This is a genomic window from Caloramator fervidus (assembly GCF_900108045.1).
Classification (GTDB): Bacteria; Bacillota; Clostridia; order Clostridiales; family Caloramatoraceae; genus Caloramator; species Caloramator fervidus.
In genome coordinates, this window is sequence record NZ_FNUK01000008.1 from 1 (window position 1) to 57,671 (window position 57,671).

Annotated in this window: 60 protein-coding genes, 5 tRNA genes, 1 pseudogene and 4 other annotated features (1 of these 70 running past the window's edge); of the genes and pseudogenes, 20 read left to right on the forward strand and 46 right to left on the reverse strand. The window is 31.2% G+C overall.

The features are described from left to right. The coding region (locus C4R78_RS09560) for a transposase (RefSeq protein ID WP_146057661.1) at window positions 1-378 on the forward strand (378 nt) is incomplete at its 5' end. 10 nt (window positions 379-388) lie between these two features. Further along, window positions 389-982: a DUF2284 domain-containing protein gene (locus C4R78_RS03840; protein WP_103895785.1), complete on the forward strand. Its 594-nt coding sequence runs from the start codon at window positions 389-391 to the stop codon at window positions 980-982. 22 nt (window positions 983-1,004) lie between these two features. Here the strand turns inward: C4R78_RS03840 and C4R78_RS03845 are convergent, their stop codons facing one another. From C4R78_RS03845 to C4R78_RS03980, 27 genes are all read right to left on the reverse strand, one after another. Beyond that, on the reverse strand, window positions 1,005-2,909 hold the full coding sequence (locus C4R78_RS03845) for an N-acetylmuramoyl-L-alanine amidase (protein ID WP_146057662.1): 1,905 nt from the start codon (window positions 2,907-2,909) through the stop codon (window positions 1,005-1,007). Between the two features lie 105 nt (window positions 2,910-3,014). Beyond that, complete coding sequence (locus C4R78_RS03850; RefSeq protein ID WP_103895787.1) at window positions 3,015-4,034, reverse strand: alpha-hydroxy-acid oxidizing protein; 1,020 nt, start codon at window positions 4,032-4,034, stop codon at window positions 3,015-3,017. An 11-nt stretch (window positions 4,035-4,045) separates the two neighbouring features. Beyond that, window positions 4,046-4,591: a phosphodiesterase gene (gene yfcE, locus C4R78_RS03855; RefSeq protein ID WP_103895788.1), complete on the reverse strand. Its 546-nt coding sequence runs from the start codon at window positions 4,589-4,591 to the stop codon at window positions 4,046-4,048. A gap of 4 nt (window positions 4,592-4,595) precedes the next feature. After that, the gene (locus tag C4R78_RS03860) at window positions 4,596-5,105 is read right to left on the reverse strand and encodes a GNAT family N-acetyltransferase (protein ID WP_103895789.1); all 510 of its coding nucleotides are present in this window, start codon (window positions 5,103-5,105) and stop codon (window positions 4,596-4,598) included. Window positions 5,106-5,161: 56 nt separating this feature from the next. Continuing rightward, window positions 5,162-6,493: an APC family permease gene (locus tag C4R78_RS03865; RefSeq protein WP_103895790.1), complete on the reverse strand. Its 1,332-nt coding sequence runs from the start codon at window positions 6,491-6,493 to the stop codon at window positions 5,162-5,164. Continuing rightward, the gene (locus C4R78_RS03870; RefSeq protein WP_103895791.1) at window positions 6,493-6,966 is read right to left on the reverse strand and encodes a 2-thiouracil desulfurase family protein; all 474 of its coding nucleotides are present in this window, start codon (window positions 6,964-6,966) and stop codon (window positions 6,493-6,495) included. Before C4R78_RS03870 ends, C4R78_RS03865 begins: the two co-directional genes overlap by 1 nt. Before the next feature lie 70 nt (window positions 6,967-7,036). Further along, a complete protein-coding gene (locus C4R78_RS03875) occupies window positions 7,037-9,403 on the reverse strand; it encodes an endonuclease MutS2 (RefSeq protein ID WP_103895792.1) in 2,367 nt (788 codons plus the stop codon). 13 nt (window positions 9,404-9,416) lie between these two features. Then, window positions 9,417-11,771 carry a U32 family peptidase gene (locus C4R78_RS03880; protein ID WP_103895793.1) on the reverse strand — a complete coding sequence of 785 codons (2,355 nt, stop codon included), beginning with the start codon at window positions 11,769-11,771 and terminating at the stop codon, window positions 9,417-9,419. 28 nt (window positions 11,772-11,799) lie between these two features. Further along, complete coding sequence (locus C4R78_RS03885; protein ID WP_103895794.1) at window positions 11,800-12,372, reverse strand: cell division protein ZapA; 573 nt, start codon at window positions 12,370-12,372, stop codon at window positions 11,800-11,802. Between the two features lie 127 nt (window positions 12,373-12,499). Beyond that, window positions 12,500-14,854: a phenylalanine--tRNA ligase subunit beta gene (pheT, locus tag C4R78_RS03890; RefSeq protein WP_103895795.1), complete on the reverse strand. Its 2,355-nt coding sequence runs from the start codon at window positions 14,852-14,854 to the stop codon at window positions 12,500-12,502. An 11-nt stretch (window positions 14,855-14,865) separates the two neighbouring features. Next, entirely contained in the window at window positions 14,866-15,885 is a 1,020-nt protein-coding gene (pheS, locus tag C4R78_RS03895; RefSeq protein ID WP_103895796.1) for a phenylalanine--tRNA ligase subunit alpha, read from the reverse strand. 41 nt (window positions 15,886-15,926) lie between these two features. Then, window positions 15,927-16,135, reverse strand: a binding site (T-box leader). A gap of 37 nt (window positions 16,136-16,172) precedes the next feature. Continuing rightward, on the reverse strand, window positions 16,173-16,937 hold the full coding sequence (locus C4R78_RS03905; protein WP_103895798.1) for a TrmH family RNA methyltransferase: 765 nt from the start codon (window positions 16,935-16,937) through the stop codon (window positions 16,173-16,175). Window positions 16,938-16,943: 6 nt separating this feature from the next. Then, window positions 16,944-17,606: a potassium channel family protein gene (locus C4R78_RS03910; RefSeq protein ID WP_103895799.1), complete on the reverse strand. Its 663-nt coding sequence runs from the start codon at window positions 17,604-17,606 to the stop codon at window positions 16,944-16,946. A 12-nt stretch (window positions 17,607-17,618) separates the two neighbouring features. Beyond that, window positions 17,619-18,980, reverse strand: coding sequence for a TrkH family potassium uptake protein (locus C4R78_RS03915; RefSeq protein WP_103895800.1), 1,362 nt, complete (start codon window positions 18,978-18,980; stop codon window positions 17,619-17,621). Between the two features lie 115 nt (window positions 18,981-19,095). Further along, window positions 19,096-19,455, reverse strand: coding sequence for a 50S ribosomal protein L20 (rplT, locus tag C4R78_RS03920; protein WP_103895801.1), 360 nt, complete (start codon window positions 19,453-19,455; stop codon window positions 19,096-19,098). 21 nt (window positions 19,456-19,476) lie between these two features. Beyond that, complete coding sequence (rpmI, locus tag C4R78_RS03925) at window positions 19,477-19,674, reverse strand: 50S ribosomal protein L35 (RefSeq protein ID WP_103895802.1); 198 nt, start codon at window positions 19,672-19,674, stop codon at window positions 19,477-19,479. 21 nt (window positions 19,675-19,695) lie between these two features. Next, window positions 19,696-20,214, reverse strand: a complete 519-nt coding sequence (gene infC / locus C4R78_RS03930) for a translation initiation factor IF-3 (protein ID WP_103895803.1) — start codon at window positions 20,212-20,214, stop codon at window positions 19,696-19,698. An 11-nt stretch (window positions 20,215-20,225) separates the two neighbouring features. Next, window positions 20,226-20,339: a sequence feature (ribosomal protein L20 leader region), on the reverse strand. 41 nt (window positions 20,340-20,380) lie between these two features. Continuing rightward, the gene (gene thrS, locus C4R78_RS03935) at window positions 20,381-22,294 is read right to left on the reverse strand and encodes a threonine--tRNA ligase (protein WP_103895804.1); all 1,914 of its coding nucleotides are present in this window, start codon (window positions 22,292-22,294) and stop codon (window positions 20,381-20,383) included. A 45-nt stretch (window positions 22,295-22,339) separates the two neighbouring features. Continuing rightward, window positions 22,340-22,557 (reverse strand) — a binding site (T-box leader). A gap of 27 nt (window positions 22,558-22,584) precedes the next feature. Next, window positions 22,585-23,505: a putative sporulation protein YtxC gene (ytxC, locus tag C4R78_RS03940; RefSeq protein WP_103895805.1), complete on the reverse strand. Its 921-nt coding sequence runs from the start codon at window positions 23,503-23,505 to the stop codon at window positions 22,585-22,587. Window positions 23,506-23,563: 58 nt separating this feature from the next. Further along, window positions 23,564-24,328, reverse strand: a complete 765-nt coding sequence (locus C4R78_RS03945) for a DUF6873 family GME fold protein (protein ID WP_103895806.1) — start codon at window positions 24,326-24,328, stop codon at window positions 23,564-23,566. A gap of 148 nt (window positions 24,329-24,476) precedes the next feature. After that, window positions 24,477-24,551: transfer RNA gene (locus tag C4R78_RS03950), tRNA-Cys, on the reverse strand. A gap of 5 nt (window positions 24,552-24,556) precedes the next feature. Beyond that, window positions 24,557-24,632, reverse strand: a tRNA-Gly gene (locus tag C4R78_RS03955). Window position 24,633: 1 nt separating this feature from the next. Beyond that, window positions 24,634-24,709 (reverse strand) — tRNA-Phe (locus tag C4R78_RS03960). Window position 24,710: 1 nt separating this feature from the next. Then, window positions 24,711-24,787 (reverse strand) — tRNA-Asp (locus tag C4R78_RS03965). Between the two features lie 4 nt (window positions 24,788-24,791). After that, window positions 24,792-24,867, reverse strand: a tRNA-Val gene (locus tag C4R78_RS03970). Between the two features lie 106 nt (window positions 24,868-24,973). Continuing rightward, window positions 24,974-25,849, reverse strand: a complete 876-nt coding sequence (hslO, locus tag C4R78_RS03975) for an Hsp33 family molecular chaperone HslO (protein WP_103895807.1) — start codon at window positions 25,847-25,849, stop codon at window positions 24,974-24,976. Between the two features lie 12 nt (window positions 25,850-25,861). After that, window positions 25,862-26,587, reverse strand: coding sequence for a class I SAM-dependent DNA methyltransferase (locus tag C4R78_RS03980; protein ID WP_103895808.1), 726 nt, complete (start codon window positions 26,585-26,587; stop codon window positions 25,862-25,864). A gap of 66 nt (window positions 26,588-26,653) precedes the next feature. On the opposite strand from C4R78_RS03980, the gene C4R78_RS03985 reads away from it, so the two are divergent. Beyond that, window positions 26,654-27,598, forward strand: a complete 945-nt coding sequence (locus C4R78_RS03985) for a type I phosphomannose isomerase catalytic subunit (protein ID WP_103895809.1) — start codon at window positions 26,654-26,656, stop codon at window positions 27,596-27,598. On the opposite strand, the gene C4R78_RS03990 is transcribed toward C4R78_RS03985, so the two are convergent. Further along, window positions 27,599-27,829, reverse strand: coding sequence for an alpha/beta-type small acid-soluble spore protein (locus tag C4R78_RS03990; protein WP_103895810.1), 231 nt, complete (start codon window positions 27,827-27,829; stop codon window positions 27,599-27,601). It lies immediately after the preceding gene. A 142-nt stretch (window positions 27,830-27,971) separates the two neighbouring features. Between C4R78_RS03990 and C4R78_RS03995 the strand changes: the two genes are divergently transcribed. From C4R78_RS03995 to C4R78_RS04015, 5 genes are all read left to right on the forward strand, one after another. Beyond that, window positions 27,972-28,946, forward strand: a complete 975-nt coding sequence (locus C4R78_RS03995) for an aspartate-semialdehyde dehydrogenase (RefSeq protein WP_103895811.1) — start codon at window positions 27,972-27,974, stop codon at window positions 28,944-28,946. Window positions 28,947-28,999: 53 nt separating this feature from the next. Continuing rightward, on the forward strand, window positions 29,000-29,881 hold the full coding sequence (gene dapA / locus C4R78_RS04000) for a 4-hydroxy-tetrahydrodipicolinate synthase (protein ID WP_103895812.1): 882 nt from the start codon (window positions 29,000-29,002) through the stop codon (window positions 29,879-29,881). A 10-nt stretch (window positions 29,882-29,891) separates the two neighbouring features. Beyond that, the gene (dapB, locus tag C4R78_RS04005; RefSeq protein WP_103895813.1) at window positions 29,892-30,641 is read left to right on the forward strand and encodes a 4-hydroxy-tetrahydrodipicolinate reductase; all 750 of its coding nucleotides are present in this window, start codon (window positions 29,892-29,894) and stop codon (window positions 30,639-30,641) included. Between the two features lie 49 nt (window positions 30,642-30,690). Beyond that, window positions 30,691-31,845, forward strand: a complete 1,155-nt coding sequence (locus tag C4R78_RS04010; protein ID WP_103895814.1) for an aminotransferase A — start codon at window positions 30,691-30,693, stop codon at window positions 31,843-31,845. 75 nt (window positions 31,846-31,920) lie between these two features. Further along, on the forward strand, window positions 31,921-32,280 hold the full coding sequence (locus C4R78_RS04015) for a C-GCAxxG-C-C family (seleno)protein (protein WP_103895815.1): 360 nt from the start codon (window positions 31,921-31,923) through the stop codon (window positions 32,278-32,280). Between the two features lie 19 nt (window positions 32,281-32,299). Here C4R78_RS04015 and C4R78_RS04020 read toward each other — a convergent pair whose 3' ends face one another. Continuing rightward, a complete protein-coding gene (locus C4R78_RS04020) occupies window positions 32,300-33,679 on the reverse strand; it encodes a transporter permease (RefSeq protein ID WP_207654271.1) in 1,380 nt (459 codons plus the stop codon). 87 nt (window positions 33,680-33,766) lie between these two features. After that, window positions 33,767-34,306 carry a cob(I)yrinic acid a,c-diamide adenosyltransferase gene (gene cobO, locus C4R78_RS04025; protein WP_103895817.1) on the reverse strand — a complete coding sequence of 180 codons (540 nt, stop codon included), beginning with the start codon at window positions 34,304-34,306 and terminating at the stop codon, window positions 33,767-33,769. A 123-nt stretch (window positions 34,307-34,429) separates the two neighbouring features. Between cobO and dapD the strand changes: the two genes are divergently transcribed. Then, complete coding sequence (gene dapD, locus C4R78_RS04030; RefSeq protein WP_103895818.1) at window positions 34,430-35,143, forward strand: 2,3,4,5-tetrahydropyridine-2,6-dicarboxylate N-acetyltransferase; 714 nt, start codon at window positions 34,430-34,432, stop codon at window positions 35,141-35,143. A 19-nt stretch (window positions 35,144-35,162) separates the two neighbouring features. Here the strand turns inward: dapD and C4R78_RS04035 are convergent, their stop codons facing one another. Genes C4R78_RS04035 through pdaB form a run of 3 tightly spaced genes read right to left on the reverse strand, consistent with a single transcriptional unit; the run spans window position 35,163 to window position 37,250 of the window. Next, window positions 35,163-35,783: a single-stranded DNA-binding protein gene (locus C4R78_RS04035; RefSeq protein WP_103895852.1), complete on the reverse strand. Its 621-nt coding sequence runs from the start codon at window positions 35,781-35,783 to the stop codon at window positions 35,163-35,165. Window positions 35,784-35,838: 55 nt separating this feature from the next. Then, window positions 35,839-36,426, reverse strand: a complete 588-nt coding sequence (locus C4R78_RS04040) for a Mur ligase family protein (RefSeq protein WP_103895819.1) — start codon at window positions 36,424-36,426, stop codon at window positions 35,839-35,841. A 41-nt stretch (window positions 36,427-36,467) separates the two neighbouring features. After that, window positions 36,468-37,250, reverse strand: coding sequence for a polysaccharide deacetylase family sporulation protein PdaB (pdaB, locus tag C4R78_RS04045; RefSeq protein WP_103895820.1), 783 nt, complete (start codon window positions 37,248-37,250; stop codon window positions 36,468-36,470). 89 nt (window positions 37,251-37,339) lie between these two features. Here pdaB and C4R78_RS04050 point away from each other — a divergent pair, with 89 nt between their 5' ends. The 3 genes from C4R78_RS04050 to C4R78_RS04060 all read left to right on the forward strand — a co-directional run bounded on the left by C4R78_RS04050 (window position 37,340) and on the right by C4R78_RS04060 (window position 38,508). Further along, entirely contained in the window at window positions 37,340-37,528 is a 189-nt protein-coding gene (locus tag C4R78_RS04050; protein WP_103895821.1) for a hypothetical protein, read from the forward strand. Window positions 37,529-37,634: 106 nt separating this feature from the next. After that, on the forward strand, window positions 37,635-37,877 hold the full coding sequence (locus C4R78_RS04055) for an alpha/beta-type small acid-soluble spore protein (RefSeq protein WP_103895822.1): 243 nt from the start codon (window positions 37,635-37,637) through the stop codon (window positions 37,875-37,877). 109 nt (window positions 37,878-37,986) lie between these two features. Then, window positions 37,987-38,508 carry a DUF4364 family protein gene (locus C4R78_RS04060; protein WP_103895823.1) on the forward strand — a complete coding sequence of 174 codons (522 nt, stop codon included), beginning with the start codon at window positions 37,987-37,989 and terminating at the stop codon, window positions 38,506-38,508. Window positions 38,509-38,525: 17 nt separating this feature from the next. Here C4R78_RS04060 and C4R78_RS09390 read toward each other — a convergent pair whose 3' ends face one another. Both C4R78_RS09390 and C4R78_RS04065 read right to left on the reverse strand, forming a co-directional pair. After that, a complete protein-coding gene (locus tag C4R78_RS09390) occupies window positions 38,526-38,699 on the reverse strand; it encodes a hypothetical protein (RefSeq protein ID WP_159945793.1) in 174 nt (57 codons plus the stop codon). 31 nt (window positions 38,700-38,730) lie between these two features. After that, a complete protein-coding gene (locus C4R78_RS04065; RefSeq protein WP_103895824.1) occupies window positions 38,731-40,017 on the reverse strand; it encodes a bifunctional folylpolyglutamate synthase/dihydrofolate synthase in 1,287 nt (428 codons plus the stop codon). A gap of 86 nt (window positions 40,018-40,103) precedes the next feature. Here C4R78_RS04065 and C4R78_RS04070 point away from each other — a divergent pair, with 86 nt between their 5' ends. Next, window positions 40,104-40,370, forward strand: a complete 267-nt coding sequence (locus C4R78_RS04070) for a hypothetical protein (protein ID WP_103895825.1) — start codon at window positions 40,104-40,106, stop codon at window positions 40,368-40,370. Between the two features lie 29 nt (window positions 40,371-40,399). Here the strand turns inward: C4R78_RS04070 and C4R78_RS04075 are convergent, their stop codons facing one another. The 3 genes from C4R78_RS04075 to C4R78_RS04085 all read right to left on the reverse strand — a co-directional run bounded on the left by C4R78_RS04075 (window position 40,400) and on the right by C4R78_RS04085 (window position 45,671). Beyond that, a complete protein-coding gene (locus C4R78_RS04075; RefSeq protein ID WP_103895853.1) occupies window positions 40,400-43,042 on the reverse strand; it encodes a valine--tRNA ligase in 2,643 nt (880 codons plus the stop codon). A gap of 37 nt (window positions 43,043-43,079) precedes the next feature. Beyond that, window positions 43,080-43,288, reverse strand: a binding site (T-box leader). 50 nt (window positions 43,289-43,338) lie between these two features. Then, on the reverse strand, window positions 43,339-44,490 hold the full coding sequence (locus C4R78_RS04080; RefSeq protein ID WP_103895826.1) for an MFS transporter: 1,152 nt from the start codon (window positions 44,488-44,490) through the stop codon (window positions 43,339-43,341). 5 nt (window positions 44,491-44,495) lie between these two features. Next, on the reverse strand, window positions 44,496-45,671 hold the full coding sequence (locus C4R78_RS04085) for an L-lactate MFS transporter (protein ID WP_103895827.1): 1,176 nt from the start codon (window positions 45,669-45,671) through the stop codon (window positions 44,496-44,498). Between the two features lie 104 nt (window positions 45,672-45,775). Between C4R78_RS04085 and C4R78_RS04090 the strand changes: the two genes are divergently transcribed. From C4R78_RS04090 to glpX, 4 genes are all read left to right on the forward strand, one after another. Further along, window positions 45,776-46,783, forward strand: coding sequence for an ABC transporter substrate-binding protein (locus tag C4R78_RS04090; protein WP_103895828.1), 1,008 nt, complete (start codon window positions 45,776-45,778; stop codon window positions 46,781-46,783). Between the two features lie 18 nt (window positions 46,784-46,801). Continuing rightward, window positions 46,802-47,569 carry an ABC transporter ATP-binding protein gene (locus tag C4R78_RS04095; protein ID WP_103895829.1) on the forward strand — a complete coding sequence of 256 codons (768 nt, stop codon included), beginning with the start codon at window positions 46,802-46,804 and terminating at the stop codon, window positions 47,567-47,569. Continuing rightward, window positions 47,559-48,371: an ABC transporter permease gene (locus tag C4R78_RS04100; protein ID WP_103895830.1), complete on the forward strand. Its 813-nt coding sequence runs from the start codon at window positions 47,559-47,561 to the stop codon at window positions 48,369-48,371. The genes C4R78_RS04095 and C4R78_RS04100 overlap by 11 nt, the downstream gene beginning before the upstream one ends. A 95-nt stretch (window positions 48,372-48,466) precedes the next feature. Further along, the gene (glpX, locus tag C4R78_RS04105) at window positions 48,467-49,420 is read left to right on the forward strand and encodes a class II fructose-bisphosphatase (protein WP_103895831.1); all 954 of its coding nucleotides are present in this window, start codon (window positions 48,467-48,469) and stop codon (window positions 49,418-49,420) included. A 35-nt stretch (window positions 49,421-49,455) separates the two neighbouring features. Here the strand turns inward: glpX and C4R78_RS04110 are convergent, their stop codons facing one another. The 6 genes from C4R78_RS04110 to C4R78_RS04130 form a co-directional block, all read right to left on the reverse strand. Then, window positions 49,456-51,198, reverse strand: a complete 1,743-nt coding sequence (locus tag C4R78_RS04110; protein WP_103895832.1) for an aldehyde ferredoxin oxidoreductase N-terminal domain-containing protein — start codon at window positions 51,196-51,198, stop codon at window positions 49,456-49,458. 2 nt (window positions 51,199-51,200) lie between these two features. Further along, window positions 51,201-51,599, reverse strand: a complete 399-nt coding sequence (locus C4R78_RS04115; protein WP_103895833.1) for a 4Fe-4S binding protein — start codon at window positions 51,597-51,599, stop codon at window positions 51,201-51,203. Window positions 51,600-51,757: 158 nt separating this feature from the next. Next, a complete protein-coding gene (locus tag C4R78_RS04120; protein ID WP_341456806.1) occupies window positions 51,758-52,951 on the reverse strand; it encodes a helix-turn-helix domain-containing protein in 1,194 nt (397 codons plus the stop codon). A 164-nt stretch (window positions 52,952-53,115) separates the two neighbouring features. Then, window positions 53,116-53,277, reverse strand: coding sequence for a YtxH domain-containing protein (locus C4R78_RS09350; RefSeq protein WP_146057663.1), 162 nt, complete (start codon window positions 53,275-53,277; stop codon window positions 53,116-53,118). A gap of 48 nt (window positions 53,278-53,325) precedes the next feature. Then, entirely contained in the window at window positions 53,326-53,892 is a 567-nt protein-coding gene (locus C4R78_RS04125) for a flavodoxin family protein (RefSeq protein ID WP_159945795.1), read from the reverse strand. Between the two features lie 35 nt (window positions 53,893-53,927). After that, window positions 53,928-54,326, reverse strand: a complete 399-nt coding sequence (locus C4R78_RS04130; RefSeq protein WP_103895836.1) for a hypothetical protein — start codon at window positions 54,324-54,326, stop codon at window positions 53,928-53,930. Window positions 54,327-54,446: 120 nt separating this feature from the next. Here C4R78_RS04130 and C4R78_RS04135 point away from each other — a divergent pair, with 120 nt between their 5' ends. Then, a complete protein-coding gene (locus tag C4R78_RS04135; RefSeq protein ID WP_103895837.1) occupies window positions 54,447-55,505 on the forward strand; it encodes a hypothetical protein in 1,059 nt (352 codons plus the stop codon). A 23-nt stretch (window positions 55,506-55,528) separates the two neighbouring features. Here the strand turns inward: C4R78_RS04135 and C4R78_RS04140 are convergent, their stop codons facing one another. Next, a complete protein-coding gene (locus C4R78_RS04140) occupies window positions 55,529-56,023 on the reverse strand; it encodes an ECF transporter S component (RefSeq protein ID WP_242971191.1) in 495 nt (164 codons plus the stop codon). 447 nt (window positions 56,024-56,470) lie between these two features. Here C4R78_RS04140 and C4R78_RS04145 point away from each other — a divergent pair, with 447 nt between their 5' ends. Next, complete coding sequence (locus tag C4R78_RS04145; protein ID WP_103895838.1) at window positions 56,471-56,671, forward strand: ThiF family adenylyltransferase; 201 nt, start codon at window positions 56,471-56,473, stop codon at window positions 56,669-56,671. 242 nt (window positions 56,672-56,913) lie between these two features. Beyond that, window positions 56,914-57,144, forward strand: coding sequence for a MoaD/ThiS family protein (locus tag C4R78_RS04150; protein WP_103895839.1), 231 nt, complete (start codon window positions 56,914-56,916; stop codon window positions 57,142-57,144). Window positions 57,145-57,199: 55 nt separating this feature from the next. On the opposite strand, the pseudogene C4R78_RS04155 reads toward C4R78_RS04150, so the two are convergent. Continuing rightward, a pseudogene (locus tag C4R78_RS04155) lies at window positions 57,200-57,671 on the reverse strand (V-type ATP synthase subunit D) (it continues 157 nt past the right edge of the window).

Below are 57,671 nucleotides of genomic sequence, written 5' to 3' on the forward strand. Positions count from 1 at the left end.
CTAGAAGAAGTAGAACATTTGAGACATACATACGAATGCAAAGAACTATATAAAGATAGAAGCAAAACCATAGAGAGGGTATTTGCTGACTTGAAGGAGAAGCATGGTTTGCGATGGACAACACTAAGAGGGATAGAAAAAGTGTCCATGCAAGCGATGCTTGTTTGTGCTTGCTTTAACTTAAAGAAGATGGCAAATTGGATGTGGAAGAAGGGACAAAACGGCCCTGGAAAGGGCAAAAATTTCTTTGTATTTATAAAATATTTATCAAAAATGCTTGTAAAAATACTCAAACCCCACTTTTCGTTTTTTGAAAAGTGGGGTTTGTCGACGGTCTGTAATCCCCTTTTTAAGGGGATTTTTGTTATAATAAATTAGGGGGATATATATGCATAAGATAAACATCCAATTTAACAATAATTTTATTGAACTAAAATTTTGTGAATTTAAATATGACGATTTAATCATTGATGTAGAAAAAGTTAGAAATTTATGCAAAGAAGGTTGTCCAAATTATGGAATAAACGGAGGGTGCCCTCCTTTTTCACCAACAGCAGATATTCTTCTTAAAAATAAAAAGTTTATTTTACTAATAGCAAAAACCAAAACAAAAAATTTTTCAAAAGAAAGATTTGCTAAAACAGATACTACATTAAATAAATTTTTAAAAGGCATAGGAAAATATTTTAAACAAAAATATGCCGTTGAGTTTTTATCTCCAGAACATTGCACAGAATGTAAAAATTGCACAATAAAAGAAGGCTGTCAAAATAAAGATAAAAGAACTATCTCAATAACAGGAACGGGAATAGTATTATCAGAAGTTATAGAAAAACTATTTAATGAAAAACTAGAGTGGGCAAAGGAAAAATCTCCTGAAAAGCTTATAAAAATAATGTGCATAATCTCCGATAAGTTTACCGAAAAAATATTATCTGATTTACAAAATGTTCCATGTGAAACATTTTTTGTCATAAAGTAAAGTGCGGTTTTAAAACCGCACTTTATCTTATAAGAAGTAAGTTTATTCTATCAACGGTATCCTTTTTAACAATGCCATCTGCCTTTAAATTGTTTGCCCTTTGAAAGGCCTTTACTGCACTTTCTGTTAAAGCTCCAAAACTTGTTGTTGGACTTTTTATATTTAAATACCCAAGTTTTATTAAGGCACTTTGAAGATTCCTTACATCTTCCCCTATCATTCCTCTTTTTAATGTCCTTGTTATTGTAAGTTTAAAAATTCCCCTATTTGCTATGTTTGTATTTGTCACTGCACTTCTTGATAATAATAAGTTTATTCTATCAACGGTATCCTTTTTGACAATACCATCTGCCTTTAAATTGTTTGCCCTTTGAAAGGCCTTTACTGCACTTTCTGTTAAAGCTCCAAAACTTGTTGTTGGACTTTTTATATTTAAATACCCAAGTTTTATTAAGGCACTTTGAAGATTCCTTACATCTTCCCCTATCATTCCTCTTTTTAATATCCTTGTTATTTTTAATACATTAGGTAAGGTATTAGACCTTGAAGTAGCACTATCATCCCTTACTATAAAATTTATCTTTCCCTCATCATCTACTTGCTTTGTGCTAAGCTTATCCTTTATCTTTACACTTATATTATATTCTCCAGCTTGCCTTGGAATAAATTCTAAGAGGTTGCCATCTAGCTTTTTAACCTCTAAAAGTTTATTATCCTTATAAATTTCAAATATATAATCACATCCCTTTGCACTTCCATAATTTTTTTCAACGGTTATTTTTAAACTTTTGTTTACAACAGGATTTTTCTGATCTAAAGTTATTGATTTTATATTTGGAGATTTAAAAACATAAAACTTTTTACTAATTACACTTTTATAATCGCTTTCGTTTTCACCTTTTACATAAAGAACAACCTCATAATCTCCTTCTTTTTGAGGAAGATAAGTAAAGCTTTTGTTTATATCCTCTAAAGCAACATCGACTTTTCCTAAATATTTTATTTCTAGTTTATAATTATAACTAAAAATTTGTGATTTTTTTACGGATATATCCAATGCTTGTCCTAAAAGTAAATTTTCTTTTGACAGTAAAAGTTCAACCCCTTCATTTTGACCAAAGGCTTTTAATTTATTATTCTCATAAACTTCAAAATAACTTAACAAAGCATCAGTTATCTTCCTTGCAATATTATCCTGCATGTTAGGATCTAAAAGTTTCTTTCTTTCCTCTTCATTTGTTATAAAGCCAAGCTCAACTAAAACAGATGGCGAAGTTGTATATTTTGTAACATAAAGGTTTGAATCCTTTGCTCCTCTATTTTTAAATCCTAAAGATGCTAAATTATCTACTATAAGTTTTGCTATTTTTTGGCTTTCAATAGCTTGCCATGAAACTTGGCTATAAACTATTTTTACCTTACTTTTTTCAACCTTTGCCTCTTTATTATCAACTAGTATATAAACATAATCTATACCATTTTCCTTTTCTTCCCAAAGATATTCATATTTGTTTCCCTCATATTCTACATATCTATCGCTATAAATATTAGGTCTTGTTTTGCTGTAATATGTCTCAACTCCACTGGCATCAGAAGATGCTGCATTACAATGAAGGCTTATAAAAAGGCTTGGGTTTACACTGTTTGATATATTAACCCTATCTTGTAAAGTTATATAAATATCCTCTTCAGGAAGCCTTGTAAAAACAACCTCAGCCCCTAAACTTTTTAAAAGGTCTCCAAGCTTTCGAGCAACAGAATTATTTATATCTTTTTCCTTAACATCTCCTGAAACTGCACCAGGATCGCTACCTCCATGTCCTGGATCTATAACTATCCATTTTCCACTTAAAGAGCTTGCAAAAGCAGTGTTAATACAAGTTATAAATAATATAAAAAAGCACAACAACCTTCTTAAAAACTTCAACCAAATCCCCCCATTAGACAAAATAGTTTAAGTTTAATTAAATTATAAATTAAAATGTCTAAAATGGCAAGAATTTGACAAAATTAAAAGGCAGGTTATACCTGCCTATGAATTATATATAATTTTTGAGTCAATACTTTTTATATCCTTGCATCCTGTCAAAATCATGGCTGATTTTAATTCATCTGCTATTTTGTCAATGTAAAGTTTTACTCCTTCTGCACCGCCTCCAAAGGAAGCTACAACAAAAGGTCTTCCAATTAAAACAGCATCTGCACCTAAAGCTAACATTTTTAATACATCAACCCCTGTTCTAACTCCTCCATCAGCTAATATAGTTATCTTTCCTTTTACTTCTTTTGCTATCTTAGGCAAAACCTCTGCAACACCTGGGGTATGGTCTAAAACCCTTCCTCCATGATTTGAAACAACTATAGCCTTTGCACCGGCTTCTATAGCAAGATAAGCATCTTCAACTGTCATGATTCCTTTTAATATAAATGGAAGTTTTGTACTTTGAACAAGCTCCTTTAATTCTTCTAAAGTCTTAGGTCCTACAGGTTTCCCATGAAGAGCTAAAGTTATAAGTCCTGCAGCATCTATGTCAACTCCAACAGCAAAAACCCCTGCCTCTTCTGCCATTTTTATCTTTTGTATAACATTTTTATTCTCCCAAGGTTTTATAATAGCAATGCCTTCTCCACCTGCTTTTTTAAGCTCATCTAAATTTGTTGGCAAAAAAGTATCAACAGCAGTATCTCCAACAATAGGATATATGCCAGCATCTAAACATCCCCTTATTACCCAAGAAATATATTCTCTTTCTGTAAATTTTCCACCCATATTAAGAATCGTCCCTGAAACAGGAGCTGCTAAAACTGGAATTCTAAGTTTTTTCCCAAACAGTTCAATTGAAGTGTCGGGAGATTTTGCATCATGTATAAGCCTCATATTAAGTTTAATCCTTTTAAGGCTTTCATAATTTTCAATAAAAGCAGAACCTGTTAAACTTCCCCCCATGCCGGGCACTTCTCCTGCACATGCAACTCCATTACATTCTTTACAAACTCTACAACTTCCGTTTAAATTTTCCCGTGCATTTTTTAAAACATCTTTAAAATTCATATTTATCCCCCTTATAGTTTAAATTTTTCAATAATCTCTCCATTTAAATTTAAAAATTTAATTTCATTATCCTCTATTTTTATAAAACTTGGCACTCCATCTCCCTTTGGAACGGAAATACTTCCTGGATTTAAGTATATAACACCATTTTTGTTTTCATATCTTCTTATATGCGTATGTCCTGTTATAATTATATTTGCTTTATAAAATTTTGAAAGCTTGTATAATTTTTCATCTTCTACATCATGCCCATGTAAAACTAATATTCTTAAGCCATTTTTTTCATAAAAAACACAAGGTGAAAAAAACGGAATGTCAAGAACCATGGCATCAACCTCAGAATCACAATTTCCTTGGGCTATTATAATTGGGATGTTTGAATTGTTTATCCTATTAGCAACCTCTAAAGGGTTATAACCTTCAAGTATAGGATTTCTAGGACCATGATATAATACATCTCCTGTGCACAATATAACTTCACAATCCTTTAAATAGTCCAAAGCCTTATCAAGTTTTTCAGGATAACCATGAACATCGCTTATAACTCCTATTTTCATATTATCACTCCCCTTTTATTTTACTCATAACAATAACATTGTAATATCTTCCATTTTTATAATACCTATCCTTTAAAATTCCTTCAACCTTAAATCCAAATTTTTTATAAAGGTTAATAGCAGGTATATTTTCTTCAACAACGTTTAAATAAACAAGATGCATATTCATATCATTAAATATAAAATCTAAAATAACATTTAAAACATCCTTCCCATATCCCTTTCCCCTATGAGCTTTATCATATATTACTATACCTATCTCACAATTTCTATATTCCCATTTTATTTTATCTATAACCACAAGGCCTATAGGTTTTCTATCCTGATTTTCTACAATAAAAATTCTTTTGTTATATTCTTCCCCTTCTAAAGTAAAGTTGTCGCAATACCTTTTAGATAATGGATATACTATATCTAAAAAATAATTAGTTTCTCTATCATTAAGCCATGCAGAAAGAATTCTTGAATCCTCCATTTCAATTGCTCTTATAAAAGTCTTTTCTCCCTTTAACATAAAATCACCCCTTTAAAATTATAACAAAAAAGCAGGTCAGAAGACCTGCCTATTTGCTAGTTTTTCTTTTTTAAATACATATAAACTGGAATACCTACTAAAGTTAATGCAATTCCTAAAAGTGCTCTTTGAGTGCTTGATGTTATAGTACTAATTAGTATAAATAATCCTCCTGCAATTCCTATTATAGGAGTTATTGGATATAGAGGAACTCTGTATGATGTTTTTATGTGACTAAATTTCTTTCTTAAAACAAATATACCTGCAACTGCCATAGTAAAGAATATCCAAAGAACAAATACCACAAGATCTGTCAAAGTATCAAAGGAACCAGTTAATATATACACAGTTGATAACACAAACATAAATATTATTGAATTTACAGGAGTTCCTGATTTTTCACTTAACTTTCCAAAGAAAGACTTAAATGGGAACATCCCTTCTTCAGCCATAGCATAAGGAACTCTTGATGAAGTTAATACATAACCATTTAAAGCACCAAATATTGATACTAATATACCTAATGAAACAAATGATGCCCCAAAACCTCCAAATAAAACCTGAGCTGCATCAGATGCAGCTTTCTTTGAAGCTACAACCTGATTAAATGGCAATACATTTAAAACTGCAAGATTAACTGAAAGATAAGCAACCAATACTAAACCAAGTCCTATTATTATAGCCCTTGGAAGATCTCTTGCAGGATTTTTAAGCTCTCCTGCTATGCTTCCTACGTTTATCCAACCATCATAAGCCCAAAGAGTTCCAAGAACTGCAAGTCCAAATCCACCTGCTGTGCTTTCTGGTGAAACCATTGGAGTAAATCCATGGGCTGTTCCTTTTACAAGTCCAAAGAAGGCTATAACAAATATTGGAACAAGCTTTCCTATTGTTGCAATTGTTTGTATCTTTCCTCCAAACTTAGTTGAAATTATATTAGCAGCTGATAGCAAGAATACCATGAATATTGCAAGAAGCTTTTGTTGAACTTCTGTCATAGGAATAAATGTAGTTGCTTGTGTTGCAAACACTATTGCAAGAGCAGCCATTCCACCTGGGAAATAAACCATAACCTGAACCCATCCTAATAAAAAGGCCCAAATATCTCCATATAATTCCTTTAAGTATGCATAAAGTCCTCCTGTTTTTGGTATTGCAGCAGCAATTTCTGCAACAGTAAGACCTGCAGCTATTGTTATAATTCCACCAACTATCCATGCTAAGATTCCAAGACCTGGAGCACCAGCATTCTTTGAAACTATAGCTGGTTTAAAGAATATTCCTGAACCTATAACTATACCAATTACAAGGGCAATAGCTTCTAAAAGCCCTAGCTCCTTTTTAAGACTCTCTTTTTCTTCGTAAGTTTCAAGCTTTCTTGCTTCCATTATACCATCCTTTCTAGAAGTTTTTTTATTGCGACAACATCCTCATCAACTACTTCAACCCCATTCATTAGAAGAAGTTGGGCAGTTATCCCATTACCCATTTTTAACTTGTTGGAAAAAGTTCCATCATATACAAAACCTTTACCACAGGATGGGCTCTTCGATTTTAAAATAGCTGCCTTGCAATTAAAAGCCCTTGCTATATTTAATGTCTCATAGGCTCCCTTTACAAAAAACTTTGTAACATCTTCTCCTTGAATATTTAGAACAAGACCTCTGCCTTCTAATACATCTTTAGCATCTCCCTTTACTATCTCAGAAGGAAGCCTAGGAGTCGGAAGGCCTCCTAACTGCTCTGGACACACTGGAATTAGCTTGCCTTGTTTTAACAAATTATAAATGTATTCATTAAAATTATTTCCTCCATTATATTTACAATTTATACCACAAAGACAAGCACTTACCAAAATCATTGCAAATCCCCCTATATTTCGACAATTATAAATTATATATTAAAATCTAAATTTAGTAAATATATTTTATTTACTTTATTTCCACAATGGTTACTCCACTTCCACCTTCTGTAAAATCTCCAAGCCTAAAACTTTTTACATGACTGTGATTTTTTAAAGCCTTTTGTATTCCTTCCCTTAAAGCCCCCGTTCCTTTACCATGAATTATCGTTACTTTTGTAAGACCACATAAAAATGCATCATCAAGATATTTATCAAGATTATAAAGGGCCTCATCAACAGTTTGTCCTCTTAAATCTATGCTTGTTGATATATTATTAGCTTTTTCTTTTATAATTTTAGAAGCCCCTATTTTTGCAGCTTCCTTTTTAGACTTTTGTTCTATAAAAAGCTTATCTAAAGGAACGCTCATTTTCATAACTCCTATTTGAACTAAAACTTCTCCCTTGCTATCAACGTTAGATAAAACTATTCCCTTTGCTCCAACTGTTGAAACAAAGACCTCATCTCCTACTTTTACATCTTTTACTTGAATCATTCCATCTTTAATAATGAGAGCTTCCTCTTCTTTATCCATGCTATTAATCTTTTCTTTAAGCTTTTTTCTTACTTCTTCAGCTTGTTTTATTGTCTGAGATTCAAGGGCCTTTTTTCTAAGCTCATTTAATTCTTTAATTATACTGTCAGCCTCTTCCTTTGCCTTTAATATTATTTTTCTTGCCTCTTCTTGAGCTTTTCTTATCTCTTTTTCCCTTTGATTTTCAAATTTGTATTTTTTCTCCAGATATTCTTCTTTTATATCCTGAGTTTCTCTTTTTATTTTTTGAATTTCATCCAATTCCCTTTCGATAAGAAGGGTTTTATTTTGAAGTTTTTGAATAACATCTTCAAATTTTGCAACATCCTTTGAAATAAATTCTTTAGCCCTCTTAATTATAGCATCATCAAGACCTAATCTTTTTGAAATTTCAAAAGCATTGGACTTTCCTGGAATTCCAATTAAAAGCCTATAAGTTGGTCTTAAAGTTTCAATATCAAACTCGACACTTGCATTTTCAAATCCTTCTTTTTCCATAGCAAAAACTTTTATTTCGCTGTAATGGGTAGTTGCAACCACCCTGCATCCTTTTTGATAAAAGTACTCAAGAAGCGACATAGCAAGGGCTGCTCCCTCAGTTGGATCCGTTCCAGCTCCAAGCTCATCAACTAAAACTAATGTCTTTTCATCTGCTTGATTTACTATGTCTATTATATTTTTCATATGAGATGAAAATGTTGAAAGACTTTGCTCAATGCTTTGTTCATCACCTATATCAGCAAAAATCTTATTAAAAACTGATATTTGAGATCCTTCCTTACAGGGCACAGCAAGCCCCGCCATTGCCATAAGGGTTAAAAGCCCTGTTGTTTTTAAAGTTACTGTTTTCCCTCCTGTATTTGGCCCTGTTATAACAAGAACTTTATATTTATATCCAAGCCTTATATCTATAGGAACAACTTTTTCTTTATCAATTAAAGGATGTCTTGCACTTTTTAAATCTATTATTCCTTCATCATTAACATTAGGAATTGAAGCATTTAAATCAAGCCCAAATTTTGCCTTTGCCATTAAAAAGTCTAAATAAGCTAAACTTTCATTATCATACAAAAGCTCATCAGCATAATTTGAAACTTTTACTGAAAGCTCCTTTAAAATTCTTTCAATTTCCGCCTTTTCCTTCAATTCTAGTTCTTTAATCTCGTTGTTAAGCTCAACAATAGGCATAGGTTCTATAAAAAGCGTTGACCCACTTGCCGACTGATCATGAATAAGTCCTTGAACATATCCTTTAAACTCAGATTTTACAGGAATTACATACCTTCCATTTCTTACTGTTATTATAGGCTCTTGAAGATATTTTGAAAGGGAATAAAGCATAGATTGAAGTTTTTCTTTTACCTTTAAATTTTTATCCTTTATCGATCTTCTTATACTAAAAAGCTTTTCACTTGCTCTATCGCTTATCTCATCTTCGCCTAGTATTGCTTTTTCTATATCTTCTTCAAGATTTTTAATATAAAACAAAGATTCTATTATTTGATTAATTATAGGGTAATTTTCTCTTTTAGAACCATCAGAAAAAAAAGACTTTAACCTTTTTACGACCTTTAAAGAATCTTTGACATACAAAAAATCTTTAGGGCTTAATATAAATCCCATTTTTGCTCTTTTTACAATATCTTCAATATCTTTAACTCCATCTAAAGGAAGACTTCCCCATTTTAAAACTACATCATAGGCTTCCTTAGTTTCTGTTAACCTACTTACAACCCCTTTAATATCTGAAGTTGGAAGCAAATTTTTGCACATATCTTTGCCTTTTGTAGATACCGCTCTTTCTGAAAGCATATCTATTATTTTGTTGTATTCTAAAATCCTTAAAGTTTTTTGATTCATAAGACCATCTCCTTTACAGTATGCCTCTGTAAAAATGTCCTTTTGTTATATTGTTTTTATTTATCTCTAGTATTTCCTTTGCTTTCTTACTTAGTGAAAAGTCTTTATTTATACCTCTTAATAAAGCGTCCTTATAGGCATACACTATACTTTCAACCTGATCCTTATCTTCTTCTAAAAATTCTAAAATCCAATAATCTGCATTTAAATTTAAAAGATCCTTTATATGTTCAAGCATGATAGTTTTTTTGGAATTATAAATGTGACTTCTGCAATAATAGTCGGTAACTACTAAAAACTTTTCACCTAATCTATCTTTTATATAATGTATTTTACTTTCACAGGCATTAGGGCAAGACTTCTTAAAATACCCCTTTGAGCTTCCAATTATACAGTGTCTGCTTATCATTAACCTTGTTCTTCCATAAACAAAAACCATGGTTTTTCTATCTGTATTTGATATAAGGTTTTTAAGCTCCCCCATATTTAATTCATGGGATAAATATGAAGCCTCATTTTCTAAAAATAAGGTTGAAAAGGAGTTTAATATGTTAAAGCTTTTATCTAAATAAACTTCATATCCTATATCAATCAAATCTTTATAAAGCCCTAAATTTCCACAAAGAGCCTTTTTAAAACCTAAAGCATAAAGCCTTTTGGCTTTATCCTTATAAAAATCATACTCCTCTATTATTACATCTGGAAAATGTGGAAAAACCTTTTCTTTATATTCTAAAAGATTCTCTATATCTCCTTTGTCAATTCTTAAATCTGATCCAAAAAAAACTAAATCTGCTCCGCTTTTTAAAGAGGCTAAAGCAACGTCCATTCTTCCCGTTTTTACTACAATCTTAGGAATGACTTTAAACTCTTTATTCTTAAAACTTATATTTATATTTACCTTATCCCTTTTTCCTTGAATTTTATCTAAAAGTTCATCAATAGCCTGTCTTCTTATAGCATTTAGTTTTGATATTGGAATCATTAAATTATCTTCTATAAAAACATCTATATTTTCAAAATAAAAAGGTGTATCCCCTGTTTTTGATAAAGCTTCAATAATCCTTTCCTTGGTTGTAGGTTTTGAAATAGCTTTTTCTACCCCATCCATTGTAACTTTAACTTTTTTAGAACCTTCAACTTCAAATTCCATACCATTTAAAGTAGCTTTAAATCTTCCTAAAAGCGGAACTTTTTTTACATCCTTTCCTTCATAGCTTTTCCTAGCCTTTTCTATAAGCTTTATATCTAAAGTTTTATAAATTATATCTCCTATTTGAGCCTTTTCAAAATAAATTTTTACAATTTCTCCCTTTTGACCTTTTTTTATTTCCGCACCTTTTTCATCATATATCGTATTTACAGGAACACCTACTCCTTTTCCAAAAACTTCAATTCCATCTCCGATATTTAAGTCCCTTTCAAGTTTTATGTATATAAATTTTCCTTTCTTGCCTACAACTTTTCCTAAATATACTCCCCAATTTTTTGGATTTTCATAAGACATCATTTCAGGCCCAATGTTATCAAACAAATATGCTGATGTAAAACCACCTCTGTTGAAAATCTTTACAACGTCCTCTTTATCTTTTTCATCTGCTATTCCATCAATTGCTTTCCTGTATGCAGAAACTACTGTAGCAACATACTCAGGCCTTTTCATTCTTCCTTCTATCTTTAATGATTTAACCCCTGCCTTTACAATTTTATCTATGCAGTCTATTGTCGACAAATCCTTAGGACTTAAAATATACTTTTTATCTCCATCAAAGGAATATAACATCCTACAAGGCTGTGCACATCTTCCTCTGTTACCACTTCTTCCTCCTAAGATGCTACTAAAAAGACACTGACCCGAAAAAGATATGCACAACGCTCCATGCACAAAAACTTCTATTTCTGCTTGAGTATTTTTAGCTATATACTCTATCTCCTTTAAGCTAAGCTCCCTTGGAAGAACTACCCTTTTTACTCCTTGAGAATATAAAAAATTTACCCCTTCTAAATTATTTACAGACATTTGAGTGCTTGCATGTATTTCAAAATCAGGAATGTTTTCTTTAAGAAGCTTCAAAAGGCCATAATCCTGAATTATTAATGCATCTGCTCCTTGTTCATATAAAAAGGATGCATATTCTAAGGCTCTTTCCATTTCTTCATCTTTAATTAATGTATTTAAAGTAACATAAACCTTTACGCCATAAGCATGGCAAAATTTTATTGCATTTACAATTTCATTTTTATCAAAATTTCCTGCCTCCTGCCTTGCTGAAAATTCTTTTCCTCCTAAATATACCGCATCTGCTCCATTTAATACTGCTGCCTTTAAAGCTTCAAAATCTCCAGCTGGAGCCAAAAGTTCTACCATACTTTCCCTCCCATAAAAAATAGGGGAGTTAACCCCTATAAATTTTTCTATTATTTAAGTCCTTTTTTAATCTTACTATTTCAAATTCGCTTTCTAAAAGTTTACTTTTAAGCTCATTTAGTTCCTCTTCAAGTTTTTCCTTTTCTTCTAAAAGTATTTTTACTTCAGACTGCATCTTTTGATATTCATCGTCAAAAGCTTCAAAGGTAGCATCTAAGTCCTCATACTGCCTTTTAGCTTCTTCAAGGCTTTCTTTTAAAGTTTTATTTTCCTCTTTTAATTTAGTATTCTCTTCAATTAGTAAATTATACTGACTATATAATCTTTGAAATTCTTCTTGAAGCCCTTCTAATCTTTGAACTGAATCATTATAATAACTTTTTAATTCCTCTAATTCCTTTTTTAATTTAAATAGCTCATCACAAATCAACAAAGCTGCAAGAACTGCTGCTGAAGTATCATTATGATTTATATTAGAACTTCTTATTTCCTTTATTTTCTTATCAACAAAATTAGCCAGGGAAAATAAATACTCTTCAGGCTCTGTTCCTGTAAGCGTATATTCACAGCCATTTATTCTAACATTTACTCTATTTTTCATATCAAGCACCCTCTCAAATGCTGTGTTAATTACTTTTTTACAAACTAGTTTAATTTTAGAATATCATAAAACTAATTCAAAATCTATACATTTTAATTAAAAACCCCCACAATAATGTGGGGGTAAATTATCTAAGTTGAGCACCTAGCTTTTCTTCTAAAGCCTTTACTATACTTTCATGAATAACATTTACTTCTTCGTCTGTTAATGTCCTATCCTCTCTTCTGTAAATTATAGAATATGCAACTGACTTCATTCCTTCTGGAACCTGTTTTCCTTTATAAACATCAAACAATTTTACGCTTTCTACAAAGTCCTTTCCTACTTTTAATATTATATTTTCTATTTCAGCAACTGCAACTTCATCTTTAACTAATATTGCTATATCTCTATCAACAGCAGGATACTTTGGTAAAGGCTTATATTTTCTTTCAGTTTTATATGCTTCAAATAAAGGAACAAGGTCAATTTCAGCTACATATACCCTATCTTCTATTTCATAATTTTCAGCAACTAAAGGATGAATCTCACCAAATACTCCAACCTGCTTTCTTCTTACCATAAGCTTTGCGCATCTTCCAGGATGGAAAGTTAAATTTTCTTCATCTCTTTCATAATCAACTTTATCTATTCCAAAAACATTTAAAATATTTTCTATAGCTCCTTTTAAATCATAAAAATCAACTTTTCCAATCATTCCAATTCCCAATTTCAAAACCTCTACTGGTATATTATCTGATGGATAATATACCTTTGCAACTTCAAATATTTTTACTTCTTTATTATCCCTCAAATAATTTATTTTTAATGTTTCTAAAATAGAAGGAATTAAAGTCGTTCTCATTAAACTAAAGTCTTCTCCAAGAGGATTTAATATTCTAACAGCATTTTTTAAAGGACTATCTTCTTTAAGTCTTATTTTATCAAAAACCTTTGGGCTTACAAAGGAATATGTATTTATCTCAAAAAATCCATTTGAAACCATTACATTTCTTACAATATTTACTAATCTTTGTTCCTTTGTTAAAACTGCCTCAACCAATTCTCCTTCTATTTTCTTGCTTGGAATTTTATCATATCCATAAAGCCTTGCTATCTCTTCTGCAATATCTTCCTTGATTTTTATATCCTGTCTAAAAGTTGGAACTTCAATATTTAATTTATCTTTTACCTCAACCTTCATTCCAAGATATCTTAACATTTCTGCCATTTCTTCTTTTGATATATTTATTCCTATAAATTCATTTATCCAGTTTGGATCAACCTCTAAATTATAAGGCTTTACAGGATGTGGATAAATATCTATTTTACCACCTACAACTTCTCCAGCTCCAATAACTTCTACAAGATGACAAGCTCTATCTAATGCTATATCTATCAGGTTAGGGTCTAAATCTTTTTCAAACCTTGATGATGATTCTGTTCTTAACCCTAGCTTTTTAGATGTTAATCTTATATTCGTTCCATTAAAGTTTGCACATTCAAATACAACAATTGTAGTATCTTCTTTTATTTCAGAATTTTGGCCTCCCATAACTCCTGCAACAGCAAGAGTTTCTTTTTCATCTGCAATTACAAGCATAGATGAATCTAAAACCCTTTCAACTCCATCTAATGTTGTAAATTTTTCTCCATCCTTAGCTTTTCTTACTACTATCTTTTTTCCATTTATAAATCTATAATCAAAAGCATGCATAGGTTGACCTAATTCAAGCATCACATAATTTGTAATATCAACTATATTATTTATAGGCCTTACCCCTGCATCCATAAGACGCTGCTGCATCCACTCCGGTGAAGGACCTACTTTTACATTTTTAACAACCCTTGCTGAATATCTTCTACAAAGCATATCCTTAACTTCAACATTTATATAATCCTTTATATCTTCTTTATTTTCTTTAAAGTTTGTTTTAATCTCCTTTAGTGGAAGTCTAAATGTAGCTGAAACTTCCCTTGCAATTCCATATACTCCTAAACAATCAGGTCTATTTGATGTAATTTCAAAATCTAATATTCCTCCCTTTAATCCTAATACTTCTTTAATATCTACTCCAATTGGTGTTCCCTTTGGAAGTATCATGATACCATCAGATTCATTAGCAATACCAAGTTCCTCTTCAGAACAAAGCATTCCATTTGATTCTACTCCTCTTAACTTTCCTTTTTTAATTTTAACTCCACCAGGCAAAGTTGAACCATGAAGAGCAACAGGAACAGTATCCCCCTCTTGAACGTTTTCTGCTCCAGTTACTATTTGAAGAATTTCACTTCCTACGTTAACTTTACAAATTCTAAGTTTATCAGCATTAGGATGTTTTTCTATCTTTTCAACATAACCTGTAACAACTTTATCTATTTCTTTTCCGTATTCTATAACTTCCTCAACCTTTGAACCTGACATAGTTAGAGCATCTGCAACTTCCTTTATGTCTTTATTTATATCTACATATTCAATTAACCAACTATATGGTACCTTCATCCTATCCCTCCTTAAAACTGCTTTAAAAACCTTATATCGTTTTCATAAAGAAGCCTTATATCATCTATTCCATACTTAATCATAACAATTCTATCAAGTCCCATTCCAAAAGCAAATCCACTATATTTTTCTGGATCTATTCCACCCTTTCTTAAAACATCAGGGTGAACCATTCCACAACCTAATATTTCTATCCAACCTGAACCTTTACAAACCCTACAACCCTCTCCTTCGCATACAAAACATGAAACATCCATTTCAGCAGAAGGTTCTGTAAATGGAAAATGATGTGGTCTAAATTTTGTCTTTGTTTTTTCACCAAAAAATCTCTTTGCAAAAGTTTCTAGTGTTCCCTTTAAGTTTGCCATTGTAATACCTTTATCCACAACAAGCCCCTCTATTTGATAAAATATAGGGGAGTGTGTAGTATCAACTGCATCTGATCTATAAACTCTTCCTGGAGCTATAATTCTTATAGGAGGTTTTGTATTTTCCATGGTTCTTATCTGAATTGGAGAAGTTTGTGTCCTTAAAACAAGATTTTCGCTTATATAAAATGTATCCTGTTCATCCCTTGCAGGATGATTCTTTGGAACATTTAAAGCTTCAAAATTATAATAATCAAGTTCTATTTCAGGTCCTTCTGCAACAGAAAATCCCATTCCAAAGAATATATCCTTTATTTCATCTAAAACTTTGTTTAAAGGATGAATATTCCCAAACTCTATCCTTTTTCCTGGCATTGTAATATCTATGTATTCACCTTTTATTCTAAGCTCCAGTTCTTTTTGTTTAATATTATTTAAAGCCTTTTTAAGTTCTTCTTCTAAAAATTGCCTAACTTCATTGGCCAACTTCCCAATTATTGGTCTTTCTTCTGACGGTAAAGCTCCCATACCTCTTAATATAGATGTTAAACTTCCTTTTTTTCCAAGATATTTAACCCTAATTTCATCTATTCTTTGGCTATTTTCAGCATTTTTTATCTCTTCTAAAGCCTCCTGTTTTATCTTTTCAAGTTGTTCCTTCATTCTTTTACCTCCTTTGTTAATATATGAAAATCCCCGTCCCATATAGGGACGGGGAAACCGCGGTACCACCCTAATTGAGCTAAAAGCTCCTCTCCTTTGAATAACGGCAATGCCGCCTTCAGCCTACTTGTTTTCAGCTGAGGAACTCCAGAGGGAATTTTCAATCGGCTACATTGCAGGCATGCTCTCAGTCGCGGCAAGCCCTCCCTGTGCACATCACCGACCTACTCTGCTCCTTCACCGTTTCAACTATTAAATTATCTTTTAAAAATTATATTAATTAATTTTTATCTTGTCAATCTTTGCCTTACTACCTCATATATAATCACAGCAGAAGCTACAGCAGCATTTAAAGATTCAGCTTTTCCTAACATAGGGATCTTAACTTTATAAGTAGACAAACTTATATGTTCATAGGGTATACCACTAGCTTCATTGCCAATTATTATCGCCGTTTTTTCTTTAAAATCATAATCATATATAAATTGAGAAGCTTCAAGACAAGTTGCATATATTTTAAAATCATTTCGTTTTAAAAATTCTATCGCATCATAAAAGCTATCAAAATAAATCATTGGAACTCTAAAAATAGACCCCATCGTTGAGCGCAAAGTTTTAGGATTATAAGCATCTACCGTTCCCTTTAATAATATTAAAGCATCAACATCAGCCGCATCACATGTTCTTATTATGGTTCCAAGGTTTCCCGGATCTTGAAGACCATCAACTATTACGACAAAATCCTTTATAAAAGATAAATCAAAATCTTTCTTTTTGCACACAGCAACTATTCCCTGAGGCGTCTCTGTATCTGAAAGCTCCTTTATAACTTCCTCATCAACCTCATATTTTTTTACATCACAACTTAAAATGTCTTTATATTTTGTTTGTAAAAACTTTTTAGAATAAAAAATACATTCTGCCTGTTTTTCCCTTATTGCCTCTTCTACAAACCTTGCTCCCTCTATTAAAAACTTTTTAAATTCATCCCTATATTTTTTTTGTTTTAATTTCAAAGCTTCCCTAATTAAACTATTATTTCTTGAAATCATGCTCCCCTACCTCAACTTATCATGTTCAAATTTTTTTATACTTTCATTAGTTGATATTACAACTAAAACATCTCCAGATTTTATAACATCATCTGCTTTAGGTGAAATATTTATATCCTTTCCTCTTTTTATAGCCATAACATTAAATCCATATCTATTTCTCATGTCAAGCTCCCTTAAAGTTTTATTATACCATTCTTCTATAGCAGATATTTCAACTATGTTATAATCAGGTGAGAGCTCTATATAATCAAGTATGTTTGATGTGCAAAGATTGTGAGCAACTCTAACTCCCATATCCCTTTCAGGGAATACAACCCTATCAGCTCCTATTTTATAAAGAACCTTAGCATGAAGATCATTATGAGCTTTAGCTATCACATGTTTTATTCCAAGTTCCTTTAAAAGTAAAGTTACCATAACACTTGATTGTATATCAGATCCTATAGTAACGATAGCTACATCAAAGTTTCTAATTCCAAGGGAACTTATTGTAGCTTCATCTGTGGCATCAGCCTGAACTGCATGGGTTACATAATCAGATATATTTTGAACTGTTTTCTCATCTTTATCTATTGCCAAAACTTCATTTCCTAAGGAATAAAGGGTTTTTGCAACGCTTGAACCAAATCTGCCAAGCCCTATTACAACAAACTGTTTAGATTTCATTATAACCCTCCTTTATCCTACAAGTATTTTATCCTCAGGATATTTTATAGCCTTACTTACACAAAGTTGCTTTCTTGCAAAAGCAAGGGCTAACGTCAATGGTCCAACCCTTCCTGAATACATCGTAAAAATTATAACTATTTTACCAATTAAATTAAGCCTTGGACTAAGTCCAAGATCAAGTCCAACAGTTCCAAAGGCAGAAGTTGCTTCATATAAAAACTCCATAAAGTCTCCTTCTTGAGTTATAGAAAGAATCATAGTAACAACTATAACTAAAATAAAACTTATAAAAGTTATTGCAATAGCTCTATATACAAGATCTTTAGGTATCCTTCTTTTTAAAAGTTCTGTGTCTTCTCTTCCTCTAATTACCGATAAAACCGTCATAAGTATAAGGGTTGCTGTGCTGGTTTTTATACCTCCTCCAGTAGAACCTGGAGATGCTCCTATAAACATAAGTATAATTGTAAGAAATTTACTTGCAACTGTCATGTCAGAAAGATTAATAGTATTGAATCCTGCAGTTCTTGGAGTTATAGAGGCAAATAAGCTTGACAATATTTTTCCTTTTAATGATAAAGAGCCTAACGTCTTTGAATTGTTGTATTCTAGAACCAAGAAAGATAAAGCTCCTAACCCTATCAATATGAAGGTTGCAAAAATTACTACTTTTGCATGTAATGATAACTTTTTATAATTCCTATTAGTTATTATTTCACTTATAACTCCAAATCCTAAACCACCTATAACTATTAATGACATTATAGTTAAATTCATAACTACATTTTCAACATATGGAGTTAAACTTCTAAAACCTCCTATTAAATCAAACCCCGCATTACAAAATGCTGATACAGAATGAAATATTCCAAAATAAATACCTTTTTTCCATCCATATTCAGGGACAAATTGTGTTGCCAAAAAAATTGCTCCTAAAGCTTCTATACTAAAAGTTATCGTCATTACATATATTGCAAGCTTAACTATTCCCTGAATATTAAAGGCATTATATGCCTCCTGCATTATAAGCCTTTCTTTTAGAGTTATTTTTCTTCCTAAAATTATAGCAATAAGAGTTGCAAAGGTCATAAATCCTAATCCGCCAACTTGTATTAAAATTAAAATAACAATTTGCCCAAACAAACTCCAGTAAGTTCCTGTATCTAAAGTTACAAGCCCCGTTACACAAACCGCCGAAGTTGCTGTAAATAGGCAGTCTATAAAAGGAGTTGATTGCCCATTGGAAGATGATATAGGAAGTTTTAATAATAAAGCTCCTATTAAAATTACTGCAGCAAACCCAAGAGCTAAGATTTGAACAGGCTGAAGCCTATATACCTTAACTCCATCTTCTCCTTCTTTAAAAAACATACATACACCCTCCTAATGTAAAAACAATACATTATTATATTATATCACTCGTTAATATTTTTAAAAAACTTAAAGAGGCCAATTTTGGGCCTCTTTTTGTCAAATTTAATTAACTTTATGCATTTAATTTTTCTTTTGCTAAGTTTACTAATTGAGCAAATGCTTCTGCATCATTTACTGCAAGATCTGCAAGCATTTTTCTGTTTATTTCAACACCAGCAAGCTTTAATCCATTTATAAACTTTGAATATGAAAGCCCATTTGCTCTTGCAGCTGCATTTATTCTTGTTATCCAAAGCTTTCTAAAATCTCTCTTTCTTAATTTTCTACCAATGTAAGCATATTGCAAGCTCTTCATTACAGCTTGCTTTGCAATTCTATATAATTTGCTCTTTGCACCATAGTAACCCTTTGCAAGTTTTAATACTTTTCTACGTTTTTTATGGGCATGAACGGCTCTTTTTACTCTTGCCATATTTCCTACCTCCTTCTAGCCTTATGCATAAGGCAATAATTTCTTTAGTTTCTTAACTTCTACTGCATTAACTAAAGTTGTTTGTCTAAGTCTTCTCTTTCTTTTTGAATCCTTCTTAGTTAATATATGGCTATGATATGCATGAGCTCTTTTGAATTTTCCTGATCCTGTCTTTTTAAATCTCTTTGCTGCACCCTTATGGGTTTTCATTTTTGGCATAGTGCTTCCTCCTCTCGCTTACTATTTCTTTGGAGTAAGTATCATTATCATATTCTTTCCTTCAAGCTTGGGCTGCTTTTCTATAACACCCACTTCAGAGAGCTTTTCTGCAAACCTCTTTAGAACATCCTCTCCTAGATGGGAATGTTCTGCCTCTCTACCTCTAAATTTTACTGTTACCTTTACCTTGTCCCCATCCTTTAGGAACTTTTCTGCATTCTTAGCCTTAACATTAAGGTCGTGTTCATCAATGTTAGGGGTAATTCTAATCTCCTTTACAGTAATAGTCTTTTGTTTTTTCTTTGCTTCTTTTTCCTTCTTTTGCTGTTCGTAGATAAACTTACCATAATCCATTATTTTGCAAACAGGTGGTTTTGCCTGTGGCGCAATTAAAACAAGGTCTAACTGCTTTTCCTCTGCAATTTCAAGAGCCTTCTTTGTAGGCATAATCCCAAGCTGAGTTCCGTCAGAATCGATAAGTCTTACTTCTCTTTCACGAATTTCCTCATTAACTAAATATTGTTTGTTAATAACATTCACCTCCTAATTTTTTACAAAACAAAAAGCGGATGGTAGCCCATCCGCATAGTTACACCAATAGCTTTTACGAAGAACCTTACTGCCATAGGCGTAAGGTGAGAAGCGGATGGCTTCTACTTATACCTTTATTAGAATAACATTAATATAAGCGTTTGTCAATATATTTTTATATATTGCTTATTTTCTTTTCAATCTCTTCTTTTATTCTAGCTGCAAATACTTCAAAATCCATAGTTCCAAGGTCGCCTTCTTTTCTTGATCTTAATGAAATATTTCTATTTTCAACTTCTTTATCTCCTAAAATTATCATATATGGTACCTTTTGAAGCTGTGCTTCTCTAATTTTATATCCTATCTTTTCATTTCTTAAATCACATTCTACCCTTATCTTCATATCTTTAAGTTTTGCTTCTATTTCCTTTGCATATTCATTAGCTCTATCTGTTACAGGAAGTATTTTAACTTGAACTGGAGCAAGCCATGTTGGGAAAGCCCCTGCATAATGTTCTATAAGTATTCCAATAAATCTTTCTATACTTCCAAAAATAACTCTATGAATCATTACTGGTCTGTGCTTTTCTCCATCTTCACCTATGTAGTAAAGGTCAAATCTTTCTGGCATTTGGAAGTCAAGCTGAATAGTTCCACATTGCCATGTTCTTCCAAGACAATCCTTTAAATGGAAGTCTATCTTAGGTCCATAAAATGCTCCATCGCCCTCATTTATCTTATAATCAAGACCTGCTGCATTTAATGCCTCAATCAATGCATTAGTAGCACGTTCCCAATCTTCATCGCTTCCCATAGAATTTTCTGGTCTTGTTGAAAGTTCAACATGGTATTCAAATCCAAATAATTTATAAACATAATCTATAAGATTGATAACTCCTAAAACTTCATCTTTAATTTGTGATGGGAGCATAAATATATGAGCATCATCCTGAGTAAAACATCTTACCCTCATAAGCCCATGTAAAGCTCCTGATATCTCATGTCTATGCACAAGCCCAAGTTCTCCAAGTCTTAAAGGTAAATCTCTATAGCTGTGCATTTGACTTTTATAAACAAGTATTCCACCTGGACAGTTCATAGGCTTTACTGCATAATCTTGGTTATCTATTTTTGTAAAATACATATTTTCCTTATAATGCTCCCAATGGCCAGATCTATGCCATAAAGATTCATTAAGAATTATAGGTGTTTTTATCTCTTTATATCCTCTTTTTTGATGTTCTTCTCTCCAAAAGTTTTCAAGTTCATTTCTTATAACCATTCCCTTTGGCAAGAAAAATGGAAAACCTGGTCCTTCTTCCATTATTGTAAATATTTCAAGTTCTTTTCCAAGCTTTCTATGATCCCTCTTTTTAGCTTCTTCTAAAAGATTTAAATACTCATCAAGGTCACTCTTTTTAGGAAACGCAGTTCCATAAATTCTTTGAAGCATCTTATTCTTTTCATTTCCTCTCCAATAAGCTCCTGCAACATTTAAAAGCTTAAAGGCCTTTACTTTTCCTGTTGATGGAACATGAGGTCCTGCACAAAGGTCTACAAACTCTCCCTGTTTATAAAATGATATAGTCTCTCCCTCAGGTATATCCCCTATAAGTTCAACTTTATACGTTTCATCTTTATCCTGCATAAACTTTATAGCCTCTTCCCTTGAAAGTTCAAACCTTTCAATCTTATAATCTTCTTTTACTATTTTTTTCATTTCCTTTTCTATATTTTCAAGCATATCAGGAGTTATTGGAAAATCTGCATCAAAATCATAATAAAAACCGTTTTCAATAGAAGGTCCTATAGCAAGCTTTACATTTGGATAAAGCCTTTTTACAGCCTGTGCCATTATATGGGCTGCAGTATGTCTTAAAGCTTCTTTTCCACCCTCGTCTTCAAAAGTTAATATTTCAACAGTTGAATCCTTATCAATTATTGTAGAAAGATCTTTAACCTCTCCGTTTATCCTTGCAGCAAGAGCATTTTTATAAAGCCCCATACTTATCTTTTTGGCAACTTCTTCAGCGGATACAGGATTTTCAAATTCTAAAACCTTCCCATCCTTTAAGATTACCTTTATCATATCTCCTACCTCCTTTTATTAAAATATCAAAAAAGCCTTTCATCCCTATGGGACGAAAGGCTAAACTTCCGCGGTTCCACCCAAATTGGTATAAAACCCACTCTAAGCCTTAACGCGGCCAACGCCTATCCTTACTCTCATAAGATTTCGGGACGGAGCTTCGGGGTGGTTTTCAATCTCTAATGTTAAGGAAACCTTCCAGCCTAAGGGTTTCCCTCTCTGGTAACATATCGAGATCTACTCTTCCCCTTCATCGCCTTTATCTTGCCAATAATTTTACAAATTATTTTTTAAGTTGTCAATAGTTTATTATCACCTTTTATTATATTACAATCTTCACAAGAATTACAAAAATATATTCTATCTATGAATATATTTTTAATAGTTTCTATAATTTCTTTATTTTTACAATTTTCTACCAAATGAATAACTACCCTCTTAGGAGCACAAGTAACTATAACGCTTAGCAATATGTCATCTAATGTAGTCTCTCCGCTTATGTTAAAATTTTCAAAATCTAAAAAAAGCTCCTTTGTAACATCCTTAAAATCTCCATCTTTTAGAATATATTCCCCACTTGAATTTATATATATATTTAAAACTTCATATTTGCTTTCCTGAATTTCAACAAAATACCTTAGAAGCTTTATAAACTCATCATATTCCTTTTCTAGCATATACTCTTCTATCATTTTCTCCAGTATTCCGTTTATATCTTCTTTTATAAATTTTAGTCTAAATTTTACAAATCCATCTATTATAATTTCTCTATTCTCTTGTAAAAATTCTTCTATTTTTTTATATATAGCATTCCTATGCCTCATGCTATTTAATATATCTTCTGCCGTCATAGTTCCATTTCCTAATATAAAGGAAATACACTTGTTTTTTATTTTTAGTATATCTTCTTTTGAAAAGTATGAACAGTTTTCCTTTATAAGTTCATTTAGTATATCTATTTCATAATTTTTCATTATATAATCATATATTATATCCGAAGCATAACTTATAAATGCATCCCTATAAATTTCAAAATTTCTAATATCCTTTTCGCTATCCTTTAATACAAACTTAATATAATGATAATCTCCTATATCATTTTCAACCATAGCTACATTTATATCATTTCCTCTCAAATATGAGCATAACTCATTAAATCTATCATAAATTTCATCTTTTTCTCTATTAAAGCCAATCGATAGGAGAAGCAACTTTATCACTCCCTTCTAGTTTAGTATATGTGCCTTAAGGCAACATATACAGGGATTTTTATTCCACTATACAATATTCCTTTAAAGGAATTATTGTTCCAAAGTCTAGAAGGGAACCTTCATACAGTTGTCTCCAAATCACATTATTATTTAACAAAAAACTTTTAATAGTATCCCCATCTGGATGACTATCTATGTTGCCATAAAAAGCCAAAACATTTTTTGAAATAAGTCCAGTTGCTCCTCCTATAAATCCATAATTTAAACCCTCTAAAGTTACATATCCTGGCCTTATTAAAAGGCAGCTTAACCCCTCATTTATAACCTTTTTGTATATTCCAATATCTGAAGTTATAATACTTTTTTCATTTACAATACAAATCGAACATTTACAATATCCCTGCTTTACATCAATTATTTTTACTTTTTCTTTATAAAGTTCATCTAACAAAACCTCATCGGTGTATTTTTTATTACATACTGCAAAATTTCCTATCCTTGCAACATTATATAAAACAGAGCTTGGATATTTTTCCCCTACAGGAAGCTTACCTAAAATTATTTTAAACCCTTCATCCTCAAGCTTATAAACAAATTTTTGACAAACATTAGGTGCAACCACTATTTTATTTTTTCCTAAATGATGAAGCATAACATCTGGATGATAGGATATTGCATCATAAGTTCCTATCTTTTCTGTTTTTATTATTTTTACATTTAAATTATAAAAATTCTCTTCTATAACCTTAGGTATTCTTCCATCTACGACCACAAGAGATACATCCTTTTTAGGAAGATTTGGAATATCTATAAATTTTTCCACTACATAATCTCCCTTCTTGTAAATAATAATAAAAAACCTAAAAATCCTATAACACCACTTACTATAAAAGCATTTTGAGCTCCTATATACTTTGCTAAAGTTCCTGCATATAAAACAAAAGCTCCTGTAACTTTCGTTACAGGAGCTGTGGAGGCGGCACCCGGATTCGAACCGGGGAATAAAGGTTTTGCAGACCTCTGCCTTACCACTTGGCTATGCCGCCAAGCCTGGAGCGGGAAACGGGACTCGAACCCGCGACTTTCACCTTGGCAAGGTGACGCTCTACCAACTGAGCTATTCCCGCATGGTGGCCAGAGCCGGAATCGAACCAGCGACACGGGGATTTTCAGTCCCCTGCTCTACCAACTGAGCTATCTGGCCATGGCGACCCAGAAGGGGCTCGAACCCTCGACCTCCGGCGTGACAGGCCGGCACTCTAACCAGCTGAGCTACTGGGCCGCAGTGGTGGGCACCACAGGGCTCGAACCTGTGACCCTCTGCTTGTAAGGCAGATGCTCTCCCAGCTGAGCTAGGCGCCCACTCGCACTTTATATTATATTACTTATTTTTTAACTTGTCAACGCTTCATCATCAGCGCTGACATGTTATATATTATATCATTTCTTTAAGTTTGTCAACACTTTTTTATATATTTTCTATCATATTTTTTATCTCTTCCTTTTCAAAAACATATTTATTATTACAGAAATGGCATTGTATCTCTACCTTATCCTCTTCTTCATAAAGCTTTTTAAGTTCTTCTTTGCCTAATGCAATTAAAGCCCTTTCTACCCTTTCCCTTGAACAATCACACTCATATCTGCACTCTATTCTCTCATGTATTTTTAAATCCATATCATCAAATAAAAGATTTAATATATCCTCTGCTGTTTTTCCTTCTGCTATTAACTGAGAAAGAGGAGGTATTTCTTGAAGTCTAAAAGTTATTACATCAGCTAAAAGTTCATTTGCCCCTGGCATCATTTGAATTATAAGCCCACCTGCTGCCTTTATGCTTATATCTGTATCAACCAATACTCCAAGGGCAACAGCAGACGGAATTTGTTCTGAAACTGTAAAATAATATGCTATATCATCACCTATCTCCCCTGTTCTTATTGGGACCTGACCAACATAAGGTTCTTTAAGACCTAAATCCTTAATTACATTTAAAAATCCTTGTTTTCCAACAGCTGTCCCAACATCTAGCTTTCCTTTTTCATTTAAAGGAAGATCCACATGGGGATTGGAAACATATGCCTTTACATTTCCTTTTGAATTTGATACGGCAACTAAATTACCTAATGGTCCTCCTCCATTCATAGTAAGAGTTAATGTATCTTTATCACCCTTTAACATAACTCCCATCATAGAAGCTGCTGTTATAAACCTTCCTAAAGCAGCAGAAGCTGTTGGAGAAAGATTGTGTATTTTTCTTGCCTCCTCTACCATGTCAGTTGTAATAGCAGCAAAAAGCCTTACATCGCCATTTGCCGCAGTTGCTCTTAATATATATGCCATAAAAACTACCTCCTATTTTCTTACTGCAAATGTTATCCTTTGGGAATTTTCCTTTATAGTTTCAAAGCTATAATTATCATACACATCAATTTTATTAAATCCTGCCTTTTTTAACATTCTTAGCATATCATCTAACTTATATATTCTTTGAGTATGATGCTCATCTATTCTTCTATAAAAATCTCCTTCTTTTACAAAAAAGGTTATATACATATCTACTATATCATCCTCTAAATAATTATCCCAAATATATGCATACTTTTCTTCATTTAAAGTAAAAGTATTATTCCCAATTATATTTTTTAGTTTATATTCTGAACTTATGTCAAAAACAAATAATCCTTCTTCTTTTAAAAGATTATACACCTTTTTAAAAATTAAAAAAAGCTCATCTTCCTCTAATATATAATTAAATCCATCACAAAAGGAAAACACAAAATCAAATTTTTTATCAAAGTCTATATTTTTCATATCTTCATTAACAAATATTACCCCTTTTTTAACCTTATCCCTTGCTACATTTAACATTTCCTGTGATATATCTAAAGCTATTACTTTAAGTCCTAAATTTGCAAGTTTTAATGTCATATTTCCAGTTCCACACCCAAGTTCTAAAACAGTTTTATCTATATAATCTAAATCATATTTTTTAAATAAAGAAATTAAAAAATTAGTCCATGAATCATAATCCACATCCATCATTTCATCATAATAAAGCGCAAGATCCTTATATTGCATACAATCCCACCTTTCAACTTAATTTTACATCAACAAATAAAAAATGTCTATTAAAGGAGGGTTAAAATGCTATATCCCCTTTTCTTTCAACCTATTTATAAAAGTACTATATGGGGAGGAAGAAAACTAGAAAGCTACTTTAAAAGACAAATTCCAGACGGAAATATTGCAGAAAGCTGGGATATATCATGTCATAAAAAAGGTATGAGCATAATAAAAAATGGCAATTTAAAAGGCAAAACTTTAGAAGAAGCAATTAAAATATACAAAAAAGAAATCCTTGGGGATAAACATGAATACTTTCCTCTTTTGGTAAAGCTTATAGATGCAAACGATAAATTATCAGTTCAAGTTCATCCTGACGATGAGTATGCAAAAAAAATCGAAAATCAATTTGGAAAAACAGAAATGTGGTATGTAATAGACGCAAAAAAGGACGCAAAAATTATATATGGACTTAAAAAAGGAACAACAAAAGAAAATTTTAAAAAAGCTATCTTAAAAGGAAACGTAGAAGATTTTTTAAACTTTGTCAACGTTGAAAAAGGAGATGTTATATTTATTCCTTCAGGGACGGTTCACGCTATATTAGATGAACTTTTACTTTTAGAAATACAGCAAAACAGCGACGTTACCTACAGAATATATGATTGGAATAGAGTTGATAAAGACGGAAAAAAAAGAGAACTACACTTAGATAAAGCTTTAGATGTTATAAATTATAACTTTGAAGGAAAAGTTATTAAACCTAAATTTAAAGATTTTCAAAACTTTAAAAAGGCAAAAGCTGTTTGCTCTAAATACTTTAATGTAGAGATAATAAAAATAGAAAAAGAATTTAAAGATGTAACAAGAAATTCATTTATAATATTTACTGCTGTTGAGGGTGAAGGTAAATTAATAAAAAATGAAGAATATCAAATAAAAGCTGGAGATAGCTTTCTTATCCCTGCTTGCCTTTGTGACTTTAAAATTGAAGGAAATTTAACGGTTTTAAAAACAACAGTTTAATTATTCATTCCACTTTCTTCCTGATTCTTTGTTTAGCTTTGTCATTATTCCACCTATTCTTCCTGTTTCCTTAGCAGTTAACCCACTCCAGCCATATTTTTTAACTTTATCTAAAAGACCTAACTCCTCAGCTATTTCATACTTTATCCTTTCCCTTTCTTTTTCCTTTTCAGTTAGTTCCTTTTTTGATTTTAATTTTGCTTTAACTATTTTCTTAAAGGGGGTTGCCATAAAAACACCTCCTGTCTTTATTATTGCAACAAGAATTTTTTTTATTCATCATTTGTAAAATTAAAATTCAAATGTTATAATACATTTAATAGTTTTTCTTTACATAATATAGATTAGATTAAATTTTCTAGGAGGCGGTTTAATGAAAGTTGCTGTTGTTGGAGCTACCGGTATGGTAGGAAGGATGATGCTAAAAGTTTTAGAAGAAAGAAATTTCCCAATAGATGAGCTTTATCTTTTTGCTTCTTCAAAATCTAAAGGAATAGAAATGGAATTTAAAGGTAAAAAATATGTAGTTGAAGAACTTAAAGAAGATTCCTTTGATAGAGGAATAGATATAGCTTTATTTTCAGCAGGAGCTTCTACAAGCTTAAAATTTGCCCCAATTGCCGCATCTAAAGGTTGTATTGTTATAGATAACAGTTCAGCTTGGAGAATGCACGAAGATGTTCCTTTAGTAGTTCCAGAAGTTAACCCCGAAGATGTTAAGTGGCATAAAGGAATAATTGCAAATCCAAACTGCTCTACAATACAAGCCGTTGTGGTTTTAAAACCTCTAGATTTAAAATATAAGATAAAAAGGATAGTTTATTCAACATATCAAGCAGTATCTGGAGCAGGTCAAGGAGGATATGAAGATCTTTTAAACGGAATAAAGGGTATTGCTCCTAAAAAATTTATTCATCCTATTGCCTTTAATGTTATTCCTCACATAGATGTTTTCTTAGAAAACGGATATACAAAGGAAGAAATGAAAATGATTCAAGAGACAAAAAAAATAATGCACAGACCTGACCTTAAAGTTACTGCAACAACAGTTAGAGTTCCTGTTTTTCATGGTCATAGTGAATCAATAAATGTAGAATTTGAAAAAGATTTTACATTAGAAGAAGTTAAAGAAACGCTCAAAAACAGCAAAGGAATAGTTTTAATGGATGACCCTCAAAATAATTTATATCCAATGCCTATATTAGCAGAAGGAAAAAATGAGGTATTTGTAGGAAGATTAAGAAGAGATGATAGCGTAGAATTTGGGCTTAACATGTGGGTTGTTGCGGATAACATAAGAAAAGGTGCTGCAACTAACGCAGTTCAAATAGCAGAATTATTATTGTAACTGGTAAATTTTATGCATATAATAATATTAAACAATAAGGAGAGGATGGTTTTATGACTCTTTTTAAGGGTTCAGGAGTTGCTATTGTAACTCCTTTTAAAGAGGATGGTGTTGATTTTAAAAAGCTTGAAGAACTTATAGAATGGCATATTCAAGAAAAAACTGATGCTATAATCGTTTGCGGAACAACAGGTGAAGCATCAACAATGAGCGAGCAAGAAAGAAAAGAAACCATAAAATTTACTGTAGATGTTGTAAAAAAGAGAATACCTGTCATTGCTGGAACTGGTTCAAACAACACCAAAGCTGCAATTGAAATGTCAAAATGGGCAGACTCAATAGGAGTTGATGGACTTTTAGTTATAACTCCATATTATAATAAAACAACTCAAAGGGGAGCCATTGAACATTTTAAAGCTATAGCTTCCTCTGTAAAATCTCCTATAATAATATACAACGTTCCATCAAGAACAGGATTTAATATACTTCCTGAAACCCTTTATGAACTTTCTAAAATAGACAATATAGTTGCAGTTAAAGAAGCTAGCGGAAACATAACTCAAGTTGCTGAAATAGCTCAACTTTGCGAAGATAAGCTTGATATATACTCTGGTAATGATGACCAAGTCATTCCAATGTTATCCCTTGGAGCAAAGGGAGTTATTTCTGTTGTTGCTAATATTCTTCCTAGAGATACCCATGATATGTGTGAAAAATGGTTTAACGGAGATATAGAAGGTGCAAGAAAACTACAATTAAAAATGCTTCCTCTTATAAAGGCTTTATTTATAGAAACAAACCCAATTCCTGTTAAAGCAGCCATGAACCTTATGGGAATGAACGTAGGTTCTTTAAGACTTCCTCTTGTCGAAATGTCTTCAAAGAACCTTGAAATACTAAAACAAGAAATGATTAAATATGGAATTAAGCTATAGAGGTGACGCTATGAGAATTTTACTTCATGGATGTAATGGAAAAATGGGGCAAGTTTTAACAAGAATTATATCTCAAATGGAAGATATAAAAGTAGTATGTGGAGTTGACAAAAATCCTGAAAAATTCAACAACCCATACCCTGTTTATGACTCTTTAGAAAAAGTTAAAGAAAAAGTTGATGTTTTAATTGACTTTTCAAACCATTCTGCTTTAGACTCAATTTTAAAGTTTGGGCTTGATAACAAAGTTCCTCTTGTTATATGCACTACAGGATTTTCAAAGGAAGAAAAGGATAAAATAAAAGAAGCTTCTAAAAATATACCTATTTTAAATTCTGCAAATATGTCTATAGGAATAAACCTTATTACAAAAATTTTAAATCAAATAGCTCCTATTCTTTATGAAGACTTTGATATAGAAATAATTGAAAAACACCACAATCAAAAGCTAGACTCACCTAGCGGAACAGCATTAATGTTAGCAGATGCTATAAACTCCTCCCTTAATAACAAACTAGAATACGTTTATGGAAGACACTCTAAAACTGATAAAAGAAAAAAACAAGAACTAGGAATACATGCCATAAGAGGAGGAGCTATAGTTGGGGAACATTCTGTAATATTTGCTGGATATGGAGAAGTTATTGAAATAAACCACACTGCCCTTTCAAGGGATGTATTTGCTTATGGAGCTATAAAGGGCGCAAAATTTATAATAGGTAAAGAAGCAGGATTATATACTATGAATGATGTTATTTAATAAAGTGCTGCCTTTTAGGCAGCCTATTATTTTTAAAAGGGGTGGATTTATGGACCATCTTTTAAACAAAAGAGTTAAAGATATACAAATTTCAGGCATTAGAAAATTTTATAACATGGTTTCAAATTACAAAGATGCAATATCATTAACAATAGGTCAGCCAGATTTTCCAACTCCAGATCACATTAAAGATGCTGCAAAATTAGCCTTAGATAATAATAAAACAGTTTATACCCACAACGCTGGAATTATTGAGCTTAGAAAAGCCATTTCTAATTACTATAAAAAATACAACCTAGAGTATAACCCCGAAGATGAAATAATCGTAACAAACGGTGCCAGTGAAGCTATATACATAGCTTTAAACACAATCCTTGAAAAGGATTGCGAAGTTATACTCCCAGCTCCAGTTTATCCAGGATATGAACCCGTAATAAAACTTTTAGAAGCAAAACCAGTATATGTTGATACTACAAAAAATGATTTTAAAATTACAGCAGAGCTTATAAAACCTCATTTAACAGATAAAACAAGATGTATAATAATTCCTTCTCCTTCAAATCCTACAGGAGTTATGCTAAATAAAAACGAACTTTTAGAAATTGCAAAGCTTTTAAAGGATAAAGATATTTTTATACTTTCAGATGAAATATATAGTGAACTCTCATATGATTTTGAACATACCTCCATAGCCTCCTTTAAAGAAGTATTTGACAAAACAATAGTTATAAATGGACTTTCAAAATCCCACTCTATGACTGGATTTAGAATAGGATATGTTCTTTCTCCAAGTTATATTTCAAAGGAAATGATAAAGGTACATCAATATATAAACTCCTGTGCGTGTTCTATAAGTCAATATGCTGCTCTTGAAGCTTTAACAAATGGACTTTTAGACTGCAATATAATGAAGGAAGAATATAAAAAAAGACGAGATTTTGTATATAAAAAACTTATTAAAATGGGATTAGATACTGTAAAACCAAACGGAGCCTTCTACATATTCCCTTCAATTAAAAAATTCAATATAAATTCCCTTGAATTTGCAGTTAAACTTCTTGAAACTCAAAAAGTTGCAGTAATTCCTGGAGATGCGTTTTCACCTTTAGGAGAAGGATACATAAGAATTTCCTATGCAAGTTCAATAGAAATTCTAAAAAAAGGATTGGAAAAAATACAAAAATTTTTAGAGGGCCTAAGTTAGGCCCTCATGTTTTTATTGACATAATCCCCTACAGGGTATATCATGATATAGGATTACAACTTAAGGAGGGATAAAATGAAAACAGCTACAGATTTTCATAAAGAAGGATATAACTGTGCAGAAGCTATAATAAAATCAGCTAATGAAAAATTTAATTTAAACATCCCCATTAAACTAGGAAGTGCTCTAGGAACTGGCATGGCAGTTGGAAGCACCTGCGGAGCTATAACTGCTGCTGCAGTTGTTTTAGGACATATAAAAGGTAGAAATTCTGCATCTGAAAAAAATTTAGCAAGATCCCCAATGAAAGAATTAATGAAAATGATATGTGAAAATTATGGAACTGACAAATGCCTTGACCTTAAAAAAAATGGAATATCCTGCAGCGAAATTATAGATTTTGTGGATAAAAAACTAGAAGATCTAATAAAATAGGCCATCTTAAAAGATGGCCCTATATCAAAAACATAGCAACTACAGTTGTAACAATAAGCCCTATAACAACAGGAATTAAATTTCTCTTTGCAAGGTCAAACGGACTTACTTTACAGATTGCTGCAACTGGAATAACTGCCCATGGTATTAATGTTCCTCCTCCAACCCATATAGCCGCTTGCTGTCCAAGAGCTGTTAAAGTAGCTGTTCCTTTTCCCAATGCCGTTCCAAATATTTTTGCAACCGTTCCTGCAAGACTTATTCCTGAAAATCCTGAACCATCAAGACCTGTTATAGCCCCAACTGTTGTTAAAGCTGCTGCTCCAAATACTTTATTTATAGGAACTATTTGAGATAATGCTAATCCTAAATCGTTCACAAGCCCTGTAGAATTCTTAGGAAGATATTCTCCTAATATACTCAAAAATCCTTCATCACCAAGATAGAAAAAGGCTGCTATAGGAATTACAGGTCCAAAAACTTTAAATCCAAACTGCAATCCTTCAATTAAATAATTTACAACTTCATCTATAGCCTTTGTCTTAAGGGATACTAAAAGCATAAACATTAATATAAAAAGAGCTGTTCCTCCAATTAAAGCAGTTGCATCTCCACCTTGAAGATTATATTTTTTCATAATTACAATGTCTAATAAAAAAGCTATAGGAATTAAAGCTGCAAATAACTTTCTATAACTCAAAGAAAGCCAATATTCTTTATCCATCTCTTCTTCTTGCAAATTATAAACCTCTAATAAGCCTTTTTTCATATCCCTTTTTATAAGTATAAAAGCTACTAAGGTTGTTACAAACCCCATAACAAAAGTTAAAGGGATACTTGCCCTTATAACCTCTGAAACTTCTATACCAGCACCGCCTGCAGTTAACTTTGGAGCCCCTTGAATAACAAAATCACTTGATAAAGCTATTCCATGTCCAAACAAATTCATAGAAACTGCAACAGCAAGGGCAGGAAGACCAGCCTTTACTGCAACGGGAGCAAGAATAACTCCTATTAAAGCTACCGCTGGAGATGGCCAGAAAAACCATGAAACTACCATCATAACTAAACCTACAATCCAATATGCTAAGTCTGGAGTTTTAATAAATTTTAAAAAGGGCCTTATCATTTCTTTGTTAACACCTGTTTTTTCTAAAATATTTCCCATTGCAACAATTATAGAAATTATAAGAATGGTTCCCAAAAGCTCTTTAATCGCATAAGCTAATCCATTAAAAACCCCCATCATAGATTGATAAACAGATCCTGTTGCTACTAATCCTAAAATAAATATTCCTAAAATACACACTAAACTTGTATCTTTTTTAAAAATCATAAAAACAATAACAAGTAAAATAAAAATAAGATAAATAAAATGTAACAAAGTAATTTGAACCATCAAAAAATCCTCCAAAAATTATTTTAATGTTATAATATTCTACTTTTAAAAATAAGTTACAAAAAAATTCCCCATTTAAATGGGGAATCAAAATTCTATTCCTTTTCTTGCCAATACTCCTTTTTCAAAATAATGTTTTATTTCCTTCATCTCAGTGACTAAATCAGCAATTTCTAAGATTTCTTTTGGAACATTTCTTCCTGTTAATATAATCTCAATATCATCAGGTTTTGATTTTAAAAACTCAACCACCTCTTCAACACTCAAAAGCTTATTATGTAAAACTCCCATAATCTCATCAAGAATCAATATATCACACTCTTTATTTTTTAAAACCTGCTTACAAAATTCAAAGGCTGTATCAATTTCTTTTTTTAACTCCTCTTTTTCCTTATCATTTAAAGTCCAAAAAAACCCCCTCTTTTTTTCAAATCTAAACACTTTAAAGTAAGGCTCTAACTTTTCTAGACTTTTTAATTCTCCTGTTTCAGAACCTTTTAAAAATTGAACCATGTAAACTTTAAGCTCATTTCCTGCAGCTCTAACCCCTAGTCCTATGGCTGCCGTTGTTTTACCTTTTCCATCTCCCGTATAAACTTGTATACACCCTTTAGATAATTTACCCATAACACTACCCCTTTCATAAAACTATCAATAAATATTATATCATAAATTAATACACATAATTGACAAAAACAAGCAGTAAATGATATATTATTCTAAAAAGTTTATTAAACAGAGGTGATATAGGTGAAACAATATGATTTAACTGATCCATATGAAATAGCAAGGTACATAAAAGAGGCTAAAAAAACAACTCCAGTTAAAGTTTATGTTGATGGAAATTTAAATGGGGTTAATGCTGAAAATATTGAAATATACGGAAGCGATAACTTCTACATATTATTTGGTGAAAACGATATAGTTGAAAAATTTTTAGAAGAAAATAAAGATAAAATAAAAAAGTATAGAATTGAATGGGACAGAAGAAATTCTGCAATCCCTATGATGGACATAAGGCATATAAATGCAAGAATAGAACCAGGTGCTATAATAAGAGAAGGTGTCAAAATTGGCGATCATGCTGTAATAATGATGGGAGCTGTTATAAATATAGGAGCAGAAATTGGAGAAAATTCAATGATAGATATGAATGCTGTAATTGGTGCAAGGGGTAAAATAGGAAAAAATGTTCACGTAGGTGCAGGAGCAGTCATTGCCGGAGTTTTAGAACCTCCAAGTAAAGAACCTGTTGTAATTGAAGATGATGTTTTAATTGGAGCAAATGCTGTAATACTAGAAGGAGTTAGGGTTGGAAAAGGTTCGGTTGTTGCAGCAGGTTCTGTTGTAACCCATGACGTTGAAAGCGGAGTTGTTGTAGCAGGAGTTCCTGCAAAAGTTATAAAAAGGGTTGATCAAAAAACTAAAGAAAAAACAAAACTCTTAGACGACCTTAGAAAATAATCCACCCATTTAGGGTGGATTATTCTTCTACCTTTTCAAGTTTTGAAATTGATACTTCATAAGCTATTCTTTTTACTATATTGTCTTCAGATAATTTCTTTTCATACTCTCTGCTTTGCATTCTTCCCCAAATCTTTATATGGGTTCCCACTTCAAATTTGCTTGAAAATCTCGCATTTCTTCCCCATGCAATAGCAGGTATGTAATCAGACTTATTATAAGCTCTATTTACAGCTAATAATATATCAGTTATTTCTCTACCAAGGGGAGTTGTTCTATATACTGGAGATTTGCATATGTAACCATCAAGATATATTTCATTAGGTTTTTCAGATATTGAGTCAATATTTTTTATATCCCTTGCAAATACAGTTAAAAGAAGCCTATTTGCCCCTTCAACTACTCTGTTGTAGGATCTTATCTGCCCTTCAATAGATACAAGCTTTCCTACAGACATGTCCACATTAACAATAAGCCTTTCTGAAACCGTAACAGGTAAAACATCTAAAACTTGACTTAATCTTGGAACTTCAATAAAAAAAGTATAGAAAGATTCACCATACATTTCATGGCTAAATGTAAGAGGAGTTGATATCCTTCCTTCAACATAAGCCTTGTTTGTTAAAAATAAATTTTGCATCCCCATCCCTCTCCCTTTCGTATTTTTATCTAATATAAATATATTTAATTCTTTTCTAAATTATTCCAATAACTAAAAGACAAGTATACGCTGCTAAGTAAGAATAAATATCATAATATTTTCCACATAACTCATATGGTCTTTCAAAGGGTTGAACAACTAATCCTTTGCTGTTTACCACAGCCCTTTGAAGGCAAAAACTAAAGCAAAGGCAAGTTAGGTCGTCTATGCTTGTTGCTGTAACTGTGGATTTATCGTTAAGTCCAAAGGATATAGCATAAACATTTAAGTTGTTTAAATTTACACAGTCTGCTGCATCAAAATTAAATATATAATATCCCTTTTCTTTAATGTTATTTACTACATCTTGTATTTTATCAATTATATTATCAACCGAATCAAATCCTAGATTAACTAAAGCATCAAATTTTATTTTAGATACTCTACCTTCTATAAGATCTTCCCTTGATATAGAAATTAATACATAATCAACTTCTTTAAATAAAAGTTTTTCAAAGGATTCAGCTGAATTATCATGAGTTCCTATACATACTACCTCTTTATTTTTCTTTTTAAGTTCTGCCTCTACTGTTTCTAAAACCCTTGACTTGCCTCTGCTTCCTAAAACTCCAATAACAAACATTAAATCACCCCATATAATCTTCTGTTATTATTTTTTCGCATTTATCTTGTATTATTCCCAATTGGTCTTTGCTTTCCTGTATGATCAATATAATAATTGTCCTTGTATATAAGTTCAGAAACAGTTACAAACTCAAAGCCTTTTGCTTTTAAATCCTTTATTATCCTATCTAATACCTTTGGAGTTTGTTTTGCATAATTATGAAATAAAACTATAGACCCGTTAGTAACTTTACTAACTACTCTATTATATATAACTTCTTCTCCAGGATCCTTCCAATCAATTGAATCTACATCCCACTGTATGCAGTAGTGTCCCGTCTCTTTAACCGTTTTAACAACCAAGCTGTTATAATCTCCAAAAGGAGGTCTAAAAAGCGTTGTTCCTTTTCCTGTAATTCTTTTTATTTTATCGCTAGTTTTTAATATTTCTTCTTTCATCTTTTGAGGGCTTATCTGAGAAAAATGAGGATGAGTTGTTGAGTGATTTCCTATCTCATGACCTTTTTGATAAATCTTTTTTACTTTATCTGGATATTTATCTACCCACGCTCCTACTAAAAAGAATGTGGCCTTTGCATTGTTTTTTTCTAATATATCTAATATTTCATCAGTATATTCATCTCCCCATGCTGCATCAAAAGTTAAAGCCACCTTCTTTTCATTTGTTTCAACACAATAAATAGGAAGTTCCCTTTGAGTTTGTAAAAATACATCTAACATAGCAAACCTTCCTGTTGCTGCAAAAACAGCTGAAAATGTAAAAATTAAAAATACAAAAATTGATTTTAAAAGGCTTTTTTTAGAAAATACAAAAAGTCTCAAACTTTTCCCCCCATTTTTTTATTACAGTAAATATTTATTAGCATTATGAGAAAAATATTAATAGGTCAATTAAAAAGGAGGGATTTTGTATGACCATGCGTAAAGCTAGATTTACAAATTTGTTTGGGCATCAAACTGAATTTGCCTCAGAAAACCTCCTTGGTCAAGATAGACATTACCATAGAGAAGCAAAATCCCAAAAATCTCAATTAAAAAGTGCCCATAAACATGGAACTAGAAAAAACTACAAAATCCCTATAAAGCATAAATTGACCTAAAGTGCGGCAAAGGCCGCACTTTTTCCATAAATTTTCTTGTATATTCGACCTAAAATTACACAAATTATTAGTAAGATATCTAAGCTACATAAAGGAGGTTATTAAAATGGCAGCAGGTCAAAACTTTCATGGTAGAACACAATTAGTTCCTGAAGCTCATAAAGCTTTAGATAATATGAAATATGAAATTGCTTCTGAGCTTGGAATTCCTGTTTATCAAGGTTCTGAAGATTATTGGGGAAACATCTCCTCAAGAGATTGTGGTAGAGTTGGAGGAACTATAGTAAAAAGACTAATTGCCCTTGCTGAAAAGGAAATTGCAAACGGAAAAATGCCAGATAAAATATGATAGAAAGCCCCCTTTTAAGGGGGCATTTTTATTGAAATTTTTACATATTTATTGTTATAATATAGACAGCATTAATTTTTATTTTTATTATCATTTTGGAGGGAACAAAATGTATAGAGATACATCAGAACTTGCAGAAAACAAACTTTTAATATTATATATCTTAAACAAAATAGAAGCTCCAATAACCAACTCATATCTAACTCAAATTATCCTTGAAAACAACCTTATAAACTATTTTTCTCTTCAACAATACATATCAGAGCTTATTGAAAACGGATTTATAGATACAATAAAACAAATAAATAAACAGCTTTTAAAAATATCAACAAAGGGAAAAAGAACCCTTGAATTTTTTATAGACAGGGTTCCTGAAAATAAATTAAAACTTATAGACGACTACCTTAAAAATCAATCAAAAGAACCAGAAGATAAATATACAGCTTTTTCAAGATATGAATCCATAGGAAACGAATATTTTGTAGATATAAAACTCCTTGAAAAGGAAAAAATAATATTTGATTTAAGACTTAGAACTTCATCTTTTGAAAAAGCAACATCAATATGCCAAAGTTGGGAAAAAAACTATTTAACTATATATGAAAACATAATGAACATATTTAAAGAATAAATCCGGGAAACCCCGGATTATTTAAATATATTTTTCATATCACCTTTAATTTCATTCTCCTTAGCAATTTTAATATAATCATTGCATATCTTCTTTGAAAATTCAACCAACACCTTTGGAATTCTATCCTGAAGCTTAATAGAAAGCCTGTAAAGTTTAAACGCCATTTCAGTTTTCTCAAGCTCACTCAATATAAAATCCCTTTTAATATTGCTTTATATATTATATGTTAATTGATTTTAATGTAGTCCTTGCTTCTCCTATCATATACAGAGAACCACAAAATAATATAACATCATAGTCGCTTTTAAAGGCTACGTTAATAGCTTGTTTTATATCATAAGCCTCAAAAACATTTTTTCCAAAAAACCTTATTAAATTTGCTAGCTCATTACTAGTTAATGCCCTTGGACTTTTTACTGGAACCGTTATAAAACTATCTGATATTTCAAAAAGCTTTTGAACCATATTTACATAATCCTTATCTTTAAGCATTCCTACAACAACCAAAATCCTTTTTCCACTAAAATATTGTTTTATTGACTTTACTAAAACACTGATTCCTTGAAGATTATGTCCTCCATCTAATATTACATAGGGTTTTCTCTTTATTACTTCAAATCTTCCAGGCCATATTGCCTCCTCTAATCCTTTGTATAAAGCATAGTCATCAATTTCAACTTTTAAATCCCTTAAAGCTTCAACAGCTGTAATACTAGTTAAACAATTTAAAATTTGATGCTCGCCTAAAAGCCTTATCTTAACATCTTTATATTCCTTATATCCATAAACATCAAAGACAACTCCATCAATGCTGTTTTCTTTTAATTTATATTTAAACATATTAACGTCATATATCTTTGAATTTTTTTCTTTTGCAACTTTTCTAATAACTTCATCCGCTTCCTTTTCTTGAGGATATAAAACAAGCGGAATATCTTGTTTTATTATTCCTGCTTTTTCATAAGCTATTTTACCTAAAGTATCTCCAAGAATATTCATATGATCATAACTTATGGTTGTAATTACAGAAAGAATAGGATTTACAACATTTGTAGCGTCAAGCCTTCCACCAAGTCCTACCTCTAAAACCACATAATCTACCTTATTATCATAAAAATATTTAAAAGCCATAGCTGTAATAATTTCAAACTCCGTAGGCTTTTCATGCCCTTCTTTAATCACTTTGTCAATAATTGGAATTAAATATTCTAGATATTCTGCAACCTCTTTCTCTTTTATTTCCTCATCATTAATCTTTATCCTTTCAGTAAATCTTTCTATATAAGGGGATGTATATATTCCTACTCTATATCCCTGACTTTTTAATATAGAAGATATAAAAGTAGTCGTTGAACCCTTTCCATTAGTTCCTGCAATATGAATAACTTTCAAATCATTTTGAGGGTCCCCCATAAGATTACAAATTCTTTTTATTCTATCAAGTCCTAAGTTTATACTGAATTTTCCCATATTTTCTATAAATTCTAATGCCTCTTTATAATCCATACATATCCCCCATTGTAGAATATTGTAACATATTGTCTAAAATTATCATAAATTATACTAAGAAAACAATTAAAGGAGGGGTAAAAATGACCACTAATTTTAACTACGGCAGCCACAAACAATTTAGGTGTATAAAGGAAGTCTTAGAAGAACTTAAAGGTAAAGAAGTAATAATAGTTTTAAAAGGATGCTGTGAAGAGTGTGTAAAAATACTTGCAGTCTGCGATAAAATTTTAGTTGCAGCAATTCCAGGAAAATGCTACCCAATTAAATTTATAGACATCGACTGTATATGTGAAGTAATAACAGATTGCAAAACTGTAGTTAAAGCCTTTTTAGATGAATGTTGTTAATTTATAAGGCACCTTACGGTGCCTTATTTTTAGCCTTGTAAAGCTTTAAGCCTTTCTATTACTTTTCTTAACATGTCTTCATACATTTCCTTCTTTGCCCTTTCTTCATCTACTACCTTCTTTGGTGCTTTATTTACAAAACCAGGATTTGAAAGTTTATTGTTGCATCTTTCAACTTCTTTTTCAAGTTTTTCTTTTTCCTTTAAGAGTCTTTCTATTTCCTTTTCTCTATCTATAAGCTCTTCAAGAGGTAAAAATATTTCTCCTCCTGGAATTACCTTTGATACAGCATCTTTTGGTATATCACTTCTTTGTGGGAATACAACCTCAGAAGCAAAAGCAAGCTTTTCAAAATAAATCTTTCCTTCTTCAAAAGCCTTTTTAACCTCATCATTGGATGGAAGTATCATAACCTTTGCTTTTTTGGAATTGGGAACGTTCATCTCTGTTCTTATATTTCTTATTGCCCTTATGGCATCTATTACATGATTCATATTTTCTTCTTCTTTTGAAAAAGCTCTATCTTCTCTATATTCTGGCCACTTTGCAATAGTTATAGACGGAGTTTCATCTGTTAAATGCTTATAGATTTCTTCTGTAATAAATGGCATAAATGGATGTAAAAGCTTTAAACTATCAATTAAAACTTCTTTTAATACATATTGAGCAGCAGCTTTGTCCTTTACATCACTTCCATATAACCTAGGCTTTATAAGCTCTATATACCAGTCGCAAACTTCTGACCATATAAAATCATAGATCTTTTGAAGGGCTATACCAAGTTCAAATTTATTTAAGTTTTCAGTAACTTCTAAAATCACATTGTTAAGCCTACTTAATATCCATTTATCAGCAGTAGTTAAGTTATTTCTATTAAACTCTTTTAAAACATTTTCGTCTAGATTCATAAGTGCAAACCTTGCCGCATTCCAAATCTTGTTTGCAAAATTTCTAGCCGCTTCTACCCTTTCCATGTAAAATCTCATATCGTTTCCAGGTGAATTTCCTGTAACAAGAGTAAACCTTAAAGCATCTGCACCATATTGCTCTATAATTTCAAGAGGATCAATCCCATTTCCTAATGATTTTGACATCTTTCTTCCTTGAGAGTCTCTTACTATTCCATGTATTAAAACGTATTTAAATGGAACCTCTCCCATATGTTCTATTCCTGAAAAAATCATCCTTGCAACCCAAAAGAATATTATATCATATCCCGTAACTAAAACGCTTGTTGGATAAAAATATTCTAAATCCTCAGTTTTATCTGGCCATCCTAAAGTTGAGAAAGGCCAAAGAGCTGAACTAAACCAAGTATCTAAAACATCCTCATCCTGATGGATGTTAGTTGAATTACAATGAGCACATTTTGTTGCATCTTCCACTTGAACTGTTAGTTTTTTACAATCATCACAATACCAGACTGGAATCCTGTGTCCCCACCAAAGTTGTCTTGATATACACCAATCTTGAATATTTTCCATCCAATTAAAATAAATTTTTGCAAACCTTTCAGGTATAAATTTTACCTTCCCCTCTTTAACAGCCTTTATTGCAGGTTCTGCTAGAGGCCTCATTTTTACAAACCACTGTTTTGATAAAAGAGGTTCTACAACCGTTTTGCATCTATCATGAGTTCCTACATTATGCTTATGATCTTCTATTTTTACTAATAAACCTTTTTCTTCAAGATCCTTTATTATTCTATTTCTTGCTTCATATCTTTCAAGTCCTTCATATTTTCCTGCAAGGCTATTCATAGTTCCATTTTCATTCATAATCACTATTTGAGGAAGGTTATGTCTTTGGCCTACTTCAAAATCATTTGGGTCATGGGCAGGAGTTATCTTTACGCAACCTGTTCCAAACTCCATATCAACATATTCATCAGCTATAACCGGTATTTCTCTTTCAACAAGAGGAAGAATTAAAGTTTTTCCAACAAGATGTTTATATCTTTCATCATTAGGATTTACTGCAACCGCAACATCACCAAGCATTGTTTCTGGCCTTGTTGTTGCAACAACTAAATATTCTTCTGAATCCTTTACAGGATATTTTATATGATATAGTTTTCCTTCTTTTTCTTCATATTCTATTTCAGCGTCAGAAAGAGCTGTCATACACTTAGGACACCAATTTATTATTCTATCTCCTTGATATATAAGACCTTTATTGTAAAGCCTTACAAATACTTCTCTAACAGCCCTATTTAAACCTTCATCCATTGTAAATCTTTCTCTAGTCCAATCACAGGATGCACCTAATTTCATAAGTTGTTCCCTAATCCTTGCTCTATATTTATGGGTCCATTCCCAAACCTTTTCTAAGAATTTCTCCCTTCCAAGTTGCTTTTTATATATCCCTTGCTTTTCAAGTTCAGATTCAACCTTAACCTCCGTTGCAATGCTTGCATGATCCTCTCCTGGAAGCCAGAGAGTTGGATATCCTTGCATCCTCTTCCATCTTATTAAAACATCTTGAAGGGTATTATCAAGGGCATGCCCCATATGTAATTGTCCTGTTATATTTGGTGGCGGTATCATTATTGTAAAAGGCTCTTTTGATTTATCAATCTTTGGAGTAAAATATCCCTTTTCTAACCATTCATTGTAAAGCCTTTCCTCAAAATCCTTTGGATTATAGTTTTTAGCTAAGCTTACACCCTCCATAACATCACCTCCTACTATTATTAAAAAAACCCTCACCCAAAAGGGCGAGGGACCGCGGTACCACCTTTATTCCAGATAATAATCTGGCACTTATTTAGATAACGGTCTCCCGTTCCACCCTACTAAACTTCAGGTGAAAGGCTCCAAAGCTACCTTCAGCAGCAATTTACTTAGAAGACCTCTCAGCCTATGGGTCTTCCTCTCTGTAAGTTTTAACTGCCTACTCCTCTTTTTCACAGCCTTTTATTATATTTTTTTATTTTATATTTTATACACATTACCTTATATTTGTCAATCTAATTCCCTTTATAAACTTTATGTTTAATATACAAAATAAAAATCAATGACAATAAAAGCGAACTAGGCACTAAATAAAAAGTATAATAAGCACCTATTAAATCATTTAAAACTCCAACTATAAAGTTTAGAATCATATTAATAGTTAAGGTTAATGCTATAATTATCCCTAATATATAGGTTTTATTTTCTTTAAATGTATTGTTTACTATAAGGACTATAGTTGGAAACCCTATTGAAAAGAAAAATCCCGACAAAGAAATCAAAAATAAATATTTTTTCCCAAATAAAAGACCTAAAGTAAACAATACTATAGCAGTTGGAAAAAATGTAATTAAAGAGTTAAAATAACCAAATCTTTCAACAATAAATCCTCCAACAAGCCTTCCTACTGTAAATATTAGAAAAAACATTGAAAGATAGTAAGATGCCTTTAAAGAATCTAATGAATAGGATGTAATCATAAAATTAGCAAACCAATTAGCAACAGATATTTCAGAAAATACATAAAACCCTAAAGCTAAAATAAAAAATACAACTCTTTTATCTTTTATGATATCTTTAAAATTGATTTTTTGTCTGCCTTTTGAAAAGCCAACATAAGGGAAATTTACTAAAAAGAAAATAATAGTTAAAATAGCAAACACAACTGAAAGTCCAAGATAAACATCTCTCCACCCAAAACCTTTTTTTAATAAAATTCCTACGCTTCTTTGTCCAATTGATGTTCCAAATCCATAAAAAAAATGAGTTAAATTCATTAAAATAGCCTGATAACTTATAAAAAGAATGGGAACTAAAGAATTTGTTGCTATCGAAAAAAGTGAAATTGCAGCATTAAATACAAACATTGACATAAGAAGCATGTAAAAATTTATGCTTTTCCCCAAACCTAAAAAAGCTATTACATTTAACAAAAGACTTATAAAATAAATCTTTTTATACCCATACTTTTCAATTAACATTCCTCCTATGTATTGAAAAATAACATATCCCAATGAAGATACTATAAGCATGACTCCTATTATACTATTTGAAACTTTAAATTCATTTTTAAATAAAGGAATAAATATCCCCCTTGTATTTTCTGAAAAACCTATAAAAAACATTATAATAAATAAATAAGTTATAGTAAAAACATGTTTCTTCATTTGTATTATCTATTCTCCTCCTTTAAAAATTTATTTGCGACAATAAATGCTATAATAACTATAAAGATGGTAGGATAAGCTATAACTTTATAACTTCCAAAATAATCCTTCAAAATCCCCGAAAGTAAATTTCCAATTATTGCTCCAAATCCGTATGCAGTAAAAACAATTCCATAATTTTGACTGTAGAACTTATTTCCAAAAAATCTTGAAGTTAAAGCAGGAGCTATTGAAAGCCATCCACCAAAATTAAGCCAAAATAATGCAAAAGAAAGAGTAAAAACAACTACACTTCCTTCCTTAAATAAAAACATTAAAAATGATGATAATAAAATCAAAAGATATGAAAGGGAAATAACAAAAACAGGTTTTAAAACATCTGTAAGCCACCCAAATAATGGTCTTCCTATTCCATTAAAAGCAGAAAATATAGAAACAAATAATGCAACTTTTTTAGAATCAATTTTTATAATTTCTTCTCCAACAGGACCCGTTATTCCTATTATCATAAGACCAACTAAGGTTCCTACCATAAAACAAAACCATAATGCATAAAACTTAGCTGTTTTTAACATTTCTTTAGGATTTAAAGAAGATCCACTTATTTCTTCTTCATGTTTAATTTCATCTGGAAATTTAAAAGGAAGTGATAATATTATAATAAAAATTAAAAATATACCTCCAAGTATCTTAAATGTAGTAAAAACTCCATATAAATCTATAAATTTCTTAGCAATAGGTGCTGTAATAAATGGAGATAAACCAAATCCTGATAATAAAATACCCAACGCAAGACCTTTTTTGTCATAAAACCATCTTGAAACAACGCTTATAGGAACTCCATAAACTATTCCAACTCCACTTCCTGCGATAACACCATATGTCAAAACTAAAAACCATATACTTTTTGCAAAAGATGCTAAAAACCATCCAAGTCCAACCAAACTTCCACCTAATACCATAACAGTTCTTGGATGATATCTAGTTACAAGTTTTCCTCCAAAAGGCATTAAAATTGCATAAAAAGCAAGAAATGTCATAAAGGGAAGTCCACTTTGTGTAGATGAAAAATGTAAAACATTTTCTAAAGGTTTTCTAAATATGCTCCACGAATAAACTGTTCCAAGACACAAAAATATTAACATACCTAATACAACATAAAACCACCTATAATTTTTCATGTTCTCCCTCCTTCACATCAATATTATACTAAATTAGTAATTTGTGTCAAAGCAATATCTAACTGCATATTATAAAAATATCAAAAATCTACATGGAGGTATTTATGAAAAGGAGCTTCAAATTTTTATCAATTTTAATAGGAATTGCTCTAATTTTATCATCTTGTAGTCAAAAAAAGGAAGAAAAACTTACAAAAGTTAGGTTAAACGAAGTTGTAAGATCTATATTCTATGCTCCAATGTACGTTGCAATAAACAAAGGATTTTTTAATGAAGAAGGTTTAGAAATAGAATTGTCTACAGGACAAGGTGCTGACAAAACAATGCAACAAGTCCTTTCAAATAATGCCGATATAGGTTTTTGCGGACCTGAACAAGTTATATACCTTTATAACCAAGGAAAAGATGATTATGCCGTATTATTTGCTCAATTAACTAAACGAGATGGCTCTTTCTTAGTTGGAAGACAAAAAGAAGACTTCAGATGGGAAAACTTAAAAGGTAAAACTATAATAGGCGGAAGACCCGGCGGAGTTCCTCAAATGACTCTTGAATATATAATTAGAAATCATGGGCTTTTGCCAAATAAAGATGTAAACTTAATAACAAACATAGCCTTTACTGCAACAGCACAAGCTTTTAAATCTGGACTTGGAGATTATGTAGCCCTTTTCGAACCTACAGCAAGTATGCTTGAAAAAGAAGGTGGAGGTTATATAGTGGCATCAATTGGAAAAGCCTCAGGAGAAATTCCATATACCTGCTTTTTTGCAACCAAATCCTATATAGAAAAAAACCCTGATATAATTCAAAAATTTACAAACGCAATATACAAAGGTCAACTATGGGTTGAAAAACATTCTGCAAAGGAAATTGCAGAAGCTGTTATAAGTTTCTTCCCAGGATCAGATATAAAACTTTTAACTACAGTAATTGAAAGATATAAAAATCAAGATACTTGGTCAAAAGATCCTATATTAAAGGAGGAAGCTCTATCAAGGCTTATGGATATAATACAAAGTTATAATAGAGAACTTCTACCAAATAGACCTCCTTATGAAAAGATAGTAACTACAGAGTTTGCACAAAATGCCGTAAATAAAATTAAATAATATTTTGGGGGGATAATAGTGATAAAGCTTAAGGCTGAAAATATAAGCGTAATATATCACACACTAGATGGTGAAACAGAAGCTATAAAAAATTTAAGCTTAGAAGTAGAAGAAGGAGAATTTATATGTCTTGTTGGTCCATCGGGTTGTGGAAAATCTACTTTTTTAAATGTAGTAGCAGGTCTTATAAAGCCATCTAAAGGAAAAGTGTATATAGATAATGAGGAAATAACAAAGCCCTCAAATAAAATAGGATATATGTTTCAAAAGGACCATCTATTTGAATGGAGAACCATATATAAGAATATAATCCTTGGCCTTGAAATTCAAAATAAATTAAACGATGAAAACTTAAAAAAGCTAGAATATATGCTTGACAAATACGGCCTTTTAAGCTTTAAAAACTATTATCCCCGCCAGCTCTCTGGTGGAATGAGACAAAGAGCAGCTCTTATAAGAACTTTAGCCTTAAATCCTGACATACTTCTTCTTGATGAACCTCTTACAGCTCTTGATTATCAAACAAGACTTGTTGTAGCTGACGATATATACAAAATAATAAAAAATGAAGGTAAAACAGTTATAATGGTAACCCATGATATATCTGAAGCTATAAGTTTAAGCGATAGAGTTGTAATTTTATCAAAAAGGCCTGCTCAAATTAAAAATATATTAAAAATAAACTTTTCCATTAAGGATAGAACCCCTATAAAGGTTAGAGAAGCTCCTGAATTTAAAGATTATTTTAATATTATATGGAAGGAGCTTGATATTCATGTTGAATGAAGCAAAAGTATTTTCAAAGGAACATGAAATATATATTAAAAGTGTAAAAAGAAAAAAAATGCTTATATTTTTTACCCAAATATCAATTCTAATCATTTTCTTTGCTTTATGGGAAATTTTGGCTAAATTTAAAATAATAGACCCATTTTTAGTAAGCCAACCGTCAAGAATGATAAAATTTTTAATAAAACTTTATAACAATGGGGAACTTTTTAAACACATATTTGTAACCTGTTATGAAACCATAATAGGCTTTGTTCTTGGAACCGTAATAGGAACTATAATAGCTATAATTCTCTGGTGGTGGGATTTTTTAAGCAAAGTTCTTGAACCATATCTTGTTGTATTAAATGCCCTTCCTAAAATAGCCCTTGGACCTATAATAGTATTCTGGGTAGGAAATGGAAAAACAGCGATAATAATAATAGCCCTTATGATTTCATTAATAGTAACTATAATTTCTGTCCATACAGGATTTAAAGAAGTCGATGAAGATAAAATAAAGCTTTTAAAAACTTTTGGAGCATCAAAGTTTCAAATATTAAAATATGTAGTTCTTCCATCTAGCGTTCCAACTATAATATCAGCCCTTAAAATAAACGTTGGCCTTTCATGGGTTGGAGTAATAGTTGGAGAATTCTTAGTTGCAAAGGAAGGGTTAGGATTTTTAATAATATTTGGAGGACAAGTTGCTCAACTTGATATGGTAATGCTAAGCATAATAATTTTATCAATAGCTGCCTATTTAATGTATGCCTTTGTTGCATCGTTAGAAGATAAGTTTTTAGGATGGAAAAATTAACTGTAAAATATTGTTTGTGTTTTATTAATTGACACAAACACACAAATAAGTGTATAATGTTAGTGTAAAAAGTATATCACTTTAGGGGGATAAGAATGTTAGATATAGACTTAGCTTTAGGATTAATTAGAGTTACGGAAACTGCTGCATTAAAGGCTGCTATTTATCTAGGAAGAGGAGATAAAAATGCTGCAGATGGTGCAGCCGTTGACGGAATGAGAAAAATGTTTGACCTTCTTCCAATAAGAGGAACAGTAGTAATTGGAGAAGGTGAAATGGATGAAGCACCCATGCTTTACATAGGAGAAAAATTAGGGTGCGGAGATGAAAACAGCATTGAACTTGATATAGCTGTAGACCCTTTAGATGGAACTAATCTTATAGCAAAGGGACTTCCAGGTGCTCTTTCTGTCGTTGCTGTTGCTGAAAAAGGTAATCTTTTACATGCCCCGGATATGTATATGGAAAAAATTGCTGTGGGACCAAAAGCAAAAGGCGTTGTAAGCTTAGATGCTCCTCTTAGTGAAAATATAAAAAACGTAGCTAAAGCCCTAAAAAAGGATGTTGACGAAGTTACTGTAATTATGCTTGATAGGGAAAGACACTATCCTTTAATGGAAGAGGTAAGAAAAGTAGGGGCAAGAATGAAACTTATAACCGATGGAGATATAGCAGCTGCTATAGCAACAGGCTTTGAAGATACTGGAGTTGATATAATGGTAGGAATAGGAGGAGCTCCAGAGGGTGTTATTGCTGCTGCTGCATTAAAATGCTTAGGTGGAGATTTTCAAGGAAGGCTTTATCCTACAAACGATGAAGAAAAAGAAAGATGCATTAAAATGGGAATAAGCAATATTAAAAAAATACTATATATAGATGATATTGTAAAAGGAGATGAAGTCTATTTTGCAGCAACTGGTGTTACAAATGGAGATCTTCTAAAGGGAGTTGTATTTTATCAAAATGAAACAGCCAAAACCCAATCAGTAGTTATGAGGGCTAAAACAGGAACCGTAAGATTTATAAACACAATCCACAAAATCTACTAAAAAATACCCTCAAGCTTTAAAGCTTGAGGGTATTTTTACTGCTTCATTAAATCTTCTATCATAGCCTTATATTCTTTAACCATCTTATGAGCCTTTTCTTGATCTAGCTTTCCGTTTAAGGTTATAGTTTCAAAAAATCTCTTTGGTATTTTTATGCTATCTAATGAATATCCAAGCTTTTCTTTGATTCTATACTTTGTCCTTAATATTTCTTTTGCTATTTCTGTAAGTTCTGAATTTGTATATTGGATTCCTACAGCCTCTAAAGCCTTTAATATTGTTTCTCTATTGTAAACTTTTCTTGCAAACAAGCAAGCTACAAGGCTTGTTAATATATTTCTTTCTAATTCTTCATTGAAAATCTTCTTTACAATTTCTTCTTCTTTAGGTCTTGCTTGGTCTATTGAATATCCTGCATTATCAAGATGAGAATGCCTTGAACCTACAGAAAAACCTACGACACTTCCATAACCTGTATGATAACCTGGCATTTCATTTCCACCAAGATGGCACGCAAAATCTTGCCCTCCATACTTTTTAGAAGCATAAGCAACGCCTTTGCCAAGATCTTTATAAAACTCATTTTTACCAGTTGCAATATAGTGAACTGCAGCCATATAATTTGGCAATACACCAAACTCAAGAGGCATTAAAGTATCATCTATTGTTATTATTCCTCTGTTGTAAGCTTCTGTTGCCCATCCTAAAGCAACACCAGTAGAAATTGCATCAAGCCCTTCCCTTTCAACTACATCAATTAATTGAAGTACTTCTTCTGGATTTTTCAATCCAACAAAACTTCCTAAAGCAAACACCAGCTCATGGTCATAGGATACATTAACCGTTTCATATTCATAACCTTCATCAAATTGTCTTCTAAATTGTCCTATATGTATACATCCAATTTGACATCCTGAACATGCAACTTTTCTTACTAAAACTTCTCTTGCAAATTTTTCTCCAGATATGCCCTCTGCATGTTCATATCTTGTAGTTTTTAAATTTAAAGAAGGTAAAGAATTCATTTCATTAAGTGGCAAAACATTTATACTTGTTCCAACCGCATGATATTTTTCCATAACATCTGTCTTTGTTACTACATCATAAATGCTATCATAAACTTCCCTATATTTTTTAAGATTTTCCTTAGGAATTTTTATTGATTCATCTCCAATTATTACTATACCCTTTAAAAGCTTTGAACCAAATACCGCACCAAGTCCAAGCCTTCCAAAATGCCTGTAAGTATCTACATTAACCCCTGCATACGTTACAAGGTTTTCTCCTGCCCTTCCTATTCTTAAAGAACTTCTTATTCCGCTTCCTGTAGTATGCTGTCTTAAAATTTTACCTGTATCCTCTACAGACAAGCCCCACATAGCTCTTGCATCTTTGAATAAAACCTTATCATCTATAACAAGATATTTAGGATACTTTGCTTTTCCTGTTATAACAATGGCATCTATATTGTTAAATCTCATTGCCATAGCAAGACGGCCACCTGCATGGCTTTCTCCATATTCTCTTGTATGGGGTGAGTAGAACGTTGCAACAACCTTTGTACAAACTGGCATTACAAAGGATAAAGGACCATTAGCAAATATTATTGGTTGACTAGGATCAAAAGGATCAAGTTCTGGTTTTATATTTTCTTCTAAAAGCTTTGCTGCAACTCCCGTTCCTCCTATGTATTTAAAAAGATCCTTTCTTTCCTCAAATCTGTATTCTTCATTAGTAAGGTCAATATATAAAACTCTTATATAATCCTTATTAAGCATCGTTAAACCTCCTTTGTAGCAATACATCTATGTGGGCAATATCTTGTGCAATACCCACAATGAGTGCATATTATTGGATATCCTTCATTATCCATCCTAATTGCACTAATTGAACATGCCTTAGCGCAAGCTCCACATTTTGTACATTTTTCTTTATGGAATACAACTCCTCCACCATTTCTCTTTGTCAAAGCACCAAACTTGCAAGCTTCCATACATGCTGGCTCTTCGCAAGCCACACATATAGTTATTACAAATTCACCTGATAAACCTCCTGCTGTTTTTACATCTAAAGCAGCATTAGATGGTGAATAATCTCCCCTAAGCCTTGCACACGCTTGCCTACAAGACAAACATCCAATGCATCTTCTTCTATCCACTACTCTTAGAACCTTTGGCATACTGCAACCTCCTAAATATTGTTAAACATTTAACATTATTACATTTCTTTATTATATACAAGTTTTTAAAAAATTCAATAAGTAAATTTTAAAATTATGTAATTTTTAAAATAAAATCCTTCAATTTTCAAACCCATTTTATTATTTTTTCCTTTAATCTATAAAATAATACCTAATTCCTTATATATTTCTAAACCTTTATCTAAATAATTTAAAGCAAGTTCCCTTTCATTTACCTTCATGTAAAACCTTCCAAGGGTTGTGTAAAAGTCTGCAAGTTCCTTTTTAAAATCTAATGCCTCTAAATATTTTATGGCTTCAAGCAACACTTTTTCTGCATTATTATAATCATCTTTCTCATCATAGATTTTATAAAAAAGCTTATAGCATTTTATTCTATAAAAACTATTTTCGCCAAATTCATCAAATATTCTGTTTACAAATTCTAAAGCTTTATCATAATCTTTGATTTTTATATAATTTTCAGAATAACTAAATAATATATCATAAAAATGACTATCCTTTTTATTTTTTAATTTTAAAGCCTTATTTAAATGTTCAAAAGATTCCTCGAAATTTCCAATCTTTGAAAAAATATTTCCAAGACTCATTTCAATCTCTACTATTTCATTGTCAGATTCAAAGGATTTAAATACTTCCTTTGCCATTTCTGCATATTTTAAAGCTTTATTTAAATTGTTTTCTTTAGCATAGGATAAACTAAGAAGCATTAAAATTTCCCCATATTTTTTCTTATCTTCAAGGATTAAAAGCTTGTCCTTTGCAATATTTGCAAAGGATATAGCCTGCTTTATATCCCCCAACTTATCATAACACATGGCTATGTTATACATTATATTAGCCTTTAATTTTTCATTAACATATTCATCCTTATTTAACATAGAATCTGCTTGAATAAAATAATTTAAAGCTGTATTAATTGCTCCCATAGAAAAACTTATTTGTCCCAACAATAAAAAAGTTTTTATTATATCATCAATGCTATCTGTTTTTAAAAACAAACTATTTGCATAAAGGCAATGAAGCTGTGCTGCTTGTAGATTATCTTTTTTATACTCAATCTTAGCATAAAAATATTCAAATTTTGCTTTGTAATAATTTAGATTATATTTATCAGCATAAAAAGCTCCTTTTTCTATAGCTTCTGTAGCTTTTAAAAAATCCTCAGAAATAATTGCAGATTCACATATATTACAATAAAATTCACATATTCTAGAAGCTTGCTTTTCTTCACTTTCTAAAAAATACTCAATATCTGTATCCAATTTTTCAGCAATATATTGTAAAAGCTCTATACTAGGATTTGCTTTACCTGATTCCACAAGGCTTATCTGACCTGAGGTTACTTTGTCTCCTGCAAGTTCCTTTAAAGTAAGATTCTTTTCTTTTTAACCTTATTTTTTCACCTAAAGTTAAAACTTCCATATTCCATCCCCTTTTATGATAAGTTTATTATATTATACACCAAAAAGAAAAAGCAGGAAATCCTGCTTTTTCATCTCATCTGACTTAACCTGTCTAAAAGATCTTCAACCTTTCTGCTGGCACGGGTTATTCTTCTTCTATTTCTATAATCCATTTGAGGAACCATCATCATTCCAGCAATAGCTCCTATAATAGCACCTGTTGCAAGTCCACTAAAAAATCTACCTCTCATGATTACACACCCCTTTCTTTAGTTTCTAATTATAGGGTGTGTAATTATTTAAATATTAAACATGTAATTATTTGTAATTTCCTTTGCTATTTTATAAGCCAATTCTACCTCTTTGTCTCCAACTTCCCTTTCATCTGTGTTAAGAAAATAAATCATTTTTTCTAATTTAGCTCCGCAGGATAACATAAAAAATTTTGCCACAAGTTCCATAGAACCTAGCATTTTTTCATTCTTTCCTCCTGCAGTAAATATCATATAACCCTTTTTGTTTATATCTTTTTCACTTTTTAAAACAAACCTTTTATTGTATAAAATCTGACATCTATCTATTAAAACCTTAAGATATGAAGTTACCGTACCAAAATAAACAGGAGAAGATAACACTAATATCTCACATTGCTTAATAAGTTCTAAAATTTTATCCATATCATCCTTTATAAAACATTTTTCCTCTTTAAGACAAAAATTGCAGGATATACAGTGGGAAATATTAAGCTTTGTAACATCAATAAATACAACTTCTATTTTATTTTCCTCAAGACCTTTTATAAATCCCTTTGTAATTAGATATGTATTTTTTCTTCTTGGGCTTGCAAATAAAACTAGTGCCTTCATATTATCCTCCAAAATAAAAAGGCTCATTGGAGCCTTTATTCTATTTCTTCTAATATATCTTCTATATCAAAGTCCTTTCCCTTTTCAGCTAAAGCTAAAACACATTCACATTCGCTGTGATAATCTCTATCCATCTCATAAATTACAAATTCACCCTCAACATTAAATTTTTCCTCCAACTCCTCTACAATGTCCCTTATATTATCTGCTGCCATATCAGTCAAATATGGAAGAAAATAATCTTTATACCATTCATCTTGGTTATCTCCTTCATAATTATCATTTGCAAACTGCTTTGCAGCTTCAAGCTCTGCATCATCAAAGGTATAGAAAAAATTTAAAACTAGAATATCCTCATCTTTATAATCTAATTCGTTAACCTCATCAAGCCCTTCATCTTCTAAAAACTCAATTATGCCTCTTTTATCTAACATTTTTGCACCCCTTTCATAATATCTAGTTATATTATCTCACATAATTCTCCTAATTAAAAGTTAAATAAAATAAACTTTTAATTCATATAATTTAATGAAATATACATTGGAGGTGAAAAATTGATTATAATTTTATTCTTTATATTGTGTGGTATACTTACAAATCTGTTTTTAGTATCACCAAATAGTTACTATCCTTTATTAATAGTAATAGCCTTAGTTTCAACCTTAATGTTTGTATTTTCTAAAAAATATTTTACAATAAATTTAAAAACAATATTAATAAGCATTATGGCTTTTTTGCTTTCCTTTAGCCTAAGCAGTTTTCTAATATTCAAACCTTCAAATTATAACTATCCAAACTTTAAAAATATAGATAATCTTAAAAAAGCTGTTATATTTTATTGTGAAGGAGAAATGGAAAAATATACTCCATTTTATTCTAATTATTTTTTAAAAGATAAAAATATTTTCTTAAAACCAATATATTGCTTTAAAATAAAAAGATTTTACAATCAAATAAAGGTAAACGAAAAAAATAAAGATTTAACTCAAGTTGCCCAACAATTAAAAAAATCAATACTAAATTATAAGCCATATTACTTTTATATAGCCTTTGAAGGATATACTCCAAATATAAAACAAGCAATAACCTCTGCCATAGAGGATGGGTGTAAAAGCATATATATAATAAACTATACTACAAAAGAAATAGAAACAAAAATAAATAATGAAGTTGACTTAGACTTTTTAAGGGATAAAGGAATATCCATAAAAATTTCAAGGCCTGTATATGAATCAGATATATTCATAAATTATTTCGTTAATAAAATAAATAATCTTCCTGAAAGATATAAGGGAATTTTAATATACGACAATAAAACCCAAACCTCTGAAAAACTTAAAGAAAGGCTTGTAAAACACGGATTTTCGGAAAGCGGAATAATAATATCTAAAGATTTAAAATCCTCTTTTGATTATTTTAAATCCCAACAAATAAACAATATTTTATTTGTAAACCTTTCAAGCAGCGGAAATGGAGTTGAAGCAGAAAACATAATTAGAAATGAGCTTTTAAAATACAGCCCTTATTTTAAAATACATGCCATTAAATCATGGGGATATGATATAGAACTTGTAAAAGCATGTATAAGCCAATTTAAAAAAATAGAAAATTAAAAATGAGGTCATTTGACCTCATTTTATAATTTAAATACCTTAATTCTCTTATTTATGGCATTTGCGAAAATGTAAGCTATAATAGAATCAATGGTATGATGAAGAGCTGTTCCTATACCAATAGTTGTAAAAATAAATGGAAGCGCAAATTTTCCAAAAGGAATTACAACTAAAGCTTCTAAAAGGGCATGAACAGGAATTAAAATTAAAAGTACTTTTTTATAATCAAAGCCTTTTTTTACTAAATACCCCCCGATAAATCCAACTATTACATGCATAAATCCTCTTGAACCTGCTATAGGCCCAAGCTTTAATAAAAATCCAAGTCCTGAAGCAAATCCAACCAAAGCTGCTGCTAAAGGACTTATAAGCATTGCCAAAAAAGTTGGAACATGCGACATCAAAGTTGCAGTAAAAGGTCCTATTTGAACCATTAAAAATCCTCCAAAATACATTGGAATAATAAAAGATATAGCTCCTAGAACCCCCGCAAGAGTCAATTCTTTTGTTTTTCTCACAATTCACTCCCCCTTAAAAAATTTTTACACTAATATTATATTGTATATACACCTGTAAATCAATATTTTTACACATTTTTTAAATTGTAAATATAAAATATAATGGTAAAATATTGTTATAGAGAAAGGAGGTCTAAAATGGAAATAATAATTGATGATAAAACATATAATTACATCAAAAATAAAGGTGGTAAACTTGAAATTAAAGTAATTAAAACAAGCTGTGGATGAGGAGGACCTGAGTTAAAAAACCTCTGGATAGAGGCAAAAAAAGTAATTTTAAATGAAGAAAAATATGATATTTTAAACTATAAAGACATAAAAATATATATTCAAAAAGGTTTAAAAGTAAATTCTACAATAGAAATAAAATTAAAATATAACTTACCTTTATTAGGCTCAACCTTTAATTGTAAAGGCATAGAACTAAAATAATATAGGGTGTTTATGTTTGAAGAAAACGACATAGACAGATATAAAGTTGAAGTAGACTTTGAAAAACTTGAAAAAATAAATTCCGAAATACTTTTTCAGGCATATATAGATAAAATAAATGAACATAATATACATGCATACTGCCATGACTGCGATATACTAATAGACAAAACTTCAAATATAAACATAACAACCTTATTAAACAACTACTGAATTAAAAATAACAAACCTTAATTGTTGTAAAGCATCTATTAGGTCTTTTGGCATTACTTAAAAAAGCTTTTTCATAGACTATATAAAAGAATCAAACACAAATAAATTCAATTATACCTCAAAAATTCTATCAGGATTAGCTGTAAATCTTATCTATAATTATCTTAATAGAAAAATAGACAATAAAATCTATCTTATAGATTTAAAAAACAATTTGTTTAAAATAATTAAGGAGTGATTATATGCATATAACCGTAAAATTATTTGCCATGTTATCTAAATACGCCCAAAACAATTCAACCTTTAATTTAGACATTCCTGAAGACTCAACAGTTAACGATTTAATTAAAATAATAAATTTACCCTTAAATGAAGTTTTTAACTGCACAATAAACGGTAAAAATGCAGATTTTAATGAAACCTTAAAAGATGGCGATACAGTAGGTTTTTATCCATATCTTGGAGGAGGATAAAATTTGATATAGAGCCTAATTTAAAAGGGTAGGAGCATAAGCTTCCTACCCTGATTTATTTTTGCATCATAGATTTTATCTTCATAAGCCTTGTTAATGTCCACGCTCATTTTCGTCTAGTTTCATAGTAATATATTTTATTGTTTCCTTAAGCTGAGGTATCATAACATATTCAAGGGCATTAACTCTTCGCCTTGTTTTTTCAATTTCGTCTGCCATAAGCTGACAAGCTTTTTCAACCTCTGCAAGTTCTAAAAGTTGTGGCATTATATCATAAAGCTTTTTTATAGCTGCATCAAGTTCCCCTGTTGTTGATAAAAAGCCATAAGGATATATGCTAGCATTTTCATTTCCTTCCCTTACAAAGTTCATAACAGGGACACTGACGCTCATTATGTTTTTCCTTGTAACCTCAAGTTTTATCGTCTCAGCAGGCATTGATATAGCCTCTTGCAAAAATTCTGCTCCCATAACAGCTTTTGCCATCATAAAATCCTTAAGAGATTTTGTAAGTTCTTCTTCAACCT

Bases quoted from the DNA above. Each gene is read 5' to 3' on its own strand.
- C4R78_RS04130 (WP_103895836.1), bottom strand. From the start codon at position 54,326: ATGTTAGATAAAAGAGGCATAATTGAGTTTTTAGAAGATGAAGGGCTT.
- C4R78_RS04150 (WP_103895839.1), top strand. From the start codon at position 56,914: ATGCATATAACCGTAAAATTATTTGCCATGTTATCTAAATACGCCCAA.
- rpmI (WP_103895802.1), bottom strand. From the start codon at position 19,674: ATGCCAAAAATGAAAACCCATAAGGGTGCAGCAAAGAGATTTAAAAAG.
- C4R78_RS03980 (WP_103895808.1), bottom strand. From the start codon at position 26,587: ATGCAATATAAGGATCTTGCGCTTTATTATGATGAAATGATGGATGTG.
- dapA (WP_103895812.1), top strand. From the start codon at position 29,000: ATGACTCTTTTTAAGGGTTCAGGAGTTGCTATTGTAACTCCTTTTAAA.
- C4R78_RS04015 (WP_103895815.1), top strand. From the start codon at position 31,921: ATGAAAACAGCTACAGATTTTCATAAAGAAGGATATAACTGTGCAGAA.
- C4R78_RS03995 (WP_103895811.1), top strand. From the start codon at position 27,972: ATGAAAGTTGCTGTTGTTGGAGCTACCGGTATGGTAGGAAGGATGATG.
- C4R78_RS04115 (WP_103895833.1), bottom strand. From the start codon at position 51,599: ATGCCAAAGGTTCTAAGAGTAGTGGATAGAAGAAGATGCATTGGATGT.
- C4R78_RS03840 (WP_103895785.1), top strand. From the start codon at position 389: ATGCATAAGATAAACATCCAATTTAACAATAATTTTATTGAACTAAAA.
- pheS (WP_103895796.1), bottom strand. From the start codon at position 15,885: ATGAAGGAACAACTTGAAAAGATAAAACAGGAGGCTTTAGAAGAGATA.
- C4R78_RS09350 (WP_146057663.1), bottom strand. From the start codon at position 53,277: ATGAGAGGTAGATTTTTTAGTGGACTTGCAACAGGTGCTATTATAGGA.
- C4R78_RS03905 (WP_103895798.1), bottom strand. From the start codon at position 16,937: ATGATTTCAAGAAATAATAGTTTAATTAGGGAAGCTTTGAAATTAAAA.
- C4R78_RS03880 (WP_103895793.1), bottom strand. From the start codon at position 11,771: ATGGTAGAACTTTTGGCTCCAGCTGGAGATTTTGAAGCTTTAAAGGCA.
- C4R78_RS04050 (WP_103895821.1), top strand. From the start codon at position 37,340: ATGACCATGCGTAAAGCTAGATTTACAAATTTGTTTGGGCATCAAACT.
- yfcE (WP_103895788.1), bottom strand. From the start codon at position 4,591: ATGAAAATAGGAGTTATAAGCGATGTTCATGGTTATCCTGAAAAACTT.
- C4R78_RS04090 (WP_103895828.1), top strand. From the start codon at position 45,776: ATGAAAAGGAGCTTCAAATTTTTATCAATTTTAATAGGAATTGCTCTA.
- C4R78_RS04065 (WP_103895824.1), bottom strand. From the start codon at position 40,017: ATGGATTATAAAGAGGCATTAGAATTTATAGAAAATATGGGAAAATTC.
- dapB (WP_103895813.1), top strand. From the start codon at position 29,892: ATGAGAATTTTACTTCATGGATGTAATGGAAAAATGGGGCAAGTTTTA.
- C4R78_RS04055 (WP_103895822.1), top strand. From the start codon at position 37,635: ATGGCAGCAGGTCAAAACTTTCATGGTAGAACACAATTAGTTCCTGAA.
- thrS (WP_103895804.1), bottom strand. From the start codon at position 22,294: ATGATAAAGGTAATCTTAAAGGATGGGAAGGTTTTAGAATTTGAAAAT.
- C4R78_RS03910 (WP_103895799.1), bottom strand. From the start codon at position 17,606: ATGAAATCTAAACAGTTTGTTGTAATAGGGCTTGGCAGATTTGGTTCA.
- C4R78_RS04085 (WP_103895827.1), bottom strand. From the start codon at position 45,671: ATGAAAAATTATAGGTGGTTTTATGTTGTATTAGGTATGTTAATATTT.
- C4R78_RS04035 (WP_103895852.1), bottom strand. From the start codon at position 35,783: ATGCAAAATTTATTTTTAACAAACAAGGCTTATGTTGAAGGAAGGATA.
- C4R78_RS04075 (WP_103895853.1), bottom strand. From the start codon at position 43,042: ATGGAGGGTGTAAGCTTAGCTAAAAACTATAATCCAAAGGATTTTGAG.
- C4R78_RS03850 (WP_103895787.1), bottom strand. From the start codon at position 4,034: ATGAATTTTAAAGATGTTTTAAAAAATGCACGGGAAAATTTAAACGGA.
- C4R78_RS04100 (WP_103895830.1), top strand. From the start codon at position 47,559: ATGTTGAATGAAGCAAAAGTATTTTCAAAGGAACATGAAATATATATT.
- C4R78_RS03915 (WP_103895800.1), bottom strand. From the start codon at position 18,980: ATGTTTTTTAAAGAAGGAGAAGATGGAGTTAAGGTATATAGGCTTCAG.
- C4R78_RS03860 (WP_103895789.1), bottom strand. From the start codon at position 5,105: ATGTTAAAGGGAGAAAAGACTTTTATAAGAGCAATTGAAATGGAGGAT.
- C4R78_RS03885 (WP_103895794.1), bottom strand. From the start codon at position 12,372: ATGAAAAATAGAGTAAATGTTAGAATAAATGGCTGTGAATATACGCTT.
- rplT (WP_103895801.1), bottom strand. From the start codon at position 19,455: ATGGCAAGAGTAAAAAGAGCCGTTCATGCCCATAAAAAACGTAGAAAA.
- C4R78_RS03990 (WP_103895810.1), bottom strand. From the start codon at position 27,829: ATGGCAACCCCCTTTAAGAAAATAGTTAAAGCAAAATTAAAATCAAAA.
- C4R78_RS03870 (WP_103895791.1), bottom strand. From the start codon at position 6,966: ATGATTTTGGTAAGTGCTTGTCTTTGTGGTATAAATTGTAAATATAAT.
- C4R78_RS04110 (WP_103895832.1), bottom strand. From the start codon at position 51,198: ATGCTTAATAAGGATTATATAAGAGTTTTATATATTGACCTTACTAAT.
- pheT (WP_103895795.1), bottom strand. From the start codon at position 14,854: ATGAAGGTACCATATAGTTGGTTAATTGAATATGTAGATATAAATAAA.
- C4R78_RS04060 (WP_103895823.1), top strand. From the start codon at position 37,987: ATGTATAGAGATACATCAGAACTTGCAGAAAACAAACTTTTAATATTA.
- glpX (WP_103895831.1), top strand. From the start codon at position 48,467: ATGTTAGATATAGACTTAGCTTTAGGATTAATTAGAGTTACGGAAACT.
- C4R78_RS03875 (WP_103895792.1), bottom strand. From the start codon at position 9,403: ATGAATCAAAAAACTTTAAGGATTTTAGAATACAACAAAATAATAGAT.
- C4R78_RS04020 (WP_207654271.1), bottom strand. From the start codon at position 33,679: ATGGTTCAAATTACTTTGTTACATTTTATTTATCTTATTTTTATTTTA.
- C4R78_RS03865 (WP_103895790.1), bottom strand. From the start codon at position 6,493: ATGGAAGCAAGAAAGCTTGAAACTTACGAAGAAAAAGAGAGTCTTAAA.
- C4R78_RS04125 (WP_159945795.1), bottom strand. From the start codon at position 53,892: ATGAAGGCACTAGTTTTATTTGCAAGCCCAAGAAGAAAAAATACATAT.
- hslO (WP_103895807.1), bottom strand. From the start codon at position 25,849: ATGGCATATATATTAAGAGCAACTGCGGCAAATGGCGATGTAAGGCTT.
- C4R78_RS04040 (WP_103895819.1), bottom strand. From the start codon at position 36,426: ATGTTTGTTATTGGAGTTTTAGGAAGCAGAGGCAAGTCAAGGGTTTTA.
- C4R78_RS03985 (WP_103895809.1), top strand. From the start codon at position 26,654: ATGCTATATCCCCTTTTCTTTCAACCTATTTATAAAAGTACTATATGG.
- C4R78_RS04010 (WP_103895814.1), top strand. From the start codon at position 30,691: ATGGACCATCTTTTAAACAAAAGAGTTAAAGATATACAAATTTCAGGC.
- C4R78_RS04070 (WP_103895825.1), top strand. From the start codon at position 40,104: ATGACCACTAATTTTAACTACGGCAGCCACAAACAATTTAGGTGTATA.
- C4R78_RS04145 (WP_103895838.1), top strand. From the start codon at position 56,471: ATGTTTGAAGAAAACGACATAGACAGATATAAAGTTGAAGTAGACTTT.
- C4R78_RS04080 (WP_103895826.1), bottom strand. From the start codon at position 44,490: ATGAAGAAACATGTTTTTACTATAACTTATTTATTTATTATAATGTTT.
- cobO (WP_103895817.1), bottom strand. From the start codon at position 34,306: ATGGGTAAATTATCTAAAGGGTGTATACAAGTTTATACGGGAGATGGA.